52 protein-coding genes (1 of these 52 running past the window's edge) are annotated in these 57671 nt (G+C 35.8%); 40 read left to right on the top strand and 12 right to left on the bottom strand.

All coding sequences use genetic code 11. The features are described from left to right. From Q5N69_RS09070 to Q5N69_RS09055, 4 genes are all read right to left on the bottom strand, one after another. On the bottom strand, positions 1 to 45 hold the beginning of the coding sequence (locus tag Q5N69_RS09070) for a hypothetical protein (RefSeq protein ID WP_304368571.1). It extends 939 nt beyond the left edge of the window; only the first 45 of its 984 coding nucleotides appear in the window; its start codon is at positions 43 to 45; the stop codon falls past the left edge of the window. Positions 46 to 251: 206 nt separating this feature from the next. Further along, complete coding sequence (locus Q5N69_RS09065) at positions 252 to 1421, bottom strand: lipopolysaccharide biosynthesis protein (protein ID WP_304368570.1); 1170 nt, start codon at positions 1419 to 1421, stop codon at positions 252 to 254. Next, complete coding sequence (locus Q5N69_RS09060) at positions 1418 to 2641, bottom strand: O-antigen polymerase (protein ID WP_304368569.1); 1224 nt, start codon at positions 2639 to 2641, stop codon at positions 1418 to 1420. The genes Q5N69_RS09065 and Q5N69_RS09060 overlap by 4 nt, the downstream gene beginning before the upstream one ends. 714 nt (positions 2642 to 3355) lie before the next feature. Further along, positions 3356 to 4288 (bottom strand): Wzz/FepE/Etk N-terminal domain-containing protein, encoded by a 933-nt coding sequence (locus Q5N69_RS09055; protein ID WP_304368568.1) that lies wholly within the window; start codon positions 4286 to 4288, stop codon positions 3356 to 3358. A gap of 454 nt (positions 4289 to 4742) precedes the next feature. Here Q5N69_RS09055 and ribE point away from each other — a divergent pair, with 454 nt between their 5' ends. The 4 genes from ribE (at position 4743) to Q5N69_RS09035 (ending at position 7337) form a co-directional block, all read left to right on the top strand. Next, positions 4743 to 5207: a 6,7-dimethyl-8-ribityllumazine synthase gene (gene ribE / locus Q5N69_RS09050; RefSeq protein WP_304368567.1), complete on the top strand. Its 465-nt coding sequence runs from the start codon at positions 4743 to 4745 to the stop codon at positions 5205 to 5207. 62 nt (positions 5208 to 5269) lie between these two features. After that, a complete protein-coding gene (gene nusB, locus Q5N69_RS09045) occupies positions 5270 to 5686 on the top strand; it encodes a transcription antitermination factor NusB (RefSeq protein WP_304368565.1) in 417 nt (138 codons plus the stop codon). A 201-nt stretch (positions 5687 to 5887) separates the two neighbouring features. Further along, complete coding sequence (gene thiL / locus Q5N69_RS09040) at positions 5888 to 6859, top strand: thiamine-phosphate kinase (protein WP_304368564.1); 972 nt, start codon at positions 5888 to 5890, stop codon at positions 6857 to 6859. A 1-nt stretch (position 6860) separates the two neighbouring features. Beyond that, a complete protein-coding gene (locus Q5N69_RS09035) occupies positions 6861 to 7337 on the top strand; it encodes a phosphatidylglycerophosphatase A (protein ID WP_304368563.1) in 477 nt (158 codons plus the stop codon). Between the two features lie 377 nt (positions 7338 to 7714). Here Q5N69_RS09035 and serA read toward each other — a convergent pair whose 3' ends face one another. The 4 genes from serA to Q5N69_RS09015 form a co-directional block, all read right to left on the bottom strand. Further along, entirely contained in the window at positions 7715 to 8950 is a 1236-nt protein-coding gene (serA, locus tag Q5N69_RS09030; RefSeq protein ID WP_304368562.1) for a phosphoglycerate dehydrogenase, read from the bottom strand. Between the two features lie 119 nt (positions 8951 to 9069). Next, entirely contained in the window at positions 9070 to 9726 is a 657-nt protein-coding gene (rpiA, locus tag Q5N69_RS09025; RefSeq protein WP_304368561.1) for a ribose-5-phosphate isomerase RpiA, read from the bottom strand. 181 nt (positions 9727 to 9907) lie between these two features. Beyond that, positions 9908 to 10504 carry a 5-formyltetrahydrofolate cyclo-ligase gene (locus tag Q5N69_RS09020; RefSeq protein WP_304368560.1) on the bottom strand — a complete coding sequence of 199 codons (597 nt, stop codon included), beginning with the start codon at positions 10502 to 10504 and terminating at the stop codon, positions 9908 to 9910. A gap of 121 nt (positions 10505 to 10625) precedes the next feature. Beyond that, entirely contained in the window at positions 10626 to 12155 is a 1530-nt protein-coding gene (locus tag Q5N69_RS09015) for a peptide MFS transporter (protein ID WP_304368559.1), read from the bottom strand. A 283-nt stretch (positions 12156 to 12438) separates the two neighbouring features. Here Q5N69_RS09015 and tviB point away from each other — a divergent pair, with 283 nt between their 5' ends. The 8 genes from tviB (at position 12439) to Q5N69_RS08975 (ending at position 22240) form a co-directional block, all read left to right on the top strand. Then, entirely contained in the window at positions 12439 to 13719 is a 1281-nt protein-coding gene (tviB, locus tag Q5N69_RS09010) for a Vi polysaccharide biosynthesis UDP-N-acetylglucosamine C-6 dehydrogenase TviB (protein WP_304368558.1), read from the top strand. A gap of 290 nt (positions 13720 to 14009) precedes the next feature. Then, the gene (locus Q5N69_RS09005) at positions 14010 to 15029 is read left to right on the top strand and encodes an NAD-dependent epimerase/dehydratase family protein (RefSeq protein WP_304368557.1); all 1020 of its coding nucleotides are present in this window, start codon (positions 14010 to 14012) and stop codon (positions 15027 to 15029) included. A gap of 91 nt (positions 15030 to 15120) precedes the next feature. Beyond that, on the top strand, positions 15121 to 16017 hold the full coding sequence (gene galU / locus Q5N69_RS09000) for a UTP--glucose-1-phosphate uridylyltransferase GalU (RefSeq protein ID WP_304368555.1): 897 nt from the start codon (positions 15121 to 15123) through the stop codon (positions 16015 to 16017). A gap of 314 nt (positions 16018 to 16331) precedes the next feature. Next, positions 16332 to 17231, top strand: coding sequence for a sulfate adenylyltransferase subunit CysD (gene cysD, locus Q5N69_RS08995; protein ID WP_304368553.1), 900 nt, complete (start codon positions 16332 to 16334; stop codon positions 17229 to 17231). A 130-nt stretch (positions 17232 to 17361) separates the two neighbouring features. Further along, positions 17362 to 18771, top strand: coding sequence for a sulfate adenylyltransferase subunit CysN (gene cysN, locus Q5N69_RS08990; RefSeq protein WP_304368552.1), 1410 nt, complete (start codon positions 17362 to 17364; stop codon positions 18769 to 18771). A gap of 82 nt (positions 18772 to 18853) precedes the next feature. After that, entirely contained in the window at positions 18854 to 20581 is a 1728-nt protein-coding gene (locus Q5N69_RS08985) for an SLC13 family permease (RefSeq protein ID WP_304368550.1), read from the top strand. Between the two features lie 52 nt (positions 20582 to 20633). Then, positions 20634 to 21236: an adenylyl-sulfate kinase gene (cysC, locus tag Q5N69_RS08980; protein ID WP_304368549.1), complete on the top strand. Its 603-nt coding sequence runs from the start codon at positions 20634 to 20636 to the stop codon at positions 21234 to 21236. A gap of 29 nt (positions 21237 to 21265) precedes the next feature. After that, a complete protein-coding gene (locus tag Q5N69_RS08975) occupies positions 21266 to 22240 on the top strand; it encodes a DHH family phosphoesterase (protein ID WP_304368548.1) in 975 nt (324 codons plus the stop codon). A gap of 155 nt (positions 22241 to 22395) precedes the next feature. Here Q5N69_RS08975 and Q5N69_RS08970 read toward each other — a convergent pair whose 3' ends face one another. From Q5N69_RS08970 to Q5N69_RS08960, 3 genes are read right to left on the bottom strand one after another with little or no spacing between them, the layout of a single operon-like run. Next, a complete protein-coding gene (locus tag Q5N69_RS08970) occupies positions 22396 to 23769 on the bottom strand; it encodes a sigma 54-interacting transcriptional regulator (protein ID WP_304368546.1) in 1374 nt (457 codons plus the stop codon). Between the two features lie 3 nt (positions 23770 to 23772). Then, complete coding sequence (locus tag Q5N69_RS08965) at positions 23773 to 24372, bottom strand: hypothetical protein (RefSeq protein WP_304368545.1); 600 nt, start codon at positions 24370 to 24372, stop codon at positions 23773 to 23775. Then, positions 24372 to 25862, bottom strand: coding sequence for a HAMP domain-containing sensor histidine kinase (locus Q5N69_RS08960; protein ID WP_304368544.1), 1491 nt, complete (start codon positions 25860 to 25862; stop codon positions 24372 to 24374). Before Q5N69_RS08960 ends, Q5N69_RS08965 begins: the two co-directional genes overlap by 1 nt. Positions 25863 to 26304: 442 nt before the next feature. Between Q5N69_RS08960 and Q5N69_RS08955 the strand changes: the two genes are divergently transcribed. From Q5N69_RS08955 to lpxC, 25 genes are all read left to right on the top strand, one after another. Beyond that, on the top strand, positions 26305 to 26628 hold the full coding sequence (locus Q5N69_RS08955; protein ID WP_304368543.1) for a hypothetical protein: 324 nt from the start codon (positions 26305 to 26307) through the stop codon (positions 26626 to 26628). 49 nt (positions 26629 to 26677) lie between these two features. Beyond that, complete coding sequence (locus Q5N69_RS08950) at positions 26678 to 27031, top strand: EF-hand domain-containing protein (RefSeq protein WP_304368542.1); 354 nt, start codon at positions 26678 to 26680, stop codon at positions 27029 to 27031. A gap of 124 nt (positions 27032 to 27155) precedes the next feature. Further along, positions 27156 to 27491, top strand: coding sequence for a hypothetical protein (locus Q5N69_RS08945; protein WP_304368541.1), 336 nt, complete (start codon positions 27156 to 27158; stop codon positions 27489 to 27491). A 289-nt stretch (positions 27492 to 27780) separates the two neighbouring features. Continuing rightward, positions 27781 to 28077, top strand: a complete 297-nt coding sequence (locus Q5N69_RS08940) for a hypothetical protein (RefSeq protein WP_304368540.1) — start codon at positions 27781 to 27783, stop codon at positions 28075 to 28077. Positions 28078 to 28267: 190 nt separating this feature from the next. Beyond that, positions 28268 to 28774, top strand: coding sequence for a YcxB family protein (locus Q5N69_RS08935; protein ID WP_304368539.1), 507 nt, complete (start codon positions 28268 to 28270; stop codon positions 28772 to 28774). Between the two features lie 201 nt (positions 28775 to 28975). Beyond that, on the top strand, positions 28976 to 29848 hold the full coding sequence (locus tag Q5N69_RS08930; RefSeq protein WP_304368538.1) for a sulfite exporter TauE/SafE family protein: 873 nt from the start codon (positions 28976 to 28978) through the stop codon (positions 29846 to 29848). A gap of 112 nt (positions 29849 to 29960) precedes the next feature. Beyond that, positions 29961 to 30959, top strand: a complete 999-nt coding sequence (locus Q5N69_RS08925; RefSeq protein WP_304368537.1) for an extracellular solute-binding protein — start codon at positions 29961 to 29963, stop codon at positions 30957 to 30959. A gap of 527 nt (positions 30960 to 31486) precedes the next feature. Further along, positions 31487 to 33115: an iron ABC transporter permease gene (locus tag Q5N69_RS08920; RefSeq protein ID WP_304368536.1), complete on the top strand. Its 1629-nt coding sequence runs from the start codon at positions 31487 to 31489 to the stop codon at positions 33113 to 33115. Beyond that, a complete protein-coding gene (locus Q5N69_RS08915) occupies positions 33112 to 34206 on the top strand; it encodes an ABC transporter ATP-binding protein (RefSeq protein ID WP_304368535.1) in 1095 nt (364 codons plus the stop codon). Before Q5N69_RS08920 ends, Q5N69_RS08915 begins: the two co-directional genes overlap by 4 nt. A gap of 336 nt (positions 34207 to 34542) precedes the next feature. Further along, positions 34543 to 35001 carry a division/cell wall cluster transcriptional repressor MraZ gene (mraZ, locus tag Q5N69_RS08910; protein ID WP_304368534.1) on the top strand — a complete coding sequence of 153 codons (459 nt, stop codon included), beginning with the start codon at positions 34543 to 34545 and terminating at the stop codon, positions 34999 to 35001. 58 nt (positions 35002 to 35059) lie between these two features. Then, positions 35060 to 36001 carry a 16S rRNA (cytosine(1402)-N(4))-methyltransferase RsmH gene (gene rsmH / locus Q5N69_RS08905; RefSeq protein ID WP_304368532.1) on the top strand — a complete coding sequence of 314 codons (942 nt, stop codon included), beginning with the start codon at positions 35060 to 35062 and terminating at the stop codon, positions 35999 to 36001. A 17-nt stretch (positions 36002 to 36018) separates the two neighbouring features. Next, positions 36019 to 36333, top strand: a complete 315-nt coding sequence (ftsL, locus tag Q5N69_RS08900; RefSeq protein ID WP_304368531.1) for a cell division protein FtsL — start codon at positions 36019 to 36021, stop codon at positions 36331 to 36333. Further along, on the top strand, positions 36330 to 38111 hold the full coding sequence (locus Q5N69_RS08895; protein ID WP_304368530.1) for a penicillin-binding protein 2: 1782 nt from the start codon (positions 36330 to 36332) through the stop codon (positions 38109 to 38111). The genes ftsL and Q5N69_RS08895 overlap by 4 nt, the downstream gene beginning before the upstream one ends. Further along, on the top strand, positions 38104 to 39660 hold the full coding sequence (locus tag Q5N69_RS08890) for a UDP-N-acetylmuramoyl-L-alanyl-D-glutamate--2,6-diaminopimelate ligase (RefSeq protein WP_304368529.1): 1557 nt from the start codon (positions 38104 to 38106) through the stop codon (positions 39658 to 39660). The genes Q5N69_RS08895 and Q5N69_RS08890 overlap by 8 nt, the downstream gene beginning before the upstream one ends. Further along, entirely contained in the window at positions 39657 to 41048 is a 1392-nt protein-coding gene (murF, locus tag Q5N69_RS08885; protein ID WP_304368528.1) for a UDP-N-acetylmuramoyl-tripeptide--D-alanyl-D-alanine ligase, read from the top strand. The genes Q5N69_RS08890 and murF overlap by 4 nt, the downstream gene beginning before the upstream one ends. Next, a complete protein-coding gene (gene mraY / locus Q5N69_RS08880) occupies positions 41048 to 42130 on the top strand; it encodes a phospho-N-acetylmuramoyl-pentapeptide-transferase (RefSeq protein WP_304368527.1) in 1083 nt (360 codons plus the stop codon). The genes murF and mraY overlap by 1 nt, the downstream gene beginning before the upstream one ends. Before the next feature lie 39 nt (positions 42131 to 42169). Beyond that, a complete protein-coding gene (gene murD / locus Q5N69_RS08875; RefSeq protein ID WP_304368526.1) occupies positions 42170 to 43549 on the top strand; it encodes a UDP-N-acetylmuramoyl-L-alanine--D-glutamate ligase in 1380 nt (459 codons plus the stop codon). Continuing rightward, a complete protein-coding gene (ftsW, locus tag Q5N69_RS08870) occupies positions 43549 to 44748 on the top strand; it encodes a cell division protein FtsW (RefSeq protein WP_304368525.1) in 1200 nt (399 codons plus the stop codon). The genes murD and ftsW overlap by 1 nt, the downstream gene beginning before the upstream one ends. Further along, positions 44745 to 45911: an undecaprenyldiphospho-muramoylpentapeptide beta-N-acetylglucosaminyltransferase gene (gene murG / locus Q5N69_RS08865; RefSeq protein ID WP_304368524.1), complete on the top strand. Its 1167-nt coding sequence runs from the start codon at positions 44745 to 44747 to the stop codon at positions 45909 to 45911. Before ftsW ends, murG begins: the two co-directional genes overlap by 4 nt. A 50-nt stretch (positions 45912 to 45961) precedes the next feature. Beyond that, positions 45962 to 47377, top strand: a complete 1416-nt coding sequence (gene murC, locus Q5N69_RS08860; protein WP_342866562.1) for a UDP-N-acetylmuramate--L-alanine ligase — start codon at positions 45962 to 45964, stop codon at positions 47375 to 47377. After that, entirely contained in the window at positions 47374 to 48300 is a 927-nt protein-coding gene (locus Q5N69_RS08855; RefSeq protein WP_304368522.1) for a D-alanine--D-alanine ligase, read from the top strand. The genes murC and Q5N69_RS08855 overlap by 4 nt, the downstream gene beginning before the upstream one ends. A gap of 10 nt (positions 48301 to 48310) precedes the next feature. Continuing rightward, positions 48311 to 49060: a cell division protein FtsQ/DivIB gene (locus Q5N69_RS08850; protein ID WP_304368521.1), complete on the top strand. Its 750-nt coding sequence runs from the start codon at positions 48311 to 48313 to the stop codon at positions 49058 to 49060. Positions 49061 to 49066: 6 nt separating this feature from the next. After that, complete coding sequence (ftsA, locus tag Q5N69_RS08845) at positions 49067 to 50311, top strand: cell division protein FtsA (RefSeq protein WP_304368520.1); 1245 nt, start codon at positions 49067 to 49069, stop codon at positions 50309 to 50311. A 133-nt stretch (positions 50312 to 50444) separates the two neighbouring features. Continuing rightward, entirely contained in the window at positions 50445 to 51608 is a 1164-nt protein-coding gene (ftsZ, locus tag Q5N69_RS08840; protein ID WP_304368519.1) for a cell division protein FtsZ, read from the top strand. Between the two features lie 135 nt (positions 51609 to 51743). Next, a complete protein-coding gene (gene lpxC / locus Q5N69_RS08835; protein ID WP_304368518.1) occupies positions 51744 to 52661 on the top strand; it encodes a UDP-3-O-acyl-N-acetylglucosamine deacetylase in 918 nt (305 codons plus the stop codon). A gap of 151 nt (positions 52662 to 52812) precedes the next feature. On the opposite strand, the gene Q5N69_RS08830 is transcribed toward lpxC, so the two are convergent. Then, the gene (locus Q5N69_RS08830) at positions 52813 to 53286 is read right to left on the bottom strand and encodes a DUF721 domain-containing protein (RefSeq protein WP_304368517.1); all 474 of its coding nucleotides are present in this window, start codon (positions 53284 to 53286) and stop codon (positions 52813 to 52815) included. Between the two features lie 81 nt (positions 53287 to 53367). Between Q5N69_RS08830 and Q5N69_RS08825 the strand changes: the two genes are divergently transcribed. The 3 genes from Q5N69_RS08825 to mutT all read left to right on the top strand — a co-directional run bounded on the left by Q5N69_RS08825 (position 53368) and on the right by mutT (position 57516). Then, the gene (locus Q5N69_RS08825; RefSeq protein ID WP_304368516.1) at positions 53368 to 54225 is read left to right on the top strand and encodes a M23 family metallopeptidase; all 858 of its coding nucleotides are present in this window, start codon (positions 53368 to 53370) and stop codon (positions 54223 to 54225) included. Positions 54226 to 54322: 97 nt separating this feature from the next. Next, complete coding sequence (gene secA / locus Q5N69_RS08820) at positions 54323 to 57007, top strand: preprotein translocase subunit SecA (RefSeq protein ID WP_304368515.1); 2685 nt, start codon at positions 54323 to 54325, stop codon at positions 57005 to 57007. A 116-nt stretch (positions 57008 to 57123) separates the two neighbouring features. After that, a complete protein-coding gene (mutT, locus tag Q5N69_RS08815; protein WP_304368514.1) occupies positions 57124 to 57516 on the top strand; it encodes an 8-oxo-dGTP diphosphatase MutT in 393 nt (130 codons plus the stop codon). The last annotated feature ends 155 nt before the right edge of the window (positions 57517 to 57671 follow it).

Here is a 57671-nt window from a genome sequence, read left to right as displayed (position 1 = left end):
TTTTGCTTGTTTAGATGTAACCCAACCCGCTAAATAGTCTTGCATATTTTCAGCACGTGAATTATCAGTAGTTAGATTAGTGTTCTTCCGTATTATAACCGAACAGATGCCTATTGATCTCATATATAAATAGAGACCTAGCCTGTGTGTAATGTACAGTGATTTCGTATTAGATGCTTGGTCAATTCTCTTAAAGAAACGAAAGCGCTCAATACAATCAATAATATAAATATTTTTCAAAATCTAAACCTTTAGCGAATAAAAAAAAGTTTCCTATTTTCATAGGTTAAATAACAAGCCACTAATAATTCTGCTGTAATTACTGCATAGGCTGCAGAATAAATCCCTATTATTGATTTAAATGCAAAAACTATAATAGTGAGTGTCAATGCACTTAATAACGATGCTCTTAACAATATATGATAGTCTCCTCTATGCACGCATCCTAGGATCCCTAATACATTACTAACTGACACAAAAAAAGTTCCCCAAAGTAGTATTAATAAAAGATCAATAAATATTTTTGGTTCACTTATTGAAAACCAATTAACAAGTAGGGCAGAAAAATTATATATAATGACAATAGATATGGAGTTAAACAAAAATAAAATTATTAGAACTTTGGATATTATCCTCTTATGCTCTAAACCTTTTTCGAAATAAGGTAACAAACCCTGTACTAAGGGATTGTTCAATGAACATACTGTTCTAAAAATCTTCTCACATATAGAATAAACTGCAACAAATTCTGGTAAGAATATTTTTGATAAGATAAAAGGCACTCCCACGGTTGTAATTGAGTTTAATACCCTTGAGAGACTTATACTCCATGACTGTTTAAAAACATCGAATACATCATCCAACTTGAAAGAAGATAATTCTAATTTTTTATACAAATACAGATACAGATGTCCAGCAACATTGAGTATGAAAAATGATAATGTATAAATAATCAGTAAGTCTTCTGATGAATCTGCACAAAAATAAATAAGAATTAGCAATACAATCTTTTGAAGCGTTACCATAAAACTATAAACTGTTAAATGTTTTATACCTTGATATATCCATGAAGGGGACATACCAATACAAATTGCAAGCAATATATCGATAAGATTTAAGTGTAAATAGTGGGTTAAAATAGGATAAGTTGATATTAAAGCTAATGAAATCAATATTTTAGTGTAGAATGTTCCCAAATAAGAACTGATCCCTTCATTAGCTATACTCCGAACACCGTGATAATTACATCCAAACTCTACTAAGACACTAACAAGTAAAGCTAATGAATAACTTGAAATAAAAACACCGTATTGCTTTATACCAACATTTGATATCATTAATGGAATACTAACAATTGGAAATATATAATTTGACAATTGGACAAACGCTAAATTAATCGTATTTCCATTAATAACCTTCAAAAACTCTTCCTCAACCAGCGATCAAATAATTTGACTAATATAATAGCTAAAATAACCTTGTATATTAATATTATTATACCGTAGTCAGAAATTGAATTAATCAAAGTTACACGAGAAGGATAAAATATCAGTATTGAATACAAAACAAAACTATTGACACTATAAAATGCTCGTTTAAAAAGGATAAAAAAGTATTTGTAAATAGCAATTGTAAATATCAGATACGTTAAAATTCCGAATACACCAAAATTGCTGAAGGACTCTGAAAAAGAAGAAAAGTCCAATCCGTATGTGGTGGGAATTTCCATAAAATCATTAGTATATTGAGCAAATGTTACCGGCTTATCTTCCCAAATCCCCCTAGGAATGATTGACAATGGTAAACCTATTAAATAATACCCATAAACATAACTTTGCTCTTCTATAACTTTATCTATAAAGTTAAATGAATTGGGGTATATTGCATCAAATCTTACTGCTAACATATATATGAATGAATCTAAATTAACAGTCATTCCAGATCTAAGTACACCTAGGTACAATATAACAATTAGGGCTACAGATGAAATTAAGATCAGTCTTCCTATTTTTACATTTGAACCATACATTAATTTAGCTAAAATAAAAACAACCAAAACAAAGACAATATTACCCCTTGAACCGGATATATAAGCTATAAAAAATCCAACCGATAATAATATCAAATAGATAGAATACACGCTTAATTTTTGATATGTTTTCCCTGAAATATAGAAAACAGAATAAGCGCTTAATATAACAATTATAGTTATTGGAGTTTGCCACAATAATGCGAGAGGACCTGAAGCCATTGTTTTCACTGCCATCCTAAGTGAAAAAGGGTCATTTAGCACTGATAGTAAAGTAACACCGACAACCTTAAGTAATATTAATGATATGATTATAGATAGGGTTGATACTGTCAGGACAAGTATCAATAACTTTCTTATCGAAATTCCATCTGAAAATCTTAGTTCACTTAACTTTGAAAAATGGCTTTCTTTTTTTATTGTTTTTAATAAAAAGAATAAATTTGCAACAAAGTATATTACTGAAAAAAACAAAATTATACATATGACTAAATAATCGTTTTCTAAATTAACTTTTCTTAACCCTGTTTTATATAAGTATATTGGCAACAAAAAGTAAAAGCACGCTAACAATAAATTTACAAAATAAGGTGATGCATAGACTTTTTGCATTAAATTTTCCTTGGTTTATTTTTAAAAATAAACCTTAAAGAATTTTTAATACGGAATAAGAGATGTTTATAAAAAATACACTTGTTATTACTAGCTTTACCATACATGCTTTTTTTATATCTGAATTTTAGTATAGTAATTCTCATTTCTATTTTATACATTTCAACTATTACGTCCAAAGCATGTTTGAAAGTAACTCTATGCGCTTGACTGAAGCATTAAAGTTAAATAATTGTTTAAATAGTCAATTGGCTTGTTTATCTTTTTTACAAATACAATGACTATGCCTGTGTTCATCTTAATTTGTTAATAATTCTTTTGCTAACCATGTTCTTATTGATTTCATTCAATAAGGTCAATTGAGATGAAATGTATATATTTAATGACAGCATTGTTACTTATTCACCTTTAATAAATTTATTCTCCGTTGAATGCTTTCATAACCTGGAATAAGTTTGGATGAGATTTATATAGTTTTCAATTCACTAAAATATGAACTATTTTCTTGTAGTCCAAAAGATTTTATGATTATTACAATATCTACTAATATGTTCTAGACTTCAGATTCTTTACAAGAGTTACATTGGTCACTATTACAAATTTAAATAAAACTTATGTTGTTACTAAGGAGGTCCTTAGATGAGCTATATTTAAAACAAATATCTCACTGAATTTCCTTTATGTTTATAGTCATTTAATTAATTTGTTGTTTACTTAATTATTTTTAAAATATCTAATTAAAACAAAAAGTACTGATAATATTCCGCCAAGCATTGCACCTAATACAACAATTAAAGCACGCTTGGGACCACTCTTTTTATCAGGGACTTGAGCAGGGTCTATTGTTTTAAAAACATATTCTTTTTTTACTTGTGCAAGCATCATGGTTTTTGTTTGTTCTTCAATTAGCTGATAAAACACAGTTTCCATATTAGCTACTTGGATGTTTTCCAATTCATTTTTCAAATACGCTATAGACTCTTGAGTTTCTTCTTTTTCTTGGTTTCTTACAAATTCATTAATGTCTTTTACAAAAAGTACCAACCAAGCTTTGCTTAACGTTGGAGAGAAAAACTCAAGTTCAAGAGTGATCAATGAGTTTTCTTTATCTTGAGATACTGTCAATATTTTTTTAAATTCTGTATAAGCTTCCCAAGGGGTCGGTTCTGGTGTTTGAGGTGGTTTAACTTCTCTTATCCATTTTTGAGATGCTTCGTCATATAACTCTTCATTTAATATTAAAGTGTCAGTTATTTTATTCCATTTCTTTGCTGCCATTAATGGCACTAATAAATCATGCTTTTTGATGAAGTTTTCTATAAATGAACGAGATTCTAGAGTAGCTAATGCAATAGATGTTTGATCGCCACCACCGCTGCCTAGATTGATACCTGCTAGACTTGCTAAACCACCAAACTGTCCAGCTAAAGCACCTAATCCACCGCTACCACTTTGTGATGAAACAGGAGAAAGTAGTACCGAAGCTTTATATACATCAGGTTTTGATAGGGCGTAAAATACTGAGGCAACAGCAAATACAAAGGTTATGGCTATAATGATAAACTTACCCGCCCATATGGCACGCCAAAGTTCGGCTAGGTCAATCTCGTCGTCTTCTACTTGAGGGGAGTTGTATTCTTGAGACATAGAAGCGGTACTTTCCTTGGTATGTTTATTTTCTATATGTTGAACGTTATTTTTGCAATTATTCTGCAACCTTACGTTGTAACAATAAGATAATGTAGCAACTAGATGATTTGTTGAGCATATGACAACAAAAGACGGGCCATTATAAAGTAATGCTTTTGAAATTGTAAACTCTGATTAAGTAAATAAGTGTAAATGGATTTTTATCTTAGTTTTTCTAGCTCATTTTTTATTTTTATGCTTGTTTAATGTACTGATTTTGTTTCTTGTTAGCATGTGTAGCTGTCTATTAAATCGGTGTTGTTTCAAATTGTTAATTAAATAGTGACTTTATTTTGTATATTGGCAAAATTATCTGGCTAACCTTTATTGAACATTTAAATAATAAACGAGTACCTAAATCTTCTGATTTTTGATAGAATCGCGTCAATTTTTTACCGAGAGGTTGTTTTACATGAACGTAATTGAAGCTAATTTCGATGCTAAAGGCAAAAAAGTTGCCATTGTTGTTTCTCGTTTCAACAGTTTTGTTGTTGAGAGTTTATTAGAAGGTGCTGTTGATGCGCTTAAACGTCACGGTAACGTTGCAGATGAAGATATTACTGTAATTCGTGTACCTGGTGCATATGAGTTACCTGTTGCAGCTAAGCGTGTTGCACAAAAAGGTGGTTTTGATGCCATTATTGCTATTGGTGCTGTAATTCGTGGTGGTACTCCACATTTCGATTTTGTTGCTGGTGAATGTAATAAAGGCCTAGCGCAAGTTGCTATGGAATATACATTACCTGTAGCGTTTGGTGTTATTACTACCGATACTATCGAACAAGCAATTGATAGAGCTGGCCTTAAAGTTGGTAACAAAGGCGCTGAAGCTGCATTAAGTGCTTTAGAAATGATTAATGTTTTAGAAAAACTATAAGTTTTATCTTATATTTTTAATGTTAGTCGTTAGTCAATTTTTATTTATATTTGGATATACCTGTGAAGCCATCACCTAGAAGAAAAGCCAGAGAGTTAGCTGTTCAAGCTGTTTACTCTTGGCAGTTAAGTCAAAATGCTGTGAACGAAATTGAAACTAATTTTTTAGTGGATAATGCTGCACGTCGTTTTGACATCCCATTTTTTCAACAATTATTTCGTGGTGTAACATCATCAGTTAACGAATTAGACGCAATAATTTCTCCTCATGTTGATCGTCCGATTGAAGATGTCGATCATGTTGAGAAAGCCGTGATCAGAGTGGCTATTTTTGAATTGAAAGAGTGCTTAGATGTACCTTACAAAGTAGTGATCAACGAAGCGATAGAGCTTGCTAAGTCTTTTGCTGCTGACGATAGCCATAAATTTGTGAATGGTGTACTTGATAAAGCGGTTAAGTTAATTCGTAAAGAAGCTTAATTTTTATCTGTTTGTTATTGCTTATTTATACAAGCTTTGCGGTATGAACTTCACAGTATTATTTTAATTTTATAAAGCTAACATTATGTTAGCTTTATATTTTCTATTCTTGCCTATAGTTTTTTATAAAAGTATTTGAGCATTACCATATTTAATGTGTTTATTTAATGATGCATTAAACAATTATATTTGAATATTTCCATGAAAGAATTTGATTTAATTAGCCGTTATTTTTCACAACAAGCCGCTAAACGTAAAGATGTCGTTTTAGGTATTGGTGATGATTGTGCTTTATTAGCTCCTGCTGAAAACCAACATATTGCCGTTACAACCGATACTTTAGTTGCGGGTGTACACTTTCCTGAAAATACATCACCTCGCGCTATTGGCCATAAGGCCGTTGCTGTGAATTTATCTGATCTCGCGGCTGTGGGTGCTGAACCAACCTGGATATCGTTAGCATTAACTTTACCTAGTGTTGATGAAGAATGGATATCTGAGTTTTCGATGGGTGTTTTTGAGCTGTGTGAATATTACAATGTTCAGTTGGTGGGCGGCGATACAACGCAAGGGCCATTGAGTATTACTATTACAGCACAAGGTATTGTGCCTAAAAGTAAGTTTATTCGTCGTTCAGGTGCTAAAGCTGGTGATTGGCTTTATGTAACTGGCGAATTAGGTGATGCAGCATTAGCATTGCAAAATATTCAAGGTAAGGTGGGTTTAGCTGAGTCTGTTAAAGGCCAAGTGCTTCAACAATTAGATTATCCTAAACCTAGAGTATTAGCAGGGCAAGCGTTAAGAGACTATGCAACTTCTGCGATTGATATTTCAGATGGTTTATTAGCTGATTTAGCGCATATCTGTAAAGCTTCAGAGGTTGGCGCTAAAGTTATTTTAGAAAATGTTCCTATTTCTGCTGCTATGTTAGAAACTTTAGGCAGAGAGAAGGCGATTGAATTGGCCGTTAGTGGTGGCGATGATTACGAATTGCTATTTTCTGTATCTGAAGATAATAAGGTAGGCATGGAAACAGCTTTGTCTAATTTAGGTATTCCTCATACCTGTATTGGTCAGTTAAACCGACAAGAAACCATTACTACCGTTTTAGATGGCGAAAAGGTTATTTTGAATGGTCAAGGCTTTGAGCATTTTGCTGAGTTAGTAGAATAAAATGACTAAATCGAATAAAGCACCGGTTAAATTTACTCTTTCAAATCCTATTCATTTTTTGGCTTTAGGTTTTGGTAGTGGTTTAAGTCCTAAGGCTCCGGGTACTTTTGGTACTGTAGCGGCTATTCCAGTATTCCTTCTATTCACGTTTTTTACGCCTTTAATTTATGCTATCGCCACGTTAGTTGTTTGTATTGCCGGTATTTATATTTGTGGTAAAACGGCTGAAGATGTTGGCGTGCATGATCATGGTGCTATTGTTTGGGATGAAATAGCTGGTTATTTGATCACTATGTTTTTAGTGCCTGTTAGTTGGCAGAGTATTTTAGTTGGATTTATCTTGTTTCGCATTTTTGATATTTTTAAACCTTGGCCTATTTCATATTTAGATAAGTATGTACATGGTGGCTTTGGTATTATGATTGATGATGTTGTGGCGGGCTTAATGGCGCTGGCATGTATGCATTTTATTTTTTAAGCTCATACTGCAAAGTTAGGGTTTAAAAATTAGGGTTTAAAGTTAGAAGATAACTTTATATATTCTTCTAATCAGTATGCAGTTGGCGTTATTTCAAACAATGATTATACCAAGTTGATTAATTAACTGCTCATTTTTAACGGTTAAAATTAATAATGACGGCGTTATAAAATTTATAAGTAGAATAACTACTTACTAAATTTTATGCCTTGTAATTATCCATTTTTCCTCATGAAAAAGTAGATCACTTAATTAATCAAATTGGTATTAGCACAATAAAAAAGGTAGACATAATGTCTACCTTTTTTGGTTTTAGTCTTTACGTTAGCTACTACAAAGCTGGCTAAATGACTCGCACAGCTTTGTGTATAAGTCGTTTAGTGAAGTATTCTAGCTTTTACTGTGCCTTCAATTTTCTTAAGCTCTTTAAGAGCTACAGCACTGTCTTCTGTTTCAATATCTATTACAACGTAACCAATTTGATCGTCAGTTTGTAAGTACTGAGCGGCAATATTAATATCTAATTTAGTGAAGGCTAAATTGATTTTATTTAAAATACCTGGTTGGTTTTGGTGTATGTGTAATAGTCTGCTTCTACCTTTACCGCCATGGCTTGGTAATGATACTTCTGGGAAGTTAACAGCAGAAAGTGTAGAGCCATTGTCTGAGTATTTAGCTAATTTGCTTGCTACTTCTAAACCAATGTTTTCTTGAGCTTCTTTTGTGCTACCACCAATGTGAGGCGTTAAAATTACATTGTCGAATGCACGTAATGGAGACATGAACTCTTCATCATTACCTTTTGGCTCAACAGGGAATACATCGATAGCTGCGCCAGATAGTTTTTTACTTGCTAATGCGTCAGCTAGTGCATCTATATCAACTACGGTACCGCGTGATGCGTTAATTAATATTGCGCCATCTTTCATGTTGGCTATTTCTTCTGCACCAAACATGTTTTTAGTTTGTGGGTTTTCAGGAACGTGTAAGCTTATAACTTCACACTCTTGTAATAATGATTTAAGAGATGATGCTTGGCTAGCGTTACCTAGTGGCAGCTTAGTTTCAACATCGTAAAACTTAACTTTCATGCCTACAGTTTCAGCTAAAACACCTAACTGCATACCAATATGGCCGTAACCAATAATACCCAATCTTTTACCACGTGCTTCAAATGAACCAGCCGCTGATTTATTCCATTCGCCACGGTGTGCTTGTGCGCTTTTTTCTGGAATACCACGAAGTAATAATAATGTTTCACCTAATACAAGTTCAGCAACTGAACGAGTATTTGAGAATGGTGCATTAAATACAGGAATACCTAAAGTTTGTGCTGCTTTAGTGTCTACCTGGTTAGTACCAATACAAAAACAACCAATAGCTACAAGCTTCTTAGCATGGCTAAGTACTTTTTCATTAAGGTTTGTACGTGAGCGAATACCAATGAAATGTACATCGGCAATTTTCTTAATTAAATCTTCTTCCGATAAAGAGGTCTTTAAATATTCTATATTGCTATAGCCTTGCGACTTCAGCTCTTCCAGTGCGCTTTCATGTACACCTTCTAGTAATAAAATTTTGATCTTTTCTTTAGCGAGTGAAATAGTACTCATGATATTTAAATTCTCTTAATGATTGGGTTTAGCCAGTGGCTAACAAAATTTAAAGTTTTGGATGTCTAGCCATCCAAGTCTAAGTGTAAATTAGCATATAGTGCTTAAACTCTAAAGCGTTAATTTATGATTTTTGCACCTTCTGGTGTACCAATAATTAAAGTGTCTGCTGGTCTGTTAGCAAACAATCCATTGGTAACAACGCCTACAACGGCATTCAGGTCATTTTCTAGGGCTTTAGGGTCTAAGATTTTTAAATTGTGTACATCTAAAATTACATTACCGTTATCGGTAATTACGCCAGTGCGATAAACAGGATCTCCGCCTAGCTTTACTATTTCTCTAGCAACGTAGCTTCTTGCCATCGGGATAACTTCAACAGGGAGAGGGAAGGCGCCTAAAAGCTTAACTTGTTTAGAGCTATCGGCAATACATACAAAGGTTTTTGCTACAGCAGCAACTATTTTTTCTCGTGTTAATGCTGCGCCACCACCTTTGATCATATGCATGTGAGCATTTATTTCGTCGGCACCATCAACGTAAACATCAATTCCGTCTACGTTATTTAAGTCAAATACTTCAATGCCTAAAGCTTCGAGTCTTTTGGTGGATTCTTCAGAGCTTGAAACAGCGCCAATGATGCGATCTTTAATTGTGCCTAGCGAATCGATAAAATGGTTAACTGTTGAACCAGTACCTACGCCAACAATAGTGTCATCTTTAATGAAATCTAGTGCTTTGATAGCGGCGGATTTTTTCATTTCATCTTGTGTCATGCTAAGCCTTTTATATAAGTGTGAACAAATATAACTATTTTTGATCAACACTGAATGGGCTCAGCGAAGTTTCAAACGCTATATATGAGTAACTAGTGGGACAATTTTTGTGCGCGAATTATACACTATTCACTATTATAAAAGCGATAGGCTTATAACATTATGATGGGGATTTATTAAATTAAAATTGATAGTTTTGTGTTGGTGTTATCAGCTCAGGAATAGGGATGTCCCAATACTCGGTAGGAATAGATGATACTAGCTGACAGTTATGGGCTAAGCCTATTGGGTATGGGCGCGATTGTTTATCAGTTTTATATTGTTCAAACCAGCTTTGAAGGGTTCTATCATAAAAGCCTCCACCCATGCCTAATCGGGCGCCAGTTTCATCAAAAGCCACTAGAGGCGTAAAGATGATATCAATGTTTTCTATATGTTGAATAAGGTTAACATTCAATTTAGGTTCAGAGATCCCGAAACGGTTTTTACACATTTCTGTTTCAGGTGTGTAGTTTAAAAAGAGCAAGTGACCTTGACTAAAAGGATGAATAACAGGTAGGTAAACTTGTTTGTTGTTTGCCCAACACCATTCAATAAATGCCAAGGTATTCAGTTCGCCGTCGTTGGCTAAGTAAATAGCAATATGTTGTGCTGAAACTACTTTAGGGTGAGTGGTTAATCGCTCTGATAGCTGAACAGCTGCCATAGTTTGTTCATTGTTACTAAGCGCTAGTCGCTTTTCTCTGGTGATTTTTCTGAGTTGATTTCTGTTATCCACAATAAGCCTATTTCACTGTTGGATGTGTTTTATATTTAACCTATAAAAGTTAATACCTCTAACAATAATTATTACTGTTAGAGGTATTTAAGTTATTCACTGAGCAAAAGTGAATTTTAACTTAAGCTGTTTGAGATGCTTCTTTTTTCTCTTGAGCTTCACTTTCAGCAAGTAATTCCCAAAATCTAGTCTTAAAGCCAAGTATCAATACAACAATACCAATACCAATACTAAATACACTGATTTGCATGTATAACGCTGGAATTTGTTCAACATTATTTGGATCAAAGTTACCTGCTAATAAACCAGAAATGATGTTACCTATTGAGTAGGTTAATACAAATACACCCATCATTTGACCTGCGAAACGTTTAGGCGATAACTTACTTACAGCACTTAATGCTGTTGGACTAAGTATTAATTCACCTACTGTATGTAAGAAGTAAGTAGCTACTAACCAATAAGGTGCTACCTTTAAACCTGATGCTGCATACTGAGAAGCAAAAAACATAACAATAAAACCACTTGCCATAATAATTAAGCCAATTGCACATTTTAAACCGTAAGCTGGTGTTACTAATCTTTGACCTAACTTCATCCATAAAGCAGCAAAGAAAGGTGAAAGAATTACGATAAACATAGAATTAGTTGATTGGAACCATGCGGTAGGTATTTCAAAAGCGCCAACCATTCTGTCAGTATAATCGCGAGCAAATAAGTTAAGTGAAGAGCCTGCTTGCTCAAAACCCGACCAGAAACATGCTGAAGCAATACAGATTAATAATAGTGCGGCTAGTCTTAGCATTTCACTTTTAGTTAAATTACCAAAAAGATATATAGCTGCGTAATAAGCAACAAAAATAAGCGAGAATACTATGGCTGTATTTTGAGCTAAAACAACTGGCTCAATAGTTAATACACCTTGAAAAACTAAGGTTGTAACTACAGCGACAAGAACTAAGAAAGTTGTAATCGCTATCCAAGATATTTTAGCGCCTTTAGGTGATAAAGGAGAAACAGGACCATCGCCTACTTCGTTTAAGTTAGGCGTAGTGAGTTTATATTGAATTAAACCTATACCCATACCTATAGCTGCAGCACCAAAAGCCCAATGCCAACCCATGTTGGTTGCCAAGTAGCCACAAACAATATAACCAATGAAAGAACCTAAGTTGATACCCATATAATAAATGGCGTAACCTGCATCTCTGCGTCTATCTTTTGGTGAATATAATTGACCTACCATTGCGCCAATATTAGGTTTAAGTAAGCCGGTACCTATAATGACTAATATTAAACCGATAAAAAATGTGTTGTCGTTTGGAATAGCTAAAACAATATGACCAAGCATAATGATAATGCCGCCATACCAAATAGCTTTTTGACCACCTATTAATCTATCGGCAATCCAACCGCCAGGTAGCCCCATAAAATAAACACTACCTGTATATAAACCATAGATAGCTGAAGCTGATAAAACTGTTAATGCTAATCCGCCTTCTTGTAGTGTTGCTGTCATAAAAAGAACAAGTAGGGCGCGCATGCCGTAGTAACTCATTCTTTCCCACATCTCTGTGAAGAAGAGGGTGGTTAAGCCTGCGGGATGTCCGAAAAACTTAGTGTCTTGAATTTCTTGTGATGATTGTTCCATTCACATTACCTTTTATTATTAGATGGTCTTGTATAAAAAATGTTGAGGTTGAAGCTTATAACTTCAACGTTGGAGAAAATGTACCATTAAAATCTGTTATAAAATAGTAACTAGCAGGCAAATAGAGTTATTAAGCGTAATTTTTCGTGTTTGTAAGTGTGAATGTTTATTTAATGATCTGACTAAATTGTATAATTAAGTGATATAGGTTTATTTTGATTATTGTTTAATAGTAAGATACCGACAATTATTTAGAGTTATAACGAGCGGGTTAACATAGTATATGTCGCATTCATTAAACGATGTAAAAATTGGAATTATTGGTTTAGGTTATGTAGGTTTACCTTTAGCTGTAGAATTTGGAAAAAAGTACCAAACTGTTGGTTTTGATATACATGAAAAACGTATAACAGAATTAAAAGCGGGCCACGACTTTACACTGGAAGTATCTTCGGAAGAATTAGCTGATTCAGCACATATTAGTTACTCATGTAACGTTGACGACTTAAAAAGTTGTAATGTTTATATTGTTACTGTTCCAACTCCTATTGATAAACATAAACAACCTGATTTAACACCTTTGGTTAAAGCAAGCGCAATGCTAGCTAAAGTGATTGAAAAGGGGGATGTTGTTGTTTATGAATCTACCGTTTATCCAGGTGCTACAGAAGAAGTCTGTATTCCTGAAATAGAAAAACATTCAAGTTTGGTGTTCAACCAAGATTTTTTCGCTGGCTACAGCCCAGAAAGAATTAATCCTGGCGATAAAGAACATCGTGTAACTAATATTCTTAAAGTAACTTCAGGATCTACTGCAGAAATAGCTGAATTTATTGATCAATTATACGGTTCAATTATTACGGCTGGCACTTATAAAGCTTCTTCTATAAAAGTAGCTGAAGCCGCTAAAGTTATTGAAAATACTCAGCGTGATTTGAACATTGCTTTGATTAACGAGTTAGCGGTCATTTTTAATAAATTAGAAATTGATACTGAAGAAGTGTTAAAAGCTGCTGGAACCAAGTGGAACTTCTTACCATTTCGTCCTGGCTTAGTTGGCGGACATTGTATTGGTGTTGATCCATACTACTTAACTCATAAAGCTCAAGCGATTGGTTATAACCCTGAAGTTATTCTTGCGGGTCGTCGTATTAATGATGGTATGGCTGAGTATGTTGTATCTCAATTAACTAAAACTATGATCAAGCGTAAGTTACAAGTAAACGGTGCTAACGTATTAGTGATGGGTTTAACGTTTAAAGAAAACTGTCCAGATGTTCGAAATACTAAAGTTGTGGATATTTTATCTGAGCTTGGTGAATATGAAATGAACGTTGATGTTTATGATCCTTGGGTTAATCCTGCGGATGCAAAACATGAATATGATGTTGATTTAATTGCTGAACCTGAAGCTGGCAAGTACGATGCTGTTATATTTGCAGTTGCTCATCACCAATTTAAAGCAATGAGTAACAGTGATATTAAAGCCTTGATGAAACCTGAACATGTTATTTACGACTTAAAATATATGTTAGATATGGATTTTTCTGATATTCGTTTATAGGTTACATTTGTAGACTTTATTGAGAAATAACGTTCAATTTAGCGTTTAATAAACCAAATATTTACTCTGTAGATATTTGGTTTTTTTGTTTTTAGTTAAGCAAAAATTAAACTGTAAAGTTTGAAGTTTAGCGGCTTAGGAGACTTAGAAACCTGAAATTTATTCAGGTGTTACTTTCTCTCTTAAAATCCCGTACTTTTTAATGTTATACTCTTTATATGAATAAATAATCAAATGACTAATTTCTCAAATGATTATTTCACCTTAGTTCGGGGCAGACGGAAAACTCAATGAATCGATATCAAGAAGTACAAAGCAACTTAAAGAATAATTCGAAGAAATGGTTAATTACAGGATGTGCTGGTTTTATTGGGTCGAACCTACTTGAAACATTATTACTTCTCAATCAAGAAGTGGTTGGTTTAGATAATTTCGCTACAGGCCATCAAAAAAATCTAGATGAAGTTCAATCACAAGTATCAGCAGAACAGTGGGAAAAATTTACCTTTATTGAAGGTGATATCCGAAATGTTGATGACTGTCATAAAGCTGTAACTGGCGTTAACTATATTTTACATCAAGCTGCATTAGGTTCTGTACCTCGCTCGATTGCTGATCCGATTATGACTAACTCAGCTAACGTTACCGGCTTTTTAAATATGCTAGTCGCAGCTAAAGAAGCTAAAGTTGAAACTTTTGTTTATGCAGCTTCAAGCTCTACTTATGGTGATCATCCGGCATTACCTAAAGTTGAAGAAAATATTGGTAAGCCTTTATCGCCTTACGCAGTAACTAAATACGTTAATGAATTATATGCTGATGTGTTTTTCAAAACTTATGGATTAAATACTATAGGTTTACGCTACTTTAATGTATTTGGTAAAAGACAAGATCCTGAAGGCGCTTACGCAGCTGTTATTCCTAAGTGGACATCATCTATGTTTAATAATGAAGATGTGTTTATTAATGGGGATGGCGAAACTAGCCGAGATTTTTGTTTTATTGAAAACGCAGTACAAGCTAATATCTTAGCGGCAACGTCAAACGACGAAGCTAAAAACAATGTTTACAATGTGGCAGTAGGCGACAGAACAACATTAAATATTTTATTCGATAGCTTGAAAAGTGCTTTAGGAACAAACGACATTGCTTACGATAAGTCACCTGTTTATAGAGAATTTAGAGCTGGCGATGTAAGACATTCACAAGCTGATATAGGTAAAGCTAAAAGCTTACTTGGCTATGATCCTGAATTTAGAATACAGTCAGGTATTGAAAAAGCAATGAGTTGGTACGTGAGTAATCTATAAGATATCGACTTAGATGTAACTTGATTCACATTTTTATTAAGAATTTTAAAACTTTTACACAAACTTTAATCGGAATACATAAGGGAATTTGATGCCAAATAAAATTACAAAAGCAGTAATACCAGTAGCAGGACTAGGAACGCGTATGCTACCTGCCACTAAAGCAATACCAAAAGAGATGCTACCAATTGTAGATAAGCCTCTTATTCAATATATTGTTAACGAGTGTATAGCTGCCGGTATTAAAGAAATCGTATTAGTAACTCATTCATCAAAAAATGCTATTGAAAACCATTTTGATAAATCATTTGAGTTAGAAACAACGTTAGAAAAGCGTGTTAAACGTCAGTTGTTAGAAGAAATTCAAGCTATTTGCCCTAAAGGTATTACGATTTTACACGTACGCCAAGGTGAAGCTAAAGGCTTAGGTCATGCGGTATTAAAAGCTCAACCAATTATTGGTAACGAACCTTTTGTTGTTGTTTTACCTGATGTTATTTTAGATGAAACTACGGCTAACTTAAAAACTGAAAACTTAGCAGCGATGTTAACTCGTTATGACGAAGTAGGTCACAGCCAAATTATGGTTGAGCCTGTTCCTATGGAACAAGTAAGCAGCTATGGTGTTGTTGATTGTGGTGGAGAAGACTTGGTTGCTGGCGAGTCAAAAGCTATGACAGCTGTTGTTGAAAAACCTGATGTTGAAGATGCACCATCTAACTTAGCGGTTGTTGGTCGTTATGTACTTTCTGAGAAAATATGGAAATTACTTGCTACTACTGCACCAGGTGCTGGCGATGAGATTCAATTAACTGATGCTATTGATAGCTTAATGGAACTTGAAACAGTTGAAGCATTCCACATGACGGGGAAATCACACGATTGTGGTTCTAAGTTAGGTTACATGAAAGCTAACGTTGAATACGGATTACGTCATCCTGAAATCGCTGAAGACTTTAAAGCTTACGTTAAAGCATTAGTGGGTTAATCGGTATTGATTGAAATGAAATGACGTTATGTAACGTTATTACATCTAAATGCTTTATCTTTTATAGCCTTTTAAATAAAAACCTATAGCCTTTGGCTGTAGGTTTTTTTATTTGTAGTATTTCAACTAAAAGCTAAGTGCCACTCAAACTATCGCCATAATAAAGGCAAAAACCTCTGACACGATTTAGCCATCAATCATTCCCTTTGCTGTTATTCTTATTTCATCTAAACAAGTCGTTTCTTATATGGAAGCGTTTATCAAGCTGTGTCATTATATCGCTACTTAAATTAGACAAAAGTTAGTATACAGCGATGAATTTAACTCACTTACAGAAACTTGAAGCTGAATCAATCCACATTATGCGCGAAGTTGCGGCAGAGTTTGATAACCCTGTTATGCTTTATTCCGTAGGTAAAGATTCAGCTGTATTATTACACCTTGCTCGTAAAGCTTTTGCTCCGGGTAAAATCCCATTTCCATTATTACATGTAGACACTACATGGAAGTTCAAAGAAATGATCGCCTTTCGTGACGAAATGGCTAAAGAATATGGCTTTGAATTATTAGTACATAAAAACCAAGAGGGAATTGACGCAGGTGTTGGTCCATTTACTCATGGTAGTGCTAAACATACTGATCTCATGAAAACTCAAGGCTTAAAACAAGCATTAGATAAATATGGTTTTGATGCTGCTTTTGGTGGCGCTCGTCGTGATGAAGAAAAATCACGCGCAAAAGAACGTGTTTATTCTTTCCGTGATAAAAATCACCGTTGGGATCCAAAAAGCCAACGTCCAGAGTTATGGAATATCTATAACGGTAAAGTAAATAAAGGCGAAAGTATTCGTGTTTTCCCTCTATCTAACTGGACTGAATTAGATATTTGGCAATATATCTACTTAGAAAGTATCAAGATTGTTCCTTTATATCTTTCAGCCGTACGTCCTGTTGTTGAACGCGATGGTACATTAATTATGGTTGATGATGATCGTATGCCGATTGAAGAAGGTGAAGAGATACAAATGAAAAATGTACGTTTTCGTACATTAGGTTGTTACCCACTTACCGGTGCCGTTGAGTCTGACGCAGCAACTTTGCCTGAAATCATTCAAGAAATGTTATTAACAAAAACTTCTGAGCGCCAAGGGCGTGTTATTGACCATGATTCATCTGGTTCAATGGAGAAGAAGAAAATGGAAGGTTACTTCTAAACCTTTGTTAAACAAACTTGAAACAATATTCGTAGAGCGGAAGCATTAAATAAGTCCGCTATACCGTAAAAATTAAACGTAAATTAGGCGATAAGCATTAGCTGTCGCACAAATTTCGAAAGGAACAATCATGAGTCCAGATACAGGCTTACTTGAAACAGATATTGAAGCTTATTTAAAACAGCATGAAAATAAAGAAATGGTGCGTTTCTTTACATGTGGTAGCGTTGATGATGGTAAAAGTACTTTAATTGGTCGTCTATTACACGATTCAAAAATGATCTTTGAAGATCAGTTAGCGGCTATTGAAAAAGACAGTAAAAAGTCAGGTACTACCGGCGAAGAAGTTGATTTAGCTTTATTAGTTGACGGTCTGCAATCAGAGCGTGAACAAGGTATTACTATTGATGTTGCTTACCGTTACTTTGCCACAGATAAACGTAAGTTTATTATTGCAGATACTCCGGGTCACGAGCAATACACACGTAACATGGCAACAGGTGCTTCAACATGTGATTTAGCGATTATATTGATTGATGCGCGTCATGGTGTACAAGTGCAAACACGTCGTCATTCATTTATTTGTTCATTGTTAGGTATTAAGCATGTATTAATTGCTGTGAACAAAATGGATTTGGTTGATTTTAGCCAAGACCGTTACCAAGAAATTAAAAAAGAATACCGTGAATTTGCTGAAGACTTATCGTTTGAAGATGTACGTTTTGTGCCTATTTCAGCATTAAAAGGGGATAACGTAGTAGAAGAAAGTACCAACATGCCTTGGTACCCAGGCGCTACTATGATGAAGCTATTGAATACTATCAAAGTTGATGGTGATGAAAGCTTCACACAGTTTAGATTTCAAGTGCAATACGTAAATCGTCCTAACTTAGATTTCCGTGGTTTTTCAGGTACGGTTGCATCAGGACATATTCGAGTTGGTGACTCTATTGTTACGCTTCCATCAGGTAAAGAAAGTACCATTAAGTCGATTGTTACGTTTGAAGGTGAAATTGATCGTGCTGACAAAGGCATGGCGGTTACACTAACATTAGACACTGAAATTGATATTAGCCGTGGTGAGTTAATTGTTAAGAAAGACAATTTACCTGTTACGTCGAAAGAAATTAATACCACAGTGGTATGGATGCATGAAGATGAATTAGAACCAGGTCGTGATTACTACATTAAGCATGGTAGTAAAATGACGTCAGGCCACGCAATTAATGTTGAGCATCGTATTGATGTAAACAGCATGAAAAAAATTGATGTTGATCAACTGGCGCTAAACGAAATTGGTTCAGTAAACTTTGAGTTGGAAGAAGCACTACATTTTGATGCTTACAACGATAACAAAACATCTGGCGCATTTATCATTATTGACCGTTTAAGTAACATCACGGTGGGTGCTGGTATGATCAATCACGCGATTGATGCTAAAGATGAAAAAACTTATTCAGAGTTTGAAATTGAGTTTAATACACTTGTTCGTAAGCATTTCCCTCATTGGGGTGCACGAGATATTTTAAAATCTAAATAGCTCTTTATTGAGATCTATTTAGCCCTTTTTAAGAGCTACATTTTATGAATTACTTTAATTTATACATCAAAGGCTCTTCTTAATGGACATATCTCAATGGTTTATGGTTGCTATTTTTATAGCAACCTTTGCCGGTCTTGTTAAATTTCAACATGTACCTGAACGGGTTTTTGCAGCAGCGATGCTTGTATGTTTGGGTGTATCCTTTGTTTCTTATGAAGACATTTTAACTAATGCTGTTAATCCAGGATTAGTTACCCTTATTTTACTGGTTTTATGCTCTTTTACGTTTGAGCGTACCAGTGTTTTACGTCGTTTATCTACATCTATGACTAGCGGCTCAGCTTTAACTTCTTCTGCTAAAACATTAATTGGTACGGCGTTATCGTCGGCATTAATGAGTAATACAGCGGTTGTTGCCTCGCTTATTTCTACAATCAAAAACAATAAAGTGATTAATCCCGGTAAGTTATTAATTCCTCTATCTTTTGCTGCTATTTTAGGTGGCACTTTAACTCTGGTGGGAACATCCACTAATTTGATCGTTAACAGTATGTTGATTGATCAAGGACATGCAGGGTTAGGATTTTTTGATTTCACTCTTATTGGTGTGTGTGCTTTATCGGTATGTTTACTTGTTATTTTCTTACGCATTAACACATTACCTGATATGGAGCTTCAAGACCTTTCAACCAATGAATATTTAGTTGAGGCGGCTGTAAGTGCTGACTCAAAGTTGGTGGGTAAAAGTATTGAAGAAAACGGACTAAGAAACTTAGATTCACTATTCTTAGTTGAGTTAGTACGTAACGGTAGATTGCTGTCGCCAGTAAGCCCTGATGAAGTGGTGCAAGCTAAAGATAAACTAATCTTCAGTGGTGATATTTCTAAAGTATTAACCTTACAGCAATTCGATGGTTTAACTTTATTCGCTGAGCAAGATGGCTTATTACGTGAAAATTTAACGGAAGTATTAATAAAGCCTGATTCAGCTGTTGTAGGTAAAACCCTTAAAAGCGCAGGTTTTAGAGCGCGTTTTGATGCTGCTGTTGTCGCGATTCGACGTGAAGGTTCAACTCTCTCAGGTAAGCTAGGCGAAATTAGCTTGCAGTCGGGCGACTTTCTTATTTTAGCCGTAGGTAAAGATTTTAGCTCACGTACCAATTTATCGAAAAACTTTTTTATATTGTCAGGTCATCAACCTGAAAATATGCTGCGTGGCTGGCGTGATTCACTAACCGTTGTCGGATTTTTAGTGACTATTGCTGTATCTGCTTTAACAGCCGCGTCGTTAGTCACTTGTTTAATTTTTTATATTTCATTACTTATTTTCACCGGTTGCCTAACGGTAAATGAAATTAAACGTCGCTTTCCTTTAGAAATATGGATGATCGTCCTTGGTGCTTTAACTCTAGCTAAATCACTTGAAAGTAGTGGTGTGGTTAATTTGTTAGCAAATGGGTTAGAAAGTATTTTACAAGGCCAAAGTCATTACGTAGCACTTATTTTAATATTTATAGTGACTTTGTTGTTAACCGAAATAATCACTAATACCGCTGCAGCGGCTCTGGTTTTTCCTATCGCTTATAGTATGAGTGTAGGATTAGAAGCTAGCCCGTTGCCTTTTGTTATGGCTGTGGCATTTGCTGCAAGTGGTAGCTTTATGAGTCCTTATGGTTATCAAACCAATGTTATGGTGTATAACGCAGGTAATTATAAACTTACCGACTTTGTGAAATTTGGTTTACCTGTATCGGTAACTTATAGTGTAATTGTATTGGCGCTATTACCTTGGGTATTTCCTTTTTAGGAAAGCTAAAAATTATAGATTGACCGTCCGTCTACCGAAATAATAGAGAAAAATGATGAAAACAGAAAATACCGTATGGCATGAACAAAATATTACTAAAGAGCAACGCTCAGCTCAGAAAAACCAAAAACCTTGTTTATTATGGTACACAGGTTTAAGTGGCTCGGGTAAATCAACCGTTGCTAATGCGGTAGATGCTTTGTTATTTGAGCGTGGATGCCATAGTTATTTGCTTGATGGCGACAATGTACGTCATGGCTTAAACGGAGATTTAGGTTTTAGTGATGAAGACAGAATCGAAAATATTCGTCGTATCAGCCAAGTAGCTAAATTATTTGTTGATTCAGGCTTAATTGTTTCTACCGCGTTTATTTCTCCTTTTGCTACGGATAGAGCTATGGCGAGTGAGATGCTTGAACAAGGCGAATTTATGGAAGTATATATTGATACGCCTATCTCTGTTTGTGAGCAACGTGATCCTAAAGGGTTGTACAAAAAAGCACGTGCTGGCGAAATTAAAGATTTTACCGGTATAGATTCAACTTACGATGTTCCAACATCACCAGCCATTCACGTGAAAACTGATGAAAAATCAATTAAAGAGTGTGCCGAGCAAATAGTACAACATTTAATTGATAACCAATTTATTCAGTAGAAACTTATTAATAAAAGGAAGTGAACTTTATGCATTTTGATGTATTTAATGGCGATGCTGATGGCATTATTGCACTGGTTCAATTACGACTTGCAGAGCCTAAAGTATCGACGTTGATAACCGGTGTTAAAAGGGACATTAGCTTACTTAAGCAAGTAGATGTTGAAACTGCAGACACGATCACAGTTCTTGATATCTCCCTTGAGAAAAACATTGATGCGTTAAACCTTCATTTAGAAAATAAGACGGAAGTTTTTTATATTGACCATCATCGTGCTGGCGATATACCGCGTTCTGAACATTTAACGACTTTAATTAATACTGACGCAAATACTTGTACAAGTTTACTCGTAAATGACTATTTAAAAGGTGCATACGCTCATTGGGCTGTTGCTGCAGCTTTTGGTGATAATATGACTCAATCGGCTATTACCTTAGCTGAAAGTGTAGGCTTATCTAAAGCTCACCAAGAGCAACTTAAAGCGTTAGGTATTTATATTAACTACAATGGTTATGGGCGTGATGTTGATGATTTACATTTTCATCCAGCTGAGCTGTATAAAGCTTTATTAGCTTATGCCGATCCCCTCGATTTAATTGTCGAAGAAGGTTCTATCTTTCATCAGTTAGAGAAAGCTTACTTGAGCGATATGGAAAAAGCCTTAACGGCAAAAGTATTAGCTGACACGAGCATTAGTAAAGTGGTTCAGTTAGATGATGCACCTTGGGCAAGAAGAGTTAGTGGAGTATTTGGTAACGATTTGGCCAATCAATCACCTGACAAAGCTCATGCGGTTGTTACTTTAAACGCTGTTAAAGCAGATGAAGAACCCACTTATACAGTGAGTGTTAGAGCTCCTTTAAACAATAAGCAAGGCGCTGATGAAGTGTGCATTCAGTTTCCTACAGGTGGTGGTAGAGCCGGTGCGGCTGGTATTAACTTGTTACCAGAAACCATGTTGCCTACCTTTATTGATACGTTAAATGAATATTATAAAGCTTAAGCTCATCACTTTGGTTTTGTTGTTTTAAGGTAGACTTTCTTTTATCGAAAAATAAAATCACCCAATTTATGGGTGATTTTTTTGTTTATAACATGTACTTTTTTAACTTCTAGTCTCACACTTTTGCATTAGAGTCTTAGCTTTAAGGTTTGAATTTAGTCTTCAGACCTAAATGCTTCTGCTGATAAGTGATGTCGATTAAGTAGTTTGTAAAACTCGGTTCTATTTCTTTGCGCTATTTTAGCGGCCTTAGAAACATTACCTGCGGTGATTTGCAGAAGCTTAGCTAAATAATCTCGTTCAAATTTGTCTTTAGCTTGCTGAAATGAAGGCAGAATAGTGGTTTTATCACGTAATGCATTTTTAACGAGTGTTTCACTAATTAATGGCTCTGTAGATAGGGCGACACTTTGTTCTACAATGTTTTGTAATTGTCTTATATTACCTGGCCAAGGTGCACTAATAAGTAACTCCATGGCTTCTTGTGAAAAACCAATAATGTCGTTATCAATCTTCTCAAGTACGTTATTTAAGAAGTGTTGAATGAGGAGAGGAATATCTTCACGTCTTTCTGATAAAGGTGGTAATTCAAGTTCCACAACATTGAGTCGGTAGTACAAATCTTCTCTAAATGTTTGGTCAATAATCGCTTGCTGTAAGTTTTTATGAGTAGCCGCAATAATACGTACATCAACTTTTATTGATTGGGTACTGCCAACTGGGCGAACTTCTCTTTCTTGCAGAGCACGCAATAGTTTAACTTGGAAGTTCATTGGCATATCGCCAATCTCATCTAGAAACAAAGTCCCACCATTTGTCGCTTCAAACAAACCTACATGATTTCTTTCTGCGCCGGTAAATGCACCTTTTGTATGGCCAAATAGTTCAGATTCTAATAATTGTTCTGGTATCGCTGCACAGTTAATTGCGGTAAATTTTTCAGAGCGTCTATGGCTTGCTTGATGAATCGCATTTGCTAACAACTCTTTACCTGTCCCACTTTGGCTGTGGATCAAAATACTAAAGTCGCTTTTTGCTACTTGTCGTGTTTGATTTAATAAAGAGGTCATTATTGTGCTACGGCTAATAATGTTTTTACGCCATAACTCATCTTGTTCTGGATTATCTATATCGATAGGTTGTAGTCGTATCGCTTGAGAAACAGTATCAAGCAATTCTTTACTTTCAAAGGGTTTAGTTAAAAAGCTAAATACACCTTGTTTAGTTGCGCTTATGGCGTCTGGAATGGTCCCATGTGCCGTTAAAATAATAACAGGCATACTTGGGTGTTGCTGGCGCACTTGTTCAAATAGCGCCATGCCATCCATACCTTCCATACGTAAATCACTGATCACCAAATGAGGGTGAAAGGTTTTTAATTTACCTAAAGCCACTTTTGCGTTTTCTGCCGACTCTACTTTATAGTTAGCTGCTGAAAGGCGAATACCGAGTAAACGCAGTAAATGAGGATCATCATCTACAATCAGTATTTTTCCATTAACAGGCGCAGTTGTGTTTGATTCATTCATAAACTAATTCCCATGCTCGCTAATATTTTTTTCAATACGATGTAGTTGGTTTATTTGCTCTTTGAGAAGATCTACTTGTTGCTCTAATTCTTTAAGTTGTTCATTTTTAAGCTTGAGTTCTTTCTCTTGCTGAGAAGCCGTGCTTTTTTGAGTAGTAAGCGACTTCTTAGCGCTTGTAAGTTCTGCCGTGGTAATATCGTATTTTTGAATAATCAACAGTTGCTCGTTGAGTAAATCTCTTAATAAGGTGATTAACGCTAAATTTGTTGGGTTATAACGTGACTCAACATATTGAAGTTGCAATTCATTTAATAACGATTTTGCCGTGTAAGGGTTATATATTGGTGATTTAGGTAAGGTATGCAATAGCATTAAATAAATGTCTGCATCTGGGCTTTTTGAATGTTGATTTATGTTTTGTTGTTCTATTTCTTGTAATAACTCTTCATTATCTAAGCTTTTGAGCCAAAGATAGTAATCGCCGTAAGTAGGGATGTGAGTGGTTTCTTCGATAGGTGTTATTTCACAAGCACTTAGACTTATCATTAAGCCCACAGCGGCAAGTGTTTTTACAACTGATTTTGTTTTTGAAATGAGATTCATTATGGTGTTCCTACTAAAAATGCTCGAGGTAATATTAAGGTAAATGTAGTACCACTTGGTTCTTGTATTTTACTGGTAACGCTAATGTTTCCATTAATACGCATTAATAATTCTTTAACTATGGTTAAGCCTAAACCGCTACCTTTTATCTCGTTTCCTTGTGGAGCTGGCCCTTGATAAAAAGCATCGAAAACTTTATTAATTACTTCTTCGTTTAGCCCCATACCTTGATCTGTAATGGTTATTTTCAGCTGTTCACCCGAAAGTGAAGTGGATATAGAAATACGACTGTTAAAGGGGGAGTATTTTATCGCATTTGATAATAGATTATCTAAAATTACCGCGAGCTGTTTAGCATTACTGTATATAGCGATATTTTCGAAAGTGGTGTGTAAATCAATATCTTTACGTTTTATATCTAATTTTCTTTCGTTAATTACACTGCCAATTAACTGGGTTACATAGAGTTTTTCAGAATCTTGTAAGCTGGTTGAGTCTAAAACGATATTAAAGTCCAAAAGGTCTTCAATTAAGCGTTGTAAACGTGTAACGCTGGTTCTAATGATATCGCTAATTTCTTGTTGATCTGGATTCAAAGAGCCTACACTGTTGTCATACAAGAGCTCTGTTCCTTCTCTTATCGCGGCAAGAGGTGTTTTTAATTCATGAGATATATGTCTGATAAAACTAGATTTTTGTAATTCTAAAGCATGTAATCTTGTACGCATTACCTCAAGTGCATCTACAATTTCGTTTATTTCAGGTGAACTTTTTAAGGCTATTTGATGTTCAAAATTTCCTTGTTCCAGTTGTTGTATTTCGGCAATCAATTTCTTTAACGGTTTAGTAATGATGATGATAAAGAACACCGCAATTAAAATAGTTATAGGAATAATTAACAAACTATTTAACATGGTTTGTCGTACTAAGCTTGCTGATGTTCTTACTTCTTTTGCTTGGTTGTATATTAATTCGTTGCTACGTTGGTTGATGCGATTATAAGTTTTAGCTAACAACTTAAACTGATCTTGTAACTGAGTTAAATACAGGGTTTGCTCGTTATTAGGTGAGAGTAACTGATTAATAATGCTTATTTCAGTAATAAACTGGTTACTAATTTCTTTTAGTTTTTTATCCGTATGATTAATTAAGTTTTTATTGGTTATGTTAAGAAGTCTTTCTTCTTCAATAAAGTAATTATTCGTTAGCTCTTTATTTTTAAGCACTATTGATTGGCTGGCGTACCTTTCCATCTTTACTAACAATTCACTCAGCTGTTTGGTTGTTTCAGTAAATTCAGCAGCATTAAAAATAGCATCTTCACTTTGATTCGATAATTTATTTATTTGGGCAGCACTGTATAGCAATGCCATAACAAGTGGTAAAGCGACAAGTGAAAAACCTAATAGTGTTAGCTTTTTGATGGAAAGAGTGTCTAAGCCTGTTATTTGATAGATTTTGTAAAGGTTTGATAAAGATGAATTGCTCACCGTATTAACAGCCTGCTTTATAAGTAGAGTAATTCCTCCTTTTTAAGGTAAATACAGGCGAAACGCAATAGTGTCTCCATTTGGATACACCAGGTAGCCTTTCTTTTTTAATTATTAAGCTGTTGTTTTATATTGCTTTAATTGTGTATTGGTTGATGCTTGTACTATTTAAATAATGTTGGATTATTTAAGTGTCTCTTTATGGAGACAGATTGACAGTGCATACAAATTAAAACCCTTTTAAAACAGTTGGTTATGATGTGGCACGTCTTGTGCAAAGTCATGAGCAGTTATAGTGTTATTTGATATGGATGTTAGATTTTATCTTCACAGGTGAAGTAGCTTTATAGATTAAAAAGGATTTATGAGTTTTAAAGATGGATTTTTATTTGGCAATAACACTGTAACCACTTTTAGCTATTTGGATAATTAAGGGCTCATTATGAAAAACGTAAGTTTAACTAAAATGACTTTAGGCACTTTACTCGCTGCAGTAACTAGTTTCGCTGTAAATGCTAATGAAGTTACCCCAACAATAACTGCTGTTGAGGATACTGGTGAAGTAACGAGTTCTTTCTCTTTAAAGCAATTTGATTTTAGCCAACTTTTAACCGTGTTTGATATCGATAGAAATGGCTTTTTAAGTGAGGCAGAGTTATCTACAAGCGATAATATCGCCCTTAAGTCAGCGTTTAAGAGTCTTGATTCAAATAAAGATGCAAGTATTAGTGCTGAAGAATTCAGCGCTTTTGATGCAGCTAAATAGTATTAGAATTCATCATTTTATTTAACTCATTAACAATTAAGGAATTATTATGAATAACTCAAACTTAGTGAAGATGACTCTTGGTGTAGCATTCGCAACTATCGCGACTTTTGTTGTAAATGCGAATGATATTACTCCTAAAGTAAATGAAGCAATAACTACTACTGAAACCCAAATAGATGCAGTAAAAGAATTACCGGTAACTGAACAAGTAGAATCAGCTATCTCATTACAACAGAAAGATTTTTCACAACTTTTATCTGAATTTGATGCAGATCAGAATGGTGCTTTAAGCGAAGCCGAACTCTCTACAAGTGATAACGAAGCTCTAAAAATGGCTTTTAAAAACCTTGATGTGAATGAAGATTCACTGATCAGTGCAAGTGAATTTAGTACTTTTTAAGTAATTAATTTAGTAAAAAATTGCTGAGTGTTATTTATCGTAATCCCTTTGATAATTAACATTTCAGCAAAATCATAATTTAACGGACTAAAAATACGTTTAAATTTCAAAAACAGGAAAGAAAATGAACAACATAAGCTTAGTTAAAATTACATTAGCCGTTGCTCTTGCAACCATCGCCACTTTTATCGTCAATGCTAATGAAATTTATTCTTTTGAAACTGATTTGCAAGAAACAACTGTATTTGCAGATGTTCAGGAGATAGTTGGAGTGGAAGGCTCTACGGTACAGCAAAAGACTTTTGCTAAACTTTTAACTAAGTTTGATATTGATAAAAATGGTGTTTTAAGTGAAGCAGAATTATCGACTAGTGATAATGAAGCTTTGAAAACGGTATTTAAGAATCTAGATTTAAATGAAGATTCGAACCTTAGCTTAGACGAGTTTAATGCTTTTTAGCATTCGGCTGAGTTGATTGTTGATGTTATTCATTCACTAGCGGATGAATAACTTTTGAAAAGTTGACCCTTACTGGATAGATAAAAAGAGTTCTCGTTTTTTATGTTATCTAAGTATTCCTTTGGATTTACTATTAATCCATTTATGCCGGCTATATTGTTATTTTTAGCCGGCTCTTTTTATTCTTATGTTTGGAGTTACTAAGCTTAGTTTTAATAGCAAATTATTCATACGCTTATTAGCTTCAAAGTATACAAAGCACTAACACAAACCATAGAGAACCCTTGAAATGCAACCTGACATTACACGTTATATTGAACTTAATAACTGGATCTTCGAAATAAAAAGTATTCGTGCCATTAGAGTCGATACATACGGAGAACCTTACAGTGCAACAGCTAATTTATGTATTAATAGTGATAGTGCTTATCTTGATGGAGTTATGACTCGAGATCAGAAGGACTTAAAAGAAGAAGATTATTTAACTTTTATGGCGTTGTGTGAAAAGCTTGGAATTACAAAAGTTAAATTTGATAACTTTAGTGACCAACATGTTTTTGAAGAAAAACTTACAGTTGCTCAATAAGCTATACACTCTTCATTTTCCTACAATAGTACATTTTCAAATCTATTTAAAAATACTCGCAAAGGATTTGCGAAAGTATTTATCTCTTTAGCTAACCTATTCACCATTTTTAAATTCTTTATTACATCTATCATCTGATGGCACTTAACGATAAAATAATGATTAATCTAACCTCATTATTAAACGAGCCATGACAACACCATTTTCATATTCCCACACATTTACTTTAGATAAAGATCACTTTAACGAATGTTACAGCCAGTCTGTTGTTAATGATCAATCCATAAAAGCTTATTTTAAAGCTATTGTTTTAAGTTTGTTTGGGATACTCCTCGTGCTATTTAGCGATGTGAACCCTTATGCCGCTTGGTTTGTATTTGCCTTAGGTATATTAGAAGCTGTTAGTATTTATTATCGTCAACCATGGTGGGTTATGCGTCAGCTTTTAGGTAAATCAGCTAAAGGTGATGTTACTCTTATCGTTGATGATAAAGGCATAGCAACTAATTCTTTTTATATAAAAAACATGGTGCTGTGGCAAAATATATCAGCCTTTAAAAAAACTGATTTAGGTTGGGTTATCAGCCACGAGTTTGGTAATAACTATATTTCAGACAGTTGTTTGTCGGATGAGGCTGCTGAGCTTTTTGCCAAATATGCTAAAGAAATTAATTCAAAAAATAACAAAGTTGACTAGGACTTTTAATCTTTCGTGATTGAATTTCATTATATTGGAATGAACCGAAAGGAAGAAGCTGTTTACTGTTTATAACGTGTTTATGTAAGTATGTTAGATTAGCTGTCTACAGCTTACATAATCTACCTTGGTCAAATACTAAACATGTTGTTGTAAAAAACAATTGTAAAAGGTCACAGACCCTCATTTAAGAATTTTATATTGATTAATAATCTCATCTCATCACTTATCCAAGTTAAGTATATTTTTATTAGTTTATGGCTTTTACTTTTAATTATTGTTCCTTTATCTATAAATGAGCTTCTTGATTATTGCTCGTTTTTATTTCTAGGAATGGCTGGTGCCATTTTTGCTAATTCAACTGGAGCAGGTGGTGGTGTTATTTTTATCCCTGCTTTTAATCATCTTGGATTTACTGAAACACAAGCTATTGCGACAAGTTTTGCTATTCAGTGTTTCGGTATGACTGCTGGCGCTATTACTTGGTATAGATACTATAGAATTGAAAAGCTTAGCTCACCGTCTTGGGAAAACTTTAATCTAATTATTTTACTTTGTAGTTTATGCTCAGTTATTGGTCTTTGGTATGTGTATGGTACTGTTTTAGAAGCTCCTGCTAGTTTACATTTCAATTTCAGCTGGTTCTCTTTTATTTTAGGGATTAGCATTTTTGCTTATGTGCTTTTTCTCAAAGAAGGTGAAGTAAATAGCAAACTACTGATTTTTGATTGGCTTGCTTTAGTTTGTATTAGTTTATTTGGCGGTGCTATTACAGCATGGTTATCGGTTGGTGTAGGTGAGCTTGTCGCTATATATTTAATTGTTAGACGTTTTGAAGTTACTCTAGCTGTTTCAGTTGCTGTTGTTGTTTCAGCTATCACTGTTTGGGCTGGTGTATGGCAACATCTAGTGATAGATTTTCAAATATATTGGCAAGTATTATTATTTGCTGGTCCTGGTGCTGTCGTAGGTGGCATTTTAGCGAAAACACTTGTTAATTATTTATCGGTAATGCGATTGAAGCTGTTTTTTGCTTTTTGGTTGGTTTTAATTGGTTTTGTAGGGATAGTATGAGATTGGTTACAATTTACAAATGAGAATTATTCGTAAATTGCAGCTGGTCAGGTATAATCAACCTTAATCTCGATGAGTTTAGTTTAATCACTATTAATAATGTAGGTAATTCATGTTAAAGAAAATAGTAAGTGTCATGGTCTTTATGGCTTGTTTTGCTGCAAATGCAAAGCAAGAAGTTAATGTATATTCATATCGTCAGCCGTTTTTAGTTGAGCCTTTATTTAAAAAGTTTACCGACAAAACAGGCGTGCAAGTGAATGTTGTTTTCGCTAAAAATGGTATGGTTGAACGTTTAAAACGTGAAGGTAAACATAGCCCAGCGGATATTTTACTAACTAATGATATTAGCCGTTTGGTTGATTTACATGATAGTGATTTATTACAAGAAGTTACTTCTGTAGATATTGAACAGGCTATTCCAACACAATATCGAGCAGCTGATAACAAATGGTTTGCTTTAACAACACGTGTAAGAAACATATATTCAGCTAAGCGTTTAGGTGATATTGATTTTAATTATGAAGATTTAGCTAAACCTGAATGGAAAGGCCGTATTTGTACACGTAGCGGTAAGCATATTTATAATGTGGCTTTGATTGCTTCTATGATTGCTGAGCACGGTGAAGCTGACACCTTAACTTGGTTAGAAGGCGTTAAAAATAACTTAGCACGTAAACCTCAAGGTAATGATCGCAGCCAAGTACAAGCGATTAACCAAGAGTTATGTGATGTGTCATTAGGTAATAGCTATTATTTTGGTAATATGTTGCAAGATGAGAAACAAAAAGTTTGGGCCGATAGTGTAAATATTAACTTCCCTAATCAAAATAACCGTGGCGCTCATGTTAACGTTTCAGGAATGGGAATGGCAAAACATGCACCTAATGCTGAAAATGCTAAAGCGTTAATGGAGTTTTTAGTTTCAGTACCTGCGCAAGAGCTTTATGCAGAAACGAATATGGAATATCCGGTTAGAGAAGGTGTGAAAGTGTCTGATATTGTTGCGTCTTGGGGAAAATTCTCAGCCGACAAGCTTCCTCTAGAAGCGTTAGCGCAACATAGAAAAACAGCTTTAATGCTTTTAGATAAAGTGAAGTTTGACTTATAACACTTTGTTATTGAGCGCTTAGTCTTCTTGAAGATATAATGCATACAGATTAATGTTGATGATTTTATTAGGGTCTGTTGAACTTTCGAGATTGTTTTTACAGCAACATGTTTAGTATTTAAACAAGGCAGAGTATGTGATGTGTAGCTAGCTACTCGAACTTACGATAACGCCGTATAAATAGTAAACAAGTGCTGCCCTCTGGGTTCATTTAAAACGAATTTACTCTTTGCTGCCTGCATGGATGTAGGTACTTGGGTTATGTTGGAACGTATAACCCGTGTTCGCTTTTTTAATACGACTGCATGGATGCAGAAGGTAGGGCTACTTAGGAGACAAAGCCGAGAATGACTATTATACAAAGCTCACATCGCGACTACATCCGTTTTAAATTGAATAAAATTTAACCCTGAAAGATCAACAGACCCTAGCATTAATCTGATAAACTTCAAGCTTAGTGCCAGTTCGATTTATGAATTGATCTGTGTAAAATCAACAACTCATAATAAAAATGGCAGCGTAGTATTTTGATATCAGGTAACCGTAGTAAAGCTTGGCGCATTATTAGCTGGGTTATCGCAAGTGTATTAATACTACCTATTTTTATTATGTTAGGAAGTGGCTTAAGTGCTACGACTGAATTGTTCTCCCATTTATGGGATACCGTTTTACCTACCTATGTATTAAATACCTTATCTTTAGCTTTAATTGTTGCCATTTTGTCGAGCCTTTTTGGGGTGACTTGTGCAGCTTTAATCACTCAAACTAATATCAAAGCTAAAAATACTCTTAGATGGTTACTGATGTTGCCGTTGGCTATGCCTGCCTATTTAGTTGCTTATTTGTATACTGACTTGTTTGATTACGCCGGGCCAGTACAGCGTTTTTTAAGAACAACATTTAATTGGAATTCACCTAACGATTATTGGTTTTTCGATATAAGAACCTTATTCGGTGCTGGCGTTGTTATTTCTTTAGTATTGTTTCCTTATATTTATATGCTAACTCGCACAGCTTTTGAACAACAAGATCAAAATCTGCATCGAGCCAGTCGATTATTAGGTTTAACTACCTTTCAAAGTTTTTATAAAGTGGGTTTGCCTTTAGCTCGACCTGCAATTGTCATTGCTATTAGTTTAGTGCTTATGGAAACGTTAGCTGACTTTGCTACAGTTCAATATTTTGCGGTAAATACCTTAACGACTGCGGTTTACGATACTTGGTTAGGTTATGGCGACTTATCAACAGCAAATGCTCTAGCCAGCTTACTGATGTTGATGGTGTTTTTAGTGGTGTTATTTGAACAAAAAGCGCGAATGAACCAAAGGCATCAATCTAATCGCCCGATAACTTCTAGCCATGAAATTATATTAACTCTGCCACAGCAAATACTTGCTAGTGTATTTTGTTGGAGCTTAGTTATATTAGGTTTTTTATTACCTTTAGGTTTGCTGGTATTGATGGCAATAGAATACGCAAGCCTTGAACAAATAGATGAGTTGGTTTCAACAGGCTTTAACAGTATTGAATTAGCTGTTTACACTGCGACTATTGCGACTATTATCGCGCTTGTTTTAGTCCTTTATAAACGTTTACATAAAGATAAGCTAAAAGCTCTTCCTATTAATGTGTCAGGTTTTGGCTATGCTATTCCTGGCACTGTATTAGCTATGGCAATGTTAGCAACATTTGGCCCGTTAGATAATTATATAAATGACTTAGCGGCAAATGTAGGTATTGAAGAACCTGGGCTTATTTTATCTGGGACCATATTTGCCATTGTATTTGCTTTTGTCGTTAGATTTTCAGCTATAGCTAATGGCACTATTTCAGGTGGTGTTGAGCAAATATCTGCGTCTATTGATCTAGCTCCACCGAGTTTAGGGGTAGGGCGATTAAAAGGTATATTAACAGTACATATTCCTTTACTTAAATCATCAATCTTTATTGCTTGGTTGTTAGTTTTTGTAGAAGCCATGAAAGAATTGCCAGCCGTGTTACTATTACGCCCATTTAATTTCGACACCCTAAGCACGCAAATTTATCAGCTCATATCAGACGAACGTCTTGAGCAAGGTGCAATTGGCGCTATTTTGATTGTAGCATTTGGATTAATTCCCATTATTTGGCTAAATAGAAACGAGGATAAGGCGTGACCCACATTATAGAAATTCATCAACTACAGGTGAAACTACAACAAAAAACTATTTTGTCGGATATCAGCTTTGGCCTTGAAGCTGGAGATATTTTAGGTTTAGTAGGGCCAAGCGGTTGTGGTAAAACCACCTTGTTAAATACTTTAGCTGGATTTATTGAGCAAGAAGCTGGCAGTATTTCTATTGGTGATTCAACTCTTATTACAAAAGACAATCTATTACCGCCAGAGCAACGTAACGTTGGAATGATTTTTCAAGACTATGCGTTATTCCCTCATCTCAGCGTAGAGAAAAATATTGGTTTTGGAATTGATAAACTAGACAAAGCCAGTAAAGACGCAAGAATAAGTGAATTATTAGATTTATTAGAACTAAAAGGTTTTGAACAACGTTATCCTCATCAACTGTCAGGTGGTCAACAGCAGCGTGTAGCTATTGCGCGAGCTTTAGCCCCACAACCACAAGTGTTATTACTTGATGAGCCTTTTTCTAATATTGACGCACGCTTACGTAATGAACTGATGATAGAAATACGTCAGTTACTTAAATCGTTAAATATGACGGCAATTTTCGTTACCCACAATAAAGATGAAGTTTTCACCTTTGCTGATAAAGTCGCAGTGATGTATCAAGGTAAATTGCTTCAAATAGGTTCGCCAGTGCATGTGAGCCAACATCCTAATAGCTGGCAGGTGGCAGACTTTCTGCAATTGGGTAGCTGGTTACCATTTAAAAGAAAAGAAAATCAGATTGAAACAGCGTTAGGTTATATTGAATTAGATTCACTCAGCCAACTAACTAGTCATGAGCAAGATCCTAATGTTAAAACTTGTGAAAACAACGATTTTAATAACAATAAGCAGGTTATGTTAATAAAACCTAAAGATGTTAAAGTCGATGTTGACGCTAAGGCAAATGTTGTTGTAAATCACATTGGCATCACTGAGCAAGGTTATCACTATCTTGTTAGTAGCATTGAGAATTCAGAAGAGTTACATGTTAAACGTTTAAGTTTTTACCATGAACAGGTATTTGAACTGGGTCAAGAGTTGTCAATTTGTATAAAACCTCATCAATATTTAGCTTTTTAAGCTGATACAATTTTGTCGATAAAAAAAGTGTAAATTGCATAAAATATATCAAAGCTAAAAATGGGAAATTTTCCCTCATTTCTAATTCGGCCTCTCAGAAATTGTATAAAATAGTAACAAAAAATTTAATATCCAGTAAAAATAAGGGCTGTAGATCCACAAAAGCCCACATTTTCATAAACTTCCCTTAAAGCCTTTATTTTATTGAGATCTAGCGGGATCAATTTCATGATTCTTTGCTTGACAGAACCTTGCTTTCCTATCTAAACTGTCCAATGTGGATAAAAGTGGGAAAAAGTGGATCAAATTTGATTCACCCAACAAAAAGACAGGGTTATGTTTAGAGGCACCAGCTCAATCACATTAGATAGCAAGAACAGAATCACGATACCTACGAAGTATCGCGAGGAGCTATTTGCTGATTGCCAAGGAAAAATGGTGTGTACAGTTGATATTCAACATCCTTGTTTGTTGCTTTACCCAATCCACGAGTGGGAAGAAATAGAATTAAAGTTGTGTGAATTGTCGAGCATGAATCCTCAAGAACGTCTTGCTCAACAAAAACTATTAGGTAACGCATCTGATTGTGAAATTGATAAAAGCGGAAGATTACTTATCAATGGCCCATTAAGACAACACGCAAGTTTAGAAAAAAATATTATTTTAGTTGGCCAGTTGAAAAAATTTGAAATTTGGAGCGAACAAGCTTGGCAAGCACAAATGCAACAAGATATTAGTGAAATGCAAGCCAGCGATATCCAGCTTACAGAAAGATTACTCGATTTGTCTTTATAGTATCAATCGAGTTACTCGGTAGATATAACAATTAACGATACGGTTATTTAATAAAAAAATGCAAATAGATAATTCACACATTTCAGTATTGCTCAACGAAGCAGTAGACGGACTAGCTATCAACCCAGACGGTGTTTATATCGACTGTACTTTTGGTCGTGGCGGACATTCTAGCCTTATCCTTTCACAACTTTCAGAATCTGGGCGATTAATTGCTATTGATCGTGACCTAACGGCTATTGCCGCAGCTGAGAAGTTTGCTGATGATCCACGTTTTGTTATTGAACACAGTGGTTTTGCAGAATTAGAAGCTATTGCCAACAAACACAATTTATTAGAAAAAGTTGATGGGATTTTATTAGATCTCGGTGTTTCATCACCTCAACTTGATGACGCAGACCGTGGTTTTAGTTTTATGAAAGATGGTCCATTAGATATGAGAATGGACACTAGCAAAGGCCAAACAGCAGCAGAATGGATTGCTGTAGCTGATGTTGAAGATATTACTTGGGTGTTAAGAACTTTTGGTGAAGAAAAGCACGCATGGAAAATTGCTAACGCGATTGTTGATGCTCGAGAAGAAACACCTTTTACCCGTACCTCTGAGCTTGCCAAGTTAATAAAAACAGTGGCGCCGCAAAGAGAAATTAAAAAACATCCGGCAACACGTAGTTTTCAAGCTATTCGTATTTATATTAATAGCGAACTTGAACAGATTGAAAAAGTATTAGCGTCTTCATTATCTGTATTGGCAGAAGAAGGGCGTTTAGTGGTTATTAGTTTTCATTCTTTAGAAGACAGATTAGTGAAACAGTTTATGAAGAAACACTCTCAAGGTATGCAAGTACCACGAGGAATGCCTATTAGTGAAGCTGAATTACAAAAAGGTAAAAAATTATCGTTAGTTGGTAGAAGGTTAAAGCCAAGTAAAGACGAATTAGAAGTGAATAACAGAGCAAGAAGCTCTGTGTTGCGTATCGCCCAGAGACTTCCACGATAAACGAGATGCAATAGATTATGGCATCTAAAAAGATCGTTCTGGCATTTGAAATATGGAAAGACCTAAAGCGTAATATTTTGGTACTTGTTTTACTTATGTCAGTACTGGTTTCAGCATTTTACGTGATTTATTTCACTCATATGCACCGCCAAACAACCAGTGCTTTTGAGAACTTATTAGTAGAACGAGACGAGCTAGATATTGAATACCGTAACTTGTTATTAGAACAAAATAGCTTAGCTGAGCACAGTGCTATTGAGAGTAAAGCAGCTAAACAATTAAACATGAAGCGTCCAGACGCTAAATCAGAAGTGATTATAACTTTGCCATGAGCAAAAAAATGACTAAACGAAATGAAAAATACAAGCCTACCACCGTAGCATGGCGTTTTTACGTTGTGCTAGGTGTGATCTTGTTCGTTTATTCAGGTTTAGTGGCTCGTAGTGCTTACATTCAAATTATCGAACCAGATATGTTGAAACAGCAAGGCGATATGCGTTCACTTCGCACCGCAGCTAAAACCGTACAGCGTGGCTCTATCGTTGATCGCAATGGTGACGAGTTAGCGGTAAGTGTTCCAGTAGAAACTATTTGGGCAGATCCTAAAATAGTTATGCAGAATAAAGCATTAGACATGAAAGAACATTGGCAAGCCTTAGCTGATGTTTTAGATCAAGATGTGAATACATTAACCAGCCGTGTATTACGCCACCCTACAAAACGTTTTGTTTATATTGAGCGTCAAGTATCTCCTGCTATGGCGAATTATGTTCGTCAGTTAAAAATCCCTGGTATTCATTTAAGAAAAGAATCAAAACGTTTCTATCCTGCAGGTGAAATCAGTGCTCATCTAGTTGGTTTTACCAATGTTGATGATAAAGGTATTGAAGGTGTTGAACGAGTTTACGACCAGTTACTTACCGGTACTGATGGAACACGCCAATACAGAAAAGATGCAAAAGGTCGTAAAATTGAAATTTTAAAAGTGGAAGATGCAACGCCACCTAAAAATGTTCAGTTAAGTATTGATCAACGTATTCAGGCACTTGCTTATAAAGAACTTAAGGGCGCAGTAAAAGCCTTTAAGGCAACATCTGGTTCTGTAGTGGTAACTAACGTTCACACCGGTGAAATTTTGGCTATGGTCAATAGCCCATCTTACAATCCAAATAATCGAAGAAATACAGCAATTCATCGTTTTCGCAATAGAGCCATTACTGATTTCTACGAGCCAGGTTCGACCATGAAACCACTGACTGTTATCAGTGCTTTAGAATTTGGTTCTGTTGACAAAGATACCATTATCAATACATCGCCAGGTTACATGAGATTAGGTGGGCGCCGAGTAAGTGACCCTCGTAACTATGGTGAGCAAAGCCTTACCGATATTTTGGTTAACTCATCAAATATGGGGACAACTAAATTAGCCTTGTCGTTACCAAAAGAATACTTTTTAGATAAGTACTTTGAAGCTGGTTTTGGTGAAGATACTGGAACCGGCTTAATGGGCGAGAGCTCAGGTATTATGCACGATCGTCAACGCTGGTCTCAAATTGAATTAGCAACCTTATCTTACGGTATGGGCGTAGCTGCTACTCCACTTCAAATGGCGCGTTTTTACTCTACGATAGCCAATGGTGGCATTAAACGTACTTTAACTATTTTAAAAGCAACACCAGAAAACGAACAATTTAATAAGTCAGAGCGTATTTTTTCTGAAGAAAATACACAAGAAGTGGTAAACATGCTTGAGCAAGTTGTTAACCAGCATGTAGAAGCCGCTATTGTTGATGGTTATCGTGTTGGTGGTAAAACAGGTACCGCATTTAAAGCTATGGCGGGGAGTTACGGAAATGATTATGTTGGTTTATTTGCAGGTATTGCTCCAATAACAAAACCTGAATTGTCTGTTGTTGTAGTGATTAATGAGCCAAGTGGTGATATGTACCATGGTGGTGAAGTTGCAGCTCCAGTATTCTCGCGTGTAATGAAAGGCGCATTGCATTTATTAAACATAGCGCCTGACAAATTAGACGGTGCTAACGCTGTAAAAGTTAGCCATGTTAAGACTAAATTGGTTAAAAAAGTAGAGGATAAAGACAATGTCTAATACCTCTCGTTTTTCAATACATTTAGCATTAAACGCTTTCAATATTCCGTTGACTATCGAGTTATCAGAACAAGAAAATCGTGACCTTGTAAATGATAGCAGACAAGTCAAAGCCGGTGATGTTTTTGCTGCAACTCTAGGTCATCTAACTGACGGTCGAGACTATATTGAGCAGGCGATAAAAGCAGGCGCTGAGCTTATTTTGGTTCAATGTGATGAAGTCAATCTTCATGGAAAAATCGAATTAAGAAAAGTTGAAACTACTGATTCAAATAATCATAAATCTAAAAGAACCGTCACGCTGGTTCAATTTTTTGAATTACATAAAAATTTATCAAGACTAGCAAGTTTATACTACTTACAAGCACACAATAAGTTAACAACTGTCGGTATTACCGGAACAAACGGTAAAACCACAACGAGCCAAATTATAGCTCAGTTGTTTGAAAGCTGTGGTAAGTCGTGTGCTGTTATTGGAACCGTTGGTGCAGGTAAATTAGATGCCTTAACGCCGATTGTAAATACAACGCCAGGTCCTACAGAGCTTAATAAATTATTAAATGATTTTGTTAATGACGACATTAGTCATGTAGCGATGGAAATATCGTCACACGCTTTAGATCAACATCGTGTTTCACCATCAATTCTTGATATTGCTGTGTTTACAAATTTGAGCAGAGATCATCTTGATTACCATGAAACTATGGAAAAGTATGCGTCAGCTAAAGAACAAATATTCACGAAAGATACAGCGCAAATTGCGGTGTTAAATGGTGATGATATTTGTGCTCAAAGTTGGTTGAAGAGTTGGACAACAGATTCAAATGTTTTTGTTTATGGTTTAACAGAAGCAGTAAAAGAACATAAATGTTTTGTATATGCGAATAACATTAAGCATACATCGCAAGGTGTCGAATTTAGCTTAGAAACCTTTGCAGGTCATATAGATATTAGCTGCGTATTAATGGGTGACTTCAATGTTAGTAACCTTTTAGCATCAATTGCTGTGTTATTAAGTCAAGGTTACAGCTTAGAAAAAATATCAAAAGCTATTAGCGAATTAAAACCTATTATTGGTCGAATGGAAGTGATTTCAGCAGCCAATGTGCCAACCTCTGTTATCGATTATGCTCACACTCCTGATGCACTAGAAAGTGCACTTAAAGCCTGCCAATTACATTGTGAAGGCGAATTGTATGTTGTGTTTGGTTGTGGTGGAGATAGAGATAATGGTAAACGCTCATTAATGGGAGCGGTTGCTGAGCAATATGCAGATCATGTGGTTATTACTAACGATAACCCTCGAAATGAATCTCCAACAGATATTGCTAATGAAATATTACAAGGCTGTAAGTTTCCTGAAAAAGCTAAGGTTATTTTGACGCGCAGTGAAGCCGTAGAAAATACAATAGAAATGGCGACAGCAAAAGATATGATTCTGTTTGCTGGAAAAGGACACGAAGATTACATCGTGGTAGGTAATGAAAAACTTGCCTACAACGAGCGTGAATTTGTTCAATCAATTTATGCTAAGAAGGCAATGCTATGATTTCATTAACTCTTTCAAGTATTGCTAACGCAGTGGACGGACAATTAGTCGGTAATGATTTATCTATAGATAATATGACTACCGATACTCGTGCAATTAATAATGGTGATTTATTTTTAGCCCTTAAGGGACCTAATTTTGATGGTCATAAATTTATAGAGCAGGCTGAAAAATCAGGTTGTTCAGCGCTTATTGTTAATCATCAAGTTGATTCAAGCTTAGCGCAAATTATTGTTAAAGATACTCATAAAGCTTTAGGACAAGTAGCTGCTTTTGTTAAGCAAACTGTAGCTCCTAAAACTGTTGCTATAACTGGAAGTAGTGGTAAGACAACCGTAAAAGAAATGACCTCAGCAATTTTATCTCGTGTAGGTAAAGTTTTAGCAACAAAAGGTAATTTTAATAACGATATTGGCGTGCCATTAACTTTATTAAGGCTAGATCATAGCCATGATTTTGCAGTAGTTGAGCTAGGTGCAAATCATATTGGTGAAATTGCTTATACAACAAACTTAACAAAACCTGATGTGGCTTTGATTAATAATATCGCGGCTGCGCATTTAGAAGGTTTTGGTAGTTTATGTGGTGTTGCCCGCGCCAAAGGTGAGATTTATGAAGGTTTATCTGAAAACGGTGTGGCTTTATATAATAAAGATTGTAAGTTTGCAGATAAATGGCAATGGCGTTTAGAAAATAAAACAGTGCGTCGTTTTTCTTGCTTGAGTGATTCTGACTGTTATAGCGCTAACGTTGTGTTAGACGACAGAGGTTGTGCAAGTTTTACCTTAAATACTCATATTGGCAATACTTTTATCGAATTAACGGTACCCGGTAAACATAACGTATGTAACGCTGTAGCCGCGGCACTAATTGCTATTGAATTTGGTGTTAGTTTAGATGATATACGTTTAGGTTTAGCAGAAATGCAGCCAGTAAATGGTCGTTCTAATATCCATCAATTAACTGAAAATATCAGATTGATTGATGATACTTATAACGCCAATGTGGAATCCATTAAAGCAGCAACTGATCTACTTGCAAGTTACCCAGGAAAACGTATTTTAATTTTGGGCGACATGGGGGAGTTAGGTGCACAAGCGAGAAGTTATCACCAAGAAGTGGGTGAATATGCTCGTGATTGTAAAATAGAACATTTACTAACTGTTGGTGTTTTAAGTCAGGTAACTGCTGATGCTTTTAATCAATCAAAAGAAACAAGCTGTCATTTTAGTTCTAAAGAAGCGCTTATCGAAGCGCTTCATCCATTATTAAAAAATGAAGAGCAGCAAATATCAATATTAATCAAAGGTTCAAGAAGCGCGCATATGGAACACGTTGTAAAAGAAATTATTACCCAATATCAAAAATCTAATGAGGTAATAGCATAATGTTACTTTGGTTAGCCGAATACTTAACTCAATATTTTAGTGCATTTAACGTTTTTTCATACTTAACGTTTAGAGCCATCGTAAGTACATTAACCGCACTGATTGTGTCTTTATATTTTGGTCCTAAATTGATCAAATATTTACAAGATATGCAAATAGGACAAACAGTACGTGACGATGGCCCAGAAAGTCATTTATCTAAGTCAGGTACACCAACAATGGGTGGCATATTAATTTTAGCCTCTATTGTTTTTAGTGTGCTGCTATGGGGCGACTTATCAAATACCTACGTACAAGTTGTGTTATTTGTTGTAGTGAGCTTTGGCATTATTGGTTTTGTAGATGATTACCGTAAGGTGATTAGAAAAGATTCAAACGGCTTAATCGCTCGTTGGAAGTATTTCTGGCAAACCGTTGTTGGTTTAGCTACTGCGATTTTCTTGTATCAGTTTGCACAAACTCCAGAAGAAACATCATTGGTGATCCCGTTTATTAAAGATGTATTACCGCAATTAGGCCTGTTTTACATTGTAATGACTTACTTTGTGATTGTAGGAACCAGTAATGCAGTGAACTTAACTGATGGTTTAGATGGTTTAGCTATTGTTCCTACAATAATGGTAGCTGGCGCTTTGGGGTTATTTGCTTATGTTACAGGTAATGCAAACTTTTCTGAATATTTAAATATTTCTCATATTCCATTAACCAGTGAACTCGCTGTGGTATGTACTGCGATTGTTGGCGCAGGTTTAGGGTTTTTATGGTTTAACACTTATCCTGCTCAAGTATTTATGGGTGATGTTGGTTCTTTAGCTTTAGGTGCTGCCTTAGGCGTTATTGCCGTATTGGTTAGACAAGAGCTTGTATTATTTATTATGGGCGGTGTTTTTGTAGTAGAAACTGTGTCGGTTATCTTACAGGTTGGCTCTTATAAATTACGTGGACAACGAATTTTCAGAATGGCGCCAATTCACCATCATTACGAATTAAAAGGTTGGCCAGAGCCAAGAGTTATTGTGAGGTTTTGGATCATATCAGTAGTTTTAGTATTAATTGGATTAGCGACATTAAAACTACGATAGAAATATTGAGATAAAAAACAAAAAGGTAAAACTCGTTAAATGCAAAAATTAGCACATTTTAGAAACAAGAAAATAGTCGTGTTGGGCGCTGGCCTAACAGGACTTTCTTGCGTGCGTTTTTTGCAAAATAATGACATTACTTGTGCTGTGAATGATAGCCGAGAAAACCCAACAGATTTAAGTACTTTTAATAAAGACTTCCCACAAGTGACTTTACACACCGGACAATGGAATACTGAGCTAATTCAAAATGCTGAAGTGTTAATTGTTAGTCCTGGTGTTGATTTAAATGAAGAAGTTATTCAAAGCAATATAAACTCTGATTGTGAAGTTATCGGCGATGTTGAGCTTTATTGTCAATTAAGTAAAACACCTATTTTGGCTGTAACAGGCTCGAATGGTAAATCGACTGTTGTGTCTCTATTGCATTACTTAGGCAACAAGCTAGGTTTTAAAACTCAACTTGGCGGTAATATCGGCGTACCTGTTTTGGATCTTTTAAGTGACGATGCTCATAACAAAGAACCAGAAATTGATTGTCTTGTATTAGAGCTTTCTAGTTTTCAGCTTGAAACCTTAACAAGTATGCAAGCTATGGCGGGCTGTATTCTAAACGTAAGTGATGATCATTTAGATCGACATAAAACTTTAGAGAATTACACCGCGATTAAACAAGCTATTTACCCACAAAGTGCTGTTGCGGTTGTAAATCGAGATGACCTTGCTACACAAGTAAGTAATCACCAAGTAAAAGCACAAATCTCTTTTGGTACTGATAAACCACAAACAGGTGAATTTGGTATCGAAGTATTTGATGATGTTCCATATCTTATGTACGGCGAGCAACAGTTAATTTCATTAGATAAATTGCCTTTAGCTGGAATGCATAACGCTTTAAATTATTTAGCTGCATTAGCTTTGGGTATACACGCAGGCTGGTCGTTACCATTAATGGTGGAAGCGCTATCAGGATTTAAAGGCTTAGAGCACCGTTGTGAACGCATTGAAACTCAAGATGGTATTCAATGGATAAACGATTCTAAAGCAACAAATGTTGGCGCTACTTTAGCCGCGATAAAAGGTTTGTCTGCTGTAGTTGGTAACAGTCAAAAGCTTATATTAATTGCTGGCGGTGAAGGTAAAGGTGCTAACTTTACTCCATTAAAAGCAATGATAGCTGAACATGTAGACCTGCTTTATACACTAGGGAAAGACGGCGATAAAATTGCAGAATTATTTGATAACAGTATTAAAGTTTCATCTATAGAAAAAGCTGTTCATTTAGCGAGTGGTGTAGCTAAACAAGGCGATATGGTTTTAATGTCTCCCGCTTGTGCAAGTATTGATATGTTTAGGAATTTTGTAGCGCGCGGACAAGCTTTTGTTAAAGCAGTGCATTCAGTGCAGGAGGTTAGTTAATGACTGCTTTCACTGATAACCTTAAATTTCCAGCGCTACCACAATGGCTAACTGTTAACTCTTCAAACGTTGAAACCTTTGATCGTACTTATATTATTTTAGCTTTCGCTATGTATATTATTGGTTTAGTTATGGTGGCAAGTTCTTCGATGCCTGTTGCTGAGCGTATGTTTGGAAATCCATTCCATTTTATTATTCGTCATTCGATATATATAGGCTTAAGCCTTATTGTTGCCGGCTTTGTTATGCAAGTTCCCTTAGCTATATGGCATAAGCACAGTACTAATTTACTTATATTTGGCATTTTCTTACTCGTTGCCGTGCTAATTATAGGGCGCACGGTAAACGGTTCTCAACGTTGGATAATGTTAGGACCAATTACTATACAAGCGGCAGAACCAGCAAAGCTGTTTTTCTTTTGTTATTTATCAGCTTATTTAGTGCGTCGCCGAAACGAGGTGATGGAAAACGTTAAAGGCTTTATCAAGCCATTAGTTGTTTTTGGGGTACTGGCAACTTTATTGTTGTTCCAACCAGATTTAGGAACAGTGATAGTAATGTTTGTAACCACATTTGGATTGTTATTTTTAGCGGGTGCTAAATTATGGCAGTTCATCTCTATTGCGTTAATGGGATTAGTCTCCATATCAGCTCTGGCTTATCTTTCACCTTACCGATGGGCGCGTGTTACTGGATTTTTAGACCCATGGAAAGATCCTTTTGGATCTGGTTATCAGTTAACGCAGTCGTTAATGGCATATGGTCGAGGTGAAATCTTTGGTGAAGGTTTAGGTAATAGTATTCAAAAGCTTGAATATTTACCTGAAGCACACACTGATTTTGTTATGGCTGTGTTAGCAGAAGAATTTGGTTTTGTTGGTATTGCTGCCATTTTAATACTTAGTATGACTTTGGTGATAAAAGCCTTGTTACTGGGTAGAACGGCAGTTAGCAAAGAAAAATATTTTGAAGGATTTTTCGCCTACGCAATAGGTATTTGGTTTAGTTTCCAAGCTGCCGTTAACGTTGGGGCAAGTGCAGGGATCGTTCCTACAAAAGGTTTAACTATGCCGCTGATCAGTTATGGCGGTAGTTCAATGATTATTATGACCATTGCACTAGTTGTATTATTAAGAATCGACCATGAAATTAGGTTGCAGAGTATTCAAGCAACCAGTAATGGAGGTCGAAAGAAATGAGTGACAGTAAGATTTTAAATAACGAAAACACCAAAGCTGATCAAAGCAGCACAGTTCAAAGCAGTATTGAACAAGATAACAGTAAAGCGCCAACTATATTAGTGATGGCTGGCGGCACTGGCGGACATATTTTCCCAGGTATAGCGGTTGCAGATAAATTGAAATCAGTTGGATGGAATGTCCATTGGTTAGGTACAGCTAAGCGCATGGAAGCGACCATAGTTCCAGCACATGGTTACGATATATCTTTTATTAACATTGCAGGATTACGAAATAAAAACTGGAAAGAATGGCTGAAAACACCTTTTAAACTGATGTTATCTGTATATCAATCAGTACAAGTTATTCGTAAGGTTCAGCCTGATGTGGTTTTAGGTATGGGCGGTTATGCAAGTGCACCAGGTGGCGTTGCTGCTTGGATCATGGGTAAACCTTTAGTATTGCATGAGCAAAATGCTGTAGCAGGAATGAGTAACCGATTTTTATCAAAAATAGCATCGCGTGTATTAAGCGCTTTTCCAGGCGCTTTTGATGAAAGCATTGAACATCAGGTGATTGGTAATCCGTTAAGAAGCGACATTATCGCTATTGAAAATGTAGTACCACACCAACCAGCAAGTAGTAAAAAAGTATTAGTTGTTGGTGGTAGCTTGGGTGCGCAAATATTAAATACCACTGTGCCGCAAGCAATGAAACAAATAAAGCTACAAAGTATTGATGTTTGGCATCAAACAGGTAAGGGCAATCAAGAAGCTGTTTTAGAAAGCTACCAAGAATATGGCTTACCAGAAGAAAAAGTGAAAGTTACAGAATTTATTGATGATATGGCTGAAGCTTATAAATGGGCTGATGTAGTAATTTGTAGAGCAGGCGCATTAACCGTTTCTGAATTAGCTATGGCAGCTAAACCAGCGGTATTTGTTCCATTGCCACATGCTGTTGATGATCATCAAACAAAAAATGCTATGTATTTAGTTGAACGTGGAGCAGCGAAGTTAATTCCTCAAGCTGAATTCAATGGAACAACATTAGCACAAATGTTAAATACGCTTTTTATATCAGACACCGTAGTACAAAAAATGGCAAAAGCAGCACACGATGCGGCACATGCTGATGCTACAGCTAATGTAGCTGGGATCTGTATAGAATTGGCGAAGAAATGAGTAAGCAAATGACAAAAAATCAATCAAACCAGCCTTCAAATACTGTGGGTATGAGAACACCTGAGATGAGACGCGTTAAACGTATTCATTTTGTTGGTATAGGTGGCGCTGGTATGGGCGGCATAGCAGAAGTATTACTAAACGAAGGCTATGAAATAACAGGTTCTGATATTGGTGAAAACCAAGTGGTTAAGCGCTTAACTAACTTAGGCGCCAAAATTGTTATTGGTCATCACAAAGATAATATTAAAGACGCTAGCGTTATTGTAGTTTCAACCGCTATTGATGCAACGAATCCTGAAATTGAGCATGCATTAGCTTTGCGTATTCCTGTTGTTCGTCGTGCTGAAATGTTAGCTGAACTGATGCGTTTTAGACATGGTATTGCGATTGCGGGTACTCATGGAAAAACCACAACGACTAGTTTAATTGCAAGTGTATTTGGTGAAGCTCAACTTGATCCTACATTTGTTATTGGTGGCTTATTAAATAGTGCAGGTACTAACGCCCAATTAGGCAATAGCCGTTATTTAATTGCCGAAGCTGATGAAAGTGATGCGTCATTCTTACATTTACAGCCAATGGTTGCTGTGATCACCAATATTGATGAAGACCATATGGAAACTTACCAAGGTGACTTTGAAAAACTTAAAGATACCTACATTGAGTTTCTCCATAACTTACCTTTTTATGGTCTTGCTGTGGTTTGTATCGACAACCCGGTTGTGCGTGAGCTTTTACCAAGAATTGGTCGCCAAGTGATCACTTATGGTTTTTCAGAAGATGCAGATGTTCAAGCCACTGACTTTAAGCAAACTAACGGTAAAAGTTACTTTAGTGTTAAGCGTGAAGGCAAAGAATTAATGGAATTAAGCGTTAATCTTCCTGGCGAACATAATGTATTAAATGCTCTAGCAAGTATTGCTGTAGCAACTGACGAAAATGTTGAAGATAGTGCGATTCAATCTGCACTAGAAAAGTTTGCGGGTATCGGTAGACGTTTTGAACAGCTTGCAGAGTTAAAAACAGATAAAGGCGAGATGGTTTTGGTTGATGACTACGGACATCACCCAAGAGAAGTACAAGTTACCATTAAAGCGATGCGAAATGGTTGGCCTGAAAAACGATTAGTCATGGTATTTCAGCCACATAGATACTCAAGAACACGCGATTTATATGAAGACTTTGTTGAAGTGCTATCTGAAGTTGATTGTTTGTATTTACTCGACGTTTACGCGGCAGGCGAACCTCCAATTCCAAGTGCTGATAGTAAAAGTTTAGCGAGAAGCATAAGACAGCGTGGTCAAGTAGAACCTATATATGTAAGTGATGTAAGTAAATTAGACGAATTACTGCAAAGCCAGTTGCAAGATGGCGACATGGTTATTACTCAAGGCGCTGGCAATATTGGTGCGGTAGCTAAAAGTCTAGCTTCAAGTGTTTTGTTAGGAGCATCTAGCAAATGAGTAAAGTATTAAAAGAACAAAAAATTGCTGTGTTATACGGTGGAAACTCAGCAGAAAGAGAAGTGTCTTTGCGATCAGGTAATGCGATTTTTAATGCGCTTGTATCTTCTGGTTTCAACGCCGAACTAATCGATACTAAAGGTTTTTGTTTAAGCGAGCTTACCAGTAAGAATATCGACAGAGTATTTATCGCATTACATGGCCGTGGCGGCGAAGACGGTTGCCTACAAGGCGCTTTGGAATATATGAATATTCCTTACACCGGCTCGGATGTTTTAGGCTCAGCGCTTTCAATGGATAAAATTAGAAGCAAGCAAGTATTTCAGGCGGTAAATATTCCAACAGCTCCATTTTGTATAGCCGTTAAAAGTACTTATGAAGCAGCAGATGCTACAAAAATGATGAGTGAGCTTGGTCATAAAGTGATGGTTAAACCTGCTAACGAAGGTTCTAGCATAGGGATGGCAATGGCGACCAATGCTGAACAATTACATGACGCATTAACGAGTGCTTTTGAATACGACGAAGATGTATTGGTAGAAGCTTGGATCACAGGTCCAGAATATACAGTAGCTATTTTAGGTAACGAAGCGCTTCCCGCTATACACATGGAAACGCCAAATGAATTTTATGATTACCAAGCGAAATATCAATCAACAACAACGCAATACCATTGCCCATGTGGTTTACCTGCTGAAGATGAGCAACAACTGCAAGCAATAGCTTTAAGTGCTTTTAAAGCAACTGGGGCGAAAGGTTGGGGACGTGTAGATGTAATGCGCAGCGAAGTTAATGGCTGGCAAGTATTAGAAGTAAATACAGTACCGGGAATGACAGAAACATCGTTAGTGCCAAAGGCTGCAAAAGAATACGGTTTAGCTTTCGATGAGCTAGTTTCTAAAGTGTTAGAAATAAGTCTGTAGGGCTAAATAGATGGCAACTACAGAAACTAAACAAAAAATAAACTTAGGCTTTTGGGCTGGTGTTGTATTTTTTGCCATAGTTTTAGGCTCAATTATCGCATTTGGCATGTTTTTAAATGACAAGCTATCTGAAGATGAATCAGCGCCAGTAACATCTTTAGTTATAAGTGGTGAAATGGCTTACACCAGTAAGAATGATATTGAAGCAGCCATAGAACACATTAACTTTGGTAACTTTTTTAAAGTTGATGTGAACAAGGTACAAAAAATGGTGCAAACATTACCTTGGGTTTATTCAGTATCAGTAAGAAAACAATGGCCGAATGAATTAAAAATATATGTTGTCGATCAATCTCCAATTGCCCAGTGGAATGGAGATTCTTATATCAACGTATATGGCGAAGTTTTTCAAACAGGTTCAACTAATTTAACAACAGGTTTGCCTGAGTTTTTTGGACCTGAAGGCACTGAAGACATTGCACTCGAAAACTATAATAACTTAAATGAGTTACTTAGTTTTGGTGGCTTCAACATTTCAGAGCTTGTATTAACTGAGCGATATGCATGGCAGTTAACACTTAAAAATGGCGTGATGTTGAATTTAGGAAGAGAAAATAGGGTAGAGCGCATACAACGTTTTATGGATGCTTACCCACATATAGAATTGAAAGAAGATGTACAAATTAATTATGTAGATCTTAGATACGACACCGGCTTTGCAGTTGGGTTTAAATCCATTGATACGAATGAAAGAGTTTAACTTTAAATGTCAAAAATAATTGATCGAAATTTGGTAGTAGGACTAGACATAGGTACTTCAAAAATATCTGTGGCTGTAGGTGAAATAACACCTGACAAAAAGTTAAGCATTATTGGAGTGGGTAACCAACCAGCTCGTGGCATGGATAAAGGTGGCGTTAACGATTTAAACCTTGTAATTCAATCTATTCAGCGTGCGGTTAATGAAGCTGAATTAATGGCTGATTGTAATATTACCTCTGTTTACTTAGGTATTTCAGGTAAGCACATCAGCTGTCAGAATGAACAAGGCATGGTACCAATTACAGATAATGAAGTTATCCAAGAAGATGTAGACAATGTAATTCATACAGCACGTTCTGTACCTATTTCAGCAGAACGAAGAATGCTTCATGTATTGCCACAAGAATACAGTATTGATTGCCAAGACGGCATTAAAAGCCCAATTGGTATGTCAGGTGTAAGAATGGAAGCAAAAGTTCATATTGTAACTTGTGCTAACGATATGGCTAAAAACATAGTGAAATGTGTTGAACGTTGCGATTTAAAAGCCGATCAACTTATTTTCTCTGCATTAGCATCAAGCTACTCAGTACTTACCGAAGATGAAAAAGAATTAGGTATATGTGTAGTTGATTTAGGTGCAGGTACCATTGATATTGCAATCTTTACTGGTGGTGCTCTACGCCATACCGCGGTGATACCAGTAGCGGGTAACCAAGTGACTAGCGATATTGCGAAAATATTTAGAACCCCGCTAAGCCATGCTGAAGATATTAAAGTGCAATACGCTTGCGCATTAAGACAAATGGTTAGCATGGAAGAGAACATTGAAGTACCAAGTGTAGGCGGCAGAGCGGCACGCTCTATGTCAAGACACACATTGGCAGAAGTTGTAGAACCTAGGTATCAAGAGCTATTTGAACTTATCCAAGAAGAAGTTCGAGAAGCTGGTTTAGAAGATCAAATTGCCGCTGGTTATGTACTAACGGGTGGAACTTCCAAAATGGAAGGTGTTGTTGAGTTTGCAGAAGAAGTGTTTCAAATGCCAGTAAGAGTGGCTACACCTCAAGATGTATCTGGCTTACATGAATATGTTAATGACCCAACTTATGCAACGGTTGTCGGTTTATTACATTACGGCATGAAAGCAAATGAACAACAAAGTAGTGAAATTAAAACAAGTGATGGCGTGAGATCTTTAGGGACATTAGGTGCTCGTCTTGTCGCTTGGTTTAAGGGTGAGTTTTAGAAAGAATTTTGTAAAACGTAACAAAAGTGTAAGAAAGTAGTAATAAAACAAGATTTAGCTTTATGTATTTAATAAATCTAAATAAAATATCGTTTTGGTGGAACAAAACATTATATAAATCGGAGAATAAAAAATGTTTGAATTAATGGAAGATCACAATTCAGAAGCGGTTATAAAAGTAATCGGTGTTGGTGGTGGTGGCGGTAATGCTGTTGAACACATGGTATGCCAAACTATTGAAGGTGTTGAATTTATAACAGCAAATACAGATTCACAAGCACTTCGTAATTCATCAGCTAACGTAACTTTACAGTTAGGTGGCGATGTTACTAAAGGCTTAGGTGCTGGCGCGAACCCTGAAATAGGTCGTAGAAGTGCTGAAGAAGATAGAGAAACTATCAAAGAAACCTTAAAAGGTGCTGACATGATCTTTATCGCTGCTGGTATGGGCGGTGGTACAGGTACTGGTGCGGCTCCTGTTGTAGCAGAAATTGCTAAAGAAATGGGAATCCTAACGGTTGCTGTAGTCACTAAACCTTTCCCGTTTGAAGGTAAAAAGCGTATGAATTACGCAGATCAAGGTATCGAATTTTTAACTAAAAATGTTGATTCATTGATTACTATTCCAAATGAAAAACTATTAAAAGTATTAGGCCCAGGTACAAGTTTACTTGACGCATTTAAAGCAGCAAACAATGTTTTACTTGGTGCAGTTCAAGGTATTGCGGAACTTATTACGCGTCCAGGACTCATAAACGTTGATTTCGCCGATGTTAGAACCGTAATGTCTGAAATGGGAACAGCAATGATGGGGTCTGGTACTGCATCAGGTGAAGATCGTGCTGAAGAAGCTGCAGAAGCTGCTATTTCAAGCCCACTTTTAGAAGATGTAGATTTAGCTGGCGCTCGTGGTATTTTAGTTAATATTACCGCAGGTATGGATATCAGCATTGATGAATTCGAAACAGTAGGTAACGCAGTTAAAGCATTTGCTTCTGAAAATGCAACTGTTGTTGTTGGTGCGGTTATTGACCCTGAAATGACAGACGAACTTCGTGTAACTGTAGTTGCTACAGGTATTGGCGCAGAGCGTAAGCCAGATATAACACTAGTTAACCCAGCTCCACAGGTTGAACAGCAAGTTGTTGGTGGCGATTATGTTCCAAGCCCACAAATTGATTTAAACTCAGCGAGTGTTGCAATGCCAGAAAGCAATGCACAAGTACAAAAGGTTGCTGCTACTGACTTAGATAACTATTTAGATATTCCTGCTTTCTTACGTAAACAAGCAGACTAAATAGCTAACTTAGCTACTAAAACAGCAGATTTTGATTATATCAAGTGAGTTTGATATACTACGCGGCCGCTAAAATTAGCGATACGTTATGATTTTTATATTCAAAATTAACAAGCAAATGGTTAAAGGCTATTTATGATTAAACAACGTACTCTTAAAGACAGTGTTTCAGCTGTCGGTGTAGGGTTACACAAAGGCGAAAAGGTGCGGTTAACTCTCCGTCCTGCACCTGCTAATACAGGAATTATATTCCGTCGTGTAGATTTAGACCCTATCGTAGACATTAAAGCCTCGCCTGAAGCTGTGGGCGAAACAACTTTATGTACGTGTTTAGTTAATGAAGATAATGTGAAGATTTCCACCGTCGAACATATTCTTGCTGCCATTGCTTCACTTGGTATCGATAATCTGATTATTGATGTCGATTCTGCTGAAGTACCAATTATGGATGGAAGTGCGCTTCCATTCGTATACTTGATCCAGTCAGTAGGGATTGAAACTTCAAAAGTAGCTAAACGCTTTATTCGAATTACTAAAACAATTCGTGTTGAAGAAGGCGATAAATGGGCAGAATTAAAACCTTATGAAGGTTTTCGAGTGAATTTCTCGATAGATTTTGATCACCCAGTTATTGCTAATACATGTCAAACAATCAGCATGGAATTATCAAGTTGTACGTTTATCAAAGAAATTAGTCGAGCACGAACCTTTGGTTTTATGCAAGATATAGATTTCTTACGTTCTCACGATCTTGCCCTTGGCGGTAGTTTAGAGAATGCAGTAGTACTTGATGAATTTCGTATGTTGAACAAAGACGATCTTCGTTATGATGATGAATTTGTAAAACATAAAATACTCGATGCCATTGGTGATTTATACATGGGCGGAACGAGTATCTTAGGTGAACTGAATGCATACAAATCGGGTCATGCGTTAAATAACATGTTGCTAAGAGAAGTTTTTAAACAAAAAGAATCTTGGGAATGGGTTACTTTTAAAGACGATGAAAAAGCACCGATCGAATATCAAGAGTTAAATACTTCTACTTTTTAAAAGTATTTATCTATAAAACCAGCTTATAGCTGGTTTTTTGTTTCTAACTTTGTATTAAATAGATAGCCCGAGTTTAGATTAACAATAATCTGAATAATTTAATATATCTTCAACTGAGCTTAGGTAAGATAGACGAATAACTGAAAAGTTTTTATTTATTAGCATGTTGAGCTAATTTCTCTAATTTTTCTTTTAAGCCTTTAGGAGCCTTTTGAGCAATACTCCTTAATTCATCAGCTGTTTTTACTGATATATTAGAAGTCGGTGGCGCAGAAAATACATTAGCTTGAGCAGGCATTACTCGTGCTTTATTTCGATAAGGAGATACTTTAATTTCGATTTGTGAATATTTACCTTGAGTAGCTTCAATCAATTGTTGATTTATCTTCATGCGTTCAAATTGAAGTCTTTGACTCCAAACGGAAGAATTTACTTCAATCACAACACTTTTATTATTAAAGTTAGCAATATGCCATACCTCTTGTGGCAGATCAGGGCAGGTTTGTCGTACAATGTCATTTAAAATGTTTAAAGAGTTGGTTTTTTCAGTTATGTATGCCAGAGTGCCTTTGTTTGAATTTATCAATAATGACATGTCTGAAGGACTTTTTGATTTTCGAGCCATAATAAAAAACCTAGAACAGAGATAACACCAATACCAATGAGTTTAACACTACTATACCGCGGAAAAAATGTAAGTTTTCTAATGAAGCTAAAAAAGCCCCATTGGATATCTTTACTTGTGGTTTTTTTCTTAATATCTGGTGGCATGATTCATTTGTTACTGTCTGGTAATGCAGTTCCTGATAAACCTTTATATTCTATGGCAAGCGAATTACAACCGCATTTCAATAGTGAAAACACTAACCCTCAGCAGTTAACCGCTTTAACCATGAAAATGGCTGAATTACAAAGCCAAATATTAAGAATTAATGCCTTAGGTGAAAGACTCGCTGAAGCATCAAATATCCCTGAAAATGAATTCAATTTTAAAGAATTACCAGCAAGTGGTGGACCTTCACTCGACCAAGAAGATGTGCCAGCTAAAAGCATGAAAGAGCTATCAAAAGATGCCTCGTCATTAGAAAATCAAATTATTTATGAAGAAAAACAACTCAATATGCTTGAATCTTTGCTATTGGGTCACCATATCGAAGTTAACAGTTATTTATCTGGTAGGCCAATTACTAAAGGTTGGTTATCGTCTTATTTTGGAACAAGAAAAGATCCATTTAATGGGCGACCTGCTATGCATAAAGGTGTAGACTTTGCAGGCAAAGAAGACACTGGAATTATTGCTACAGCCTCAGGTGTAGTAAGTTGGGCTGGAGAGCGCAGCGGATATGGTAATTTGATCGAGTTAGATCATGGCGATGGTATGAAAACACGTTATGGTCATAACAAAGTGATTTTGGTGTCAGCAGGCGACGTAGTAACTAAAGGTCAAATAATTGCTCGAATGGGAAGTACAGGTCGTTCAACAGGACCACATGTTCATTACGAAATTTTACGTGATAACAAGCAAATAAATCCAATCAAGTATATTTACAGAAAAGCTAAGTAAAACTAATAAGTTCTACATATTATCGTGTATATGACTAACTTTGGTTAGTGATATTAATTTAAGGCGGAAGAGTTTCTTCCAGAAATGGTTTAACAAGATGTTTGTAAAGTTAATAACAAAGCTGTTTGGTAGTCGTAACGATCGATTATTAAAACAAATGAAAAAAGAAGTAGCTAAAATAAATGCATTAGAACCCGCAATTGAAGCATTAACCGACGAAGAATTAAAAAATAAAACAGCTGAGTTTAAAGAACGTCTTACCAAAGAAGATACCTTAGATAGCCTTTTACCAGAAGCATTTGCTGTTGTTCGTGAAGCCAGTAAACGTGTGTTTGGTATGCGCCATTTTGACGTGCAAATGATTGGTGGTATGGTTCTGAATCAAGGCAAAATTGCTGAGATGAGAACCGGTGAAGGTAAAACGTTAACTGCAACATTACCCGCTTACTTAAATGCCCTTACAGGTAAAGGTGTTCATGTAATTACGGTGAATGATTATCTTGCAAGTCGTGATGCTGATTGGAGTCGTCCATTATTTGAATTTCTAGGAATGACGGTTGGCTGTAATATCCCAGGGTTAATGCCTAACGAAAAACAAGCGGCATACCAAGCTGATATCACTTACGGCACAAACAACGAGTTTGGTTTCGATTATCTTAGAGATAACATGGCTTTCTCACCTGAAGACCGTGCTCAAAAACCATTACACTTTGCTATTATCGATGAGGTTGATTCGATCTTAATTGATGAAGCAAGAACTCCATTAATTATTTCTGGTCAGGCTGAAGACAATGCTGACTTATACAAAGTAATTAATACGGTTGTACCTAATTTAGAGCAACAACCTGAAGAAGATAAAGAAAACGAAGCAAGTACAGGTGACTTCACTGTTGATGAAAAAGCTAAACAAATTTATCTAACAGAGCGCGGACAAATCCGTATTGAAGAAATCATGCAAGAGAAAGACCTTATCCAAGAAGGCGATTCTTTATTCTCTGCAAGTAACATCACATTATTACATCATGTTATGGCAGCACTTCGTGCACATAAACTTTTCCAAAAAGATGTAGATTATATCGTTAAAGATGGCGAAATTATCATTGTTGACGAACATACAGGTCGTACAATGGAAGGGCGTCGTTGGTCAGAAGGTTTACATCAAGCTGTTGAAGCTAAAGAAGGTGTAGATATTCAAAATGAAAACCAAACATTAGCTTCTATTACTTTCCAAAACTTTTTTAGATTATATGAAAAGTTATCGGGTATGACAGGTACAGCTGATACAGAAGCTTTCGAATTCAATCATATTTACGGTTTAGAAACTGTTGTTATTCCAACGAATCAACCAATGATCCGTGATGACCGTTCAGATTTAATCTACTTAACGGCAGAAGAGAAGTTTGAAGCCATACTAGAAGATATTAAAGATTGTGTAGAACGCGGACAACCTGTACTTGTTGGTACTATCAGTATCGAAACGTCAGAGTTTTTATCTAATTACCTTAAAAAAGCAAAAATTAAGCACAAAGTACTTAACGCTAAATTCCATGAACAAGAAGCTGAGATCGTTGCTGACGCAGGTAAAATTGGCGCTGTAACTATTGCAACGAACATGGCGGGTCGTGGTACCGATATCGTATTAGGTGGTAACTTAAGTGCCAATATTGCTAAGTTAAATAATCCTTCAGAAGCTGAAATTGCTAAAGTTAAAGCTGAATGGCAAGAGCAACATGAGAAAGTGTTAGCTATTGGTGGTTTGCATATTATCGCAACAGAGCGTCACGAATCTCGTCGTATTGATAATCAACTACGTGGTCGTTCAGGTCGTCAAGGTGACTCAGGTTCAACACGTTTTTACTTATCAATGGAAGATGCTCTTATGCGTATTTTCGCATCGGAACGTATTGGTAACATGATGCGCAAACTAGGTATGGAACATGGCGAAGCTATCGAACATCCTTGGGTAACTAAAAGTATTGAAAATGCGCAACGTAAAGTTGAAGGCAGAAACTTCGATATGCGTAAGCAATTATTAGAATTCGATGATGTTGCTAACGACCAACGTAAAGTTATTTACGAACAACGTAATGAATTAATGGACGAGCCAGAAATAGCTGATGTTATTACTGCTATTCGTGCCGATGTTGTTACAGGTTTAATCGACCAACATATCCCACCACAGTCTTTAGACGAAATGTGGGATATTGAAGGCCTTGAAGAACGCTTGAAAGGTGAACTCGCATTAGATTTACCTATCGCTAAGTGGTTAGAAGAAGATAATAAGTTACACGAAGAAACATTACGTGAGAAAATCTTAGAAGCTTCAAACACTGTTTATGCTGAAAAAGAAGCAGCTGTAGGCAGTGATGTGATTCGCCAATTTGAAAAAGCGGTTATGTTACAAAGCTTAGATTCACATTGGAAAGAACATCTTGCAGCTATGGATCATCTTCGCCAAGGTATTCACTTACGTGGTTACGCACAGAAGAATCCTAAGCAAGAATACAAACGCGAATCTTTTGAGTTATTCTCTGAACTTTTAGATAACTTAAAATATGATGTGATTGGTATTTTAAGCAAAGTTAAAATTCAAGCTGAGTCAGATGTTGAAGCCGTTGAAGAGCAACATCGTAAAGCTGAAGAAACACCTAAAGCCTTTACCCATGAAACTTCAGAACAAGCTTTAGCTGCTCCAGAAGAAACTAGACGTGTTGGTAGAAATGAAGCGTGTCCTTGTGGTTCAGGTAAAAAGTATAAACAATGTCATGGTAAATTAACTTAAGCTTAAGGCTAAAGTTTACTGTTAGACAAATGAACCCATAAGGTTCTAAAATCAAAGCCAGTCAATAGACTGGCTTTTTTATCACATTTTTTTAACACATTTAAAGAAGTTTAATTATGAAGAAAGTTGTAGAGGTTGCGGTAGGCGTAATAAAGCGTGGCGGTTTATATTTTATGACTCAACGTGCCGATCATGTTCATCAAGGTGGTAAGTGGGAATTCCCTGGTGGTAAAGTCGAAAAAAAAGAATTACCAGAAGAAGCCCTTAAGCGTGAGTTAAAAGAAGAAGTTAACTTAGATGTTGTAGGTAGCAGCTCTTTAATCACTATAAATCATGACTATGGTGACAAACTAGTATCTTTAGTTGTATTTCTAGTTGAAGGCTTTAAAAGCGAGCCTAAAGCTTTAGAAGGTCAAAAAGAAGGATGGTTTACTTTTGATGAACTTTTAACTTTAGACTTACCTGCAGCGAATAAAGGTATTTTAGATGCTTTGTCAAAACTGGGTTAAGAAACTCTTTGTAAATAAAGGTTATTTGATTTTAGTTAACCTGAACTCGGTTTAAGATGTTTTTAATTCATTGAAATTATTACTAATAAAATTTAACTTATACTCTAGCTTGATAGTTTTTCTTTCTTCAAGGCAAATTTCGCGTCAATAGCTAG

This window comes from Pseudocolwellia sp. AS88, from assembly GCF_030551755.1.
Lineage (GTDB): Bacteria > Pseudomonadota > Gammaproteobacteria > Enterobacterales > Alteromonadaceae > Pseudocolwellia.
This window is presented reverse-complemented; position numbering and strand designations above follow the sequence as displayed.

What these genes read in the sequence shown, in the direction of transcription:
- thiL (WP_304368564.1), top strand. Translation starts at nt 5,888, where the DNA reads ATGAAAGAATTTGATTTAATTAGCCGTTATTTTTCACAACAAGCCGCT.
- Q5N69_RS08975 (WP_304368548.1), top strand. Translation starts at nt 21,266, where the DNA reads ATGCATTTTGATGTATTTAATGGCGATGCTGATGGCATTATTGCACTG.
- galU (WP_304368555.1), top strand. Translation starts at nt 15,121, where the DNA reads ATGCCAAATAAAATTACAAAAGCAGTAATACCAGTAGCAGGACTAGGA.
- rpiA (WP_304368561.1), bottom strand. Translation starts at nt 9,726, where the DNA reads ATGACACAAGATGAAATGAAAAAATCCGCCGCTATCAAAGCACTAGAT.
- Q5N69_RS08970 (WP_304368546.1), bottom strand. Translation starts at nt 23,769, where the DNA reads ATGAATGAATCAAACACAACTGCGCCTGTTAATGGAAAAATACTGATT.
- ribE (WP_304368567.1), top strand. Translation starts at nt 4,743, where the DNA reads ATGAACGTAATTGAAGCTAATTTCGATGCTAAAGGCAAAAAAGTTGCC.
- Q5N69_RS08895 (WP_304368530.1), top strand. Translation starts at nt 36,330, where the DNA reads ATGAGCAAAAAAATGACTAAACGAAATGAAAAATACAAGCCTACCACC.
- Q5N69_RS08950 (WP_304368542.1), top strand. Translation starts at nt 26,678, where the DNA reads ATGAATAACTCAAACTTAGTGAAGATGACTCTTGGTGTAGCATTCGCA.
- Q5N69_RS08985 (WP_304368550.1), top strand. Translation starts at nt 18,854, where the DNA reads ATGGACATATCTCAATGGTTTATGGTTGCTATTTTTATAGCAACCTTT.
- Q5N69_RS09035 (WP_304368563.1), top strand. Translation starts at nt 6,861, where the DNA reads ATGACTAAATCGAATAAAGCACCGGTTAAATTTACTCTTTCAAATCCT.
- lpxC (WP_304368518.1), top strand. Translation starts at nt 51,744, where the DNA reads ATGATTAAACAACGTACTCTTAAAGACAGTGTTTCAGCTGTCGGTGTA.
- Q5N69_RS08955 (WP_304368543.1), top strand. Translation starts at nt 26,305, where the DNA reads ATGAAAAACGTAAGTTTAACTAAAATGACTTTAGGCACTTTACTCGCT.
- mutT (WP_304368514.1), top strand. Translation starts at nt 57,124, where the DNA reads ATGAAGAAAGTTGTAGAGGTTGCGGTAGGCGTAATAAAGCGTGGCGGT.
- murD (WP_304368526.1), top strand. Translation starts at nt 42,170, where the DNA reads ATGCAAAAATTAGCACATTTTAGAAACAAGAAAATAGTCGTGTTGGGC.
- murC (WP_342866562.1), top strand. Translation starts at nt 45,962, where the DNA reads ATGAGAACACCTGAGATGAGACGCGTTAAACGTATTCATTTTGTTGGT.
- Q5N69_RS08965 (WP_304368545.1), bottom strand. Translation starts at nt 24,372, where the DNA reads ATGAATCTCATTTCAAAAACAAAATCAGTTGTAAAAACACTTGCCGCT.
- mraY (WP_304368527.1), top strand. Translation starts at nt 41,048, where the DNA reads ATGTTACTTTGGTTAGCCGAATACTTAACTCAATATTTTAGTGCATTT.
- Q5N69_RS08940 (WP_304368540.1), top strand. Translation starts at nt 27,781, where the DNA reads ATGCAACCTGACATTACACGTTATATTGAACTTAATAACTGGATCTTC.
- Q5N69_RS08890 (WP_304368529.1), top strand. Translation starts at nt 38,104, where the DNA reads ATGTCTAATACCTCTCGTTTTTCAATACATTTAGCATTAAACGCTTTC.
- ftsA (WP_304368520.1), top strand. Translation starts at nt 49,067, where the DNA reads ATGTCAAAAATAATTGATCGAAATTTGGTAGTAGGACTAGACATAGGT.
- Q5N69_RS08830 (WP_304368517.1), bottom strand. Translation starts at nt 53,286, where the DNA reads ATGGCTCGAAAATCAAAAAGTCCTTCAGACATGTCATTATTGATAAAT.
- cysD (WP_304368553.1), top strand. Translation starts at nt 16,332, where the DNA reads ATGAATTTAACTCACTTACAGAAACTTGAAGCTGAATCAATCCACATT.
- rsmH (WP_304368532.1), top strand. Translation starts at nt 35,060, where the DNA reads ATGCAAATAGATAATTCACACATTTCAGTATTGCTCAACGAAGCAGTA.
- ftsW (WP_304368525.1), top strand. Translation starts at nt 43,549, where the DNA reads ATGACTGCTTTCACTGATAACCTTAAATTTCCAGCGCTACCACAATGG.
- Q5N69_RS09055 (WP_304368568.1), bottom strand. Translation starts at nt 4,288, where the DNA reads ATGTCTCAAGAATACAACTCCCCTCAAGTAGAAGACGACGAGATTGAC.
- Q5N69_RS08855 (WP_304368522.1), top strand. Translation starts at nt 47,374, where the DNA reads ATGAGTAAAGTATTAAAAGAACAAAAAATTGCTGTGTTATACGGTGGA.
- murG (WP_304368524.1), top strand. Translation starts at nt 44,745, where the DNA reads ATGAGTGACAGTAAGATTTTAAATAACGAAAACACCAAAGCTGATCAA.
- cysC (WP_304368549.1), top strand. Translation starts at nt 20,634, where the DNA reads ATGATGAAAACAGAAAATACCGTATGGCATGAACAAAATATTACTAAA.
- Q5N69_RS08825 (WP_304368516.1), top strand. Translation starts at nt 53,368, where the DNA reads ATGAAGCTAAAAAAGCCCCATTGGATATCTTTACTTGTGGTTTTTTTC.
- ftsL (WP_304368531.1), top strand. Translation starts at nt 36,019, where the DNA reads ATGGCATCTAAAAAGATCGTTCTGGCATTTGAAATATGGAAAGACCTA.
- Q5N69_RS09015 (WP_304368559.1), bottom strand. Translation starts at nt 12,155, where the DNA reads ATGGAACAATCATCACAAGAAATTCAAGACACTAAGTTTTTCGGACAT.
- mraZ (WP_304368534.1), top strand. Translation starts at nt 34,543, where the DNA reads ATGTTTAGAGGCACCAGCTCAATCACATTAGATAGCAAGAACAGAATC.
- murF (WP_304368528.1), top strand. Translation starts at nt 39,657, where the DNA reads ATGATTTCATTAACTCTTTCAAGTATTGCTAACGCAGTGGACGGACAA.
- Q5N69_RS08850 (WP_304368521.1), top strand. Translation starts at nt 48,311, where the DNA reads ATGGCAACTACAGAAACTAAACAAAAAATAAACTTAGGCTTTTGGGCT.
- ftsZ (WP_304368519.1), top strand. Translation starts at nt 50,445, where the DNA reads ATGTTTGAATTAATGGAAGATCACAATTCAGAAGCGGTTATAAAAGTA.
- Q5N69_RS08935 (WP_304368539.1), top strand. Translation starts at nt 28,268, where the DNA reads ATGACAACACCATTTTCATATTCCCACACATTTACTTTAGATAAAGAT.
- secA (WP_304368515.1), top strand. Translation starts at nt 54,323, where the DNA reads ATGTTTGTAAAGTTAATAACAAAGCTGTTTGGTAGTCGTAACGATCGA.
- Q5N69_RS09005 (WP_304368557.1), top strand. Translation starts at nt 14,010, where the DNA reads ATGAATCGATATCAAGAAGTACAAAGCAACTTAAAGAATAATTCGAAG.
- Q5N69_RS09060 (WP_304368569.1), bottom strand. Translation starts at nt 2,641, where the DNA reads ATGCAAAAAGTCTATGCATCACCTTATTTTGTAAATTTATTGTTAGCG.
- tviB (WP_304368558.1), top strand. Translation starts at nt 12,439, where the DNA reads ATGTCGCATTCATTAAACGATGTAAAAATTGGAATTATTGGTTTAGGT.
- cysN (WP_304368552.1), top strand. Translation starts at nt 17,362, where the DNA reads ATGAGTCCAGATACAGGCTTACTTGAAACAGATATTGAAGCTTATTTA.
- Q5N69_RS08945 (WP_304368541.1), top strand. Translation starts at nt 27,156, where the DNA reads ATGAACAACATAAGCTTAGTTAAAATTACATTAGCCGTTGCTCTTGCA.
- Q5N69_RS08925 (WP_304368537.1), top strand. Translation starts at nt 29,961, where the DNA reads ATGTTAAAGAAAATAGTAAGTGTCATGGTCTTTATGGCTTGTTTTGCT.
- serA (WP_304368562.1), bottom strand. Translation starts at nt 8,950, where the DNA reads ATGAGTACTATTTCACTCGCTAAAGAAAAGATCAAAATTTTATTACTA.